Below are 40,708 nucleotides of genomic sequence, written 5' to 3'. Positions count from 1 at the left end.
TTCGCGGAGGCGCAGAGCCGCAGAGTAAAAATTTTATTCATATTAAATTTAAGGTTTCGTTGGAATAAAGCGACGCTACGCCGACTGTGGAACAAATATATTTTTCTTCTCCGCGCCTCTGCGCCTCCGCGTCCTCTGCGTTTCTTCCTGAGCTTCTGAAAAGAGAATAAAAAAAGGGCGCCCGAGGGCGCCCTTTTGGTTTTGGCTTCCTGCCGTGAGGTTTATCTGCCGGAACCCCGTGTGCCGGTGAACTCGGGATAGGCTTCCATGCCGCATTCGGCGAGATCCAGCCCTTCGTATTCCTGCTCTTCGCTGACCCGAACCCCCATGATGGCCTTGATCACCAGCCAGACGATCAGGCTGACGGCAAAGACCCAGACGAAGATCGTCAGAGCACCGATGATCTGGCCGGAGAGTGTTGCACTACCGGTAATCGGTACCGCCAACAGTCCCCAGATACCGACCACACCGTGGACCGAGATGGCACCGACCGGATCGTCGATCTTCAGCTTGTCCAGGGTCACGATGGAGAACACCACCAGGGCACCACCGATACCACCGATGATTGTCGCCAGTAACGGCGTCGGGGTATCCGGACCGGCGGTAATGGCCACCAGACCGGCCAGTGCACCGTTGAGCGCCATGGTCAGATCGGCCTTGCCGAACAGCATGCGTGCGACAATCAGCGCGGCGATCACGCCACCGGCCGCGGCGGCATTGGTGTTCAGGAACACCATGGCCACATCATTGGCACTGGCCATATCACCCAGCTTCAACACGGAACCGCCATTGAATCCGAACCAGCCCATCCACAGGATGAAAGTTCCCAGGGTGGCCAGCGGCAGGTTGGCACCGGGGATGGCGTTGATCTTGCCATCGGCGGTGTACTTGCCCTTACGCGGACCGAGCACCAGCACCCCGGCCAATGCCGCCGCCGCACCGGCCATGTGCACAATCCCGGAACCGGCGAAGTCGGCGAAGCCGAGATCACCCAGGTTGTACATGCCGAACACATCGCCCCCGCCCCAGGTCCACAGACCTTCCATCGGATAGATGAAACCTGTCATGACCACGGCAAACAGCATAAACGCCCACAGCTTCATGCGTTCAGCTACCGCGCCGGAAACAATCGACATGGCGGTGGCCACGAACACCACCTGGAAGAAAAAGTCCGACGGCGCGGCATAAACTGAACCACCGTCAAACCCGTTCTCGGCAGAGGAACTCAGTGCATCCGCAACCAGTGTCTCACCACCGGCGATACCCGACAGGAACCAGCCGCCGCCATACATAATGGCATAACCGCAAATCATGTACATAGTGCATGAAATTGCGAACAACGATACATTCTTGGTCAATATTTCCGTGGTGTTCTTGGAACGCACCAGACCGGCCTCGAGCATCGAGAACCCGGCGGCCATCCACATAACCAGCGCACCACAGACCAGGAAGTAGAAGGTATCGATGGCATACTGCAATTGGAAAATTTGGTTTTCCATTTCAAGCCTCTCCTCTAGTCTTACAGCGCATCTGCGCCGGTTTCACCGGTACGGATACGAACTGTCTGTTCAATTTCAGAAACGAAGATCTTGCCATCACCGATCTTGCCGGAATTGGCGGCCTTGGAAATGCCTTCGATGACCTGGTCCACCAGACCATCATCGACTGCAGCCTCGATCTTCACCTTGGGCAGAAAGTCCACGACGTATTCCGCCCCGCGATACAACTCGGTATGCCCTTTCTGACGGCCGAAGCCTTTCACTTCCGTCACGGTAATACCCTGTACCCCGATCTCGGAAAGCGCTTCGCGCACATCATCCAGCTTGAAGGGCTTGATGATTGCCATAACCATTTTCATGGTCTTGCCTCCTTAATAGACGCCCACCCGAAGGTGGACAGTTGTATTGAACTGATCCGAAGTCCGGTACTTACAGATCCCATGCGTAACCGATGCTGAAAGTCAGGGCCGTTTCGCCGACAGAACCGTCACTGGCGCTTGAGCGCAGATCGAGGTTCTTATCGTTGTTGATCAGAGCAACGCTGTAATCAACGTCGCTGACCGTTTTGCTGTAGCCCAGCTCGGTATAGTCACCTTCGAACTCATCACCCCAGGAACCAAAGGTGATATAGGCACCCTTGTATTCGGCGCTCACGCTCAGGAAAGTGTAATCAGCCGGTGTACCAAAACCGTCCCATTCACCGACAGCGTAAGCCACGCTGATCGGTCCATAACCAAGACTGGCCGCAACTTCAGAATAGGTATCATCCCAGTCGTCGGAGTAGTTATAGGTGACATAGCCCAGGTCATAGCTAAAACCCTGGTACTCACCGGCATAACCGGCATACAAGTCATACTCCACGCCGTCATTCACGTCGGCCAGCCAGGTGCCCGCATAGAATCCTGGACCGAACTCAACATCCAGTCCTGCCGAGGCGGAAGATTCAGCCTGGTAAACACCACGGAAAAAGTAGTCCGAGGTATAACCCACATTGGCAGATACGGAGGTCTCCGCCATCACCATTGGGCTCGCGACTGTTGATGCAGCCAGGGCGGAACCTACGAGTAATACTTTAACGTTTTTCATTTATCTCATCCCCATACAGTTGAGAGTGTTAAAAGAAAGTGATTGCTGTACAGGGTATTGCGAAGGGCGTGCCAAGTTTAATTTGTTATTAAAAACAGAGACTTGCAGAAATACTCGATTGGCGACGCACTCTGTTTGTGCGCAGAAAGCGATCATGGGGCGGGTGGTCGCACCATTGCGGTGCGAAAAGACAAGACAAGCCGTATAGCCAGCAAGTTTACCGGTTGAAGTGCCGCCGGATAAAAGTGCCCCCGACTATACCGAACACATTGATCCGGCTTACCGGTGGTTAACTTTTCCCTGCTGTCATTCAGAGATCAAAGTTCCGCTGCCAGGAGACCGAGACACGCATTTCATCAAGGTCATTCCCGACATCCAGATCATTCTTGTCCAGGGCAAAGACAAACTCGTCCTTTTTCAACGCGGCATGAAAGTGTTTGTAATCTTCCAGGGCAGGGTCATCAAATTCATACATCCCCAACAGCAGTGTCAGAGACCGATCCTCACCCAGATCCACGTCACTGCTGATACTCAGATAGAGATCGTTGTCCTGAGAGGTCCCGTCTTTGTCGATAGTAAATGCCGCCGTCGCGGTGAGCAGATGAAAATCAAAACGGCCGTAGATTTCGGTCGCATCATCACCCGTATTGGCAACCGGGTACTGATACATGATGATACCGGCATCAAAGGGTATTTCCGAGACGGTCCCGCGATAACCGCCGTACAAATCCAGTTCATAGCCATTGCCATTACCGTAATTGGAAGTCCAGACGCCGGCATAGAGATTGGTCTCGTGAGTATAGTCGATACCGCCCTGCACCGACGCATCGTCATCGGTCTGGGTCACGCCTCGCCAGATGTAGTTGGATGTAACGCCCAGATTACCGGTCAGTTCGCCCTGGCCCGAGGCGGTCGCCGGCAGGCCCGCGGCCAGCAGCAGGATGCTTGCAAGATGTTTCATAATCTCTCTCCCGAATTGTCATTATTTAGCTGGCCGCGCGTTTACCCGCCGGACTGAACTATTATAATGATAGTCTCATTCACTATCCCGCACAGGCGAGCCCCAATGCAGACTCCGGATATCGAACAACTGGTCGACCGTATCATGAACGCCCTGCCCCAGGGTTTGCAGGAGATGAAGCAGGAGGCCGATCAACAGATGCGCGCCGCCCTGCAGCGTACCCTCTCCCAGATGGATCTCGTAACCCGTGAAGAGTTCGACATCCAGAGCGAGGTGCTGCTGCGTACCCGCAGCAAACTCGAGGCCCTGGAGCAGCAGGTCGCCGCCCTCGAGCAGGCCCTTCAGCAGCAATCACCTCCAACTGAACAAAATTAACCACCAGGGCACGAAGACACCAGGAAAAAGAAGGTAAATCGGCATCAAGGTACCTGGCTTATCCAGAGGATTATGATTTTCTTGGTGTCTTCGTGCCCTGATGGTGAGATTCCCTGCCAGGCGGTTGCATCGGCCGGCAGTTCGTATAAAAATCGAAACACGACAATGGAATCCGGCAGGCCGCTCCCGGCCTGTGCCACAGACAAGGGAAACTGTCATGAATCTCGCAGTGGTCTACACCCGCGCCCAGTGTGGCGTCGACGCCCCGCTGGTCAGCGTGGAAACCCATCTCTCCAACGGCCTGCCCGGTCTGTCTATCGTGGGGTTGCCTGAGACCGAGGTGAAGGAGAGCAAGGACCGGGTGCGGGCCGCGTTGCTGAACAGCCGCTTCGAGTACCCCGCCCGGCGCATCACGGTCAATCTGGCTCCCGCCGATCTGCCCAAGGAGGGCGGCCGCTTCGATCTCGCCATCGCTCTGGGCATCCTGGCCGCCTCCGGACAGCTGCCGGTCGACGCGCTCGCCCGCTATGAGTTTCTCGGCGAACTGGCCCTCGGCGGCGCCCTGCGCCCGGTACGCGGCGCCCTGCCCGCCAGCATCCACAGCCGCCGGGCCCAGCGCTGTCTGATCCTGCCGGCGGAGAATCTGGCCGAGGCCACCCTGATCCAGGAGGCCGAGGTCCTGGCGGCCGCCCACCTGAGCGAGGTCTGCGCCCATCTGGTGGGACAGCAACGGCTCGCCCTGCCCGAGCAGTCCCCCATCAGCGCACACGCCCCCGAACGCGAACCGGATCTGGCCGAGGTTCGCGCCCAGCATCAGGCCCGCCGGGCGCTGGAGATCGCCGCCGCCGGCGGCCACAGCCTGTTGCTGGTCGGCCCACCCGGGACCGGCAAGTCGATGCTGGCCCGGCGCCTGCCAGGCATCCTGCCGACCATGAGTGACGAGGAGGCGATGGAGAGCGCCGCGGTCCAATCCATCAGCCATCAGGGCTTCGATTGCGCCCGCTGGAAGGTGCGCCCGTTTCGCGCACCCCATCACACCGCTTCAGCGGTGGCCCTGGTGGGCGGCGGCAGTCACCCGCGGCCGGGCGAAATCTCCCTGGCCCATCACGGAGTGATGTTTCTGGACGAGCTGCCCGAGTTCGATCGCCGGGTGCTGGAGGTGCTGCGCGAGCCGCTGGAGAGTGGCATGATCACTATCTCCCGGGCGACCCGCCAGGCCGACTTTCCGGCCCGTTTTCAGCTGATCGCCGCCATGAATCCCTGCCCGTGCGGTTATTACGGTGATGCCAGCGGACGTTGCCGCTGTACTCCGGATCAGGTCGCCCGCTATCGCGCCAAACTCTCGGGGCCCTTGCTGGATCGGATCGACATGCACGTCGAGGTTCCCAGTGTCTCGCTGGAAGTGATCCATCAGGAGAGCGGCAACCGTGAAGAGGACAGCGCCACGGTACGCCGGCGGGTCGAGGCGGCCCGGGCGGTGCAGCTGGCGCGCAGCGGCGTCGCCAACGCCCAGCTCGATAACCCCCGCCTGGAAGCGATCTGCCGGCTGGACGAGGCGCCGGCGCGGTTACTGCAAACGGCGATCGCCCGTCTCGGTCTGTCGGCGCGAGCCTATCACCGGGTGCTGAAACTGGCACGCACCATCGCCGATCTGGCCGGTGCCGAACAGATCACCGACGCCCACATCAGCGAGGCGATCGCCTATCGGCGGCTGGATCGCCCCCTCCTCCAGGCCACCGAACCCGGGCGATACTAAATGAAAGTTCCGCATCCCCGAACAGAGTAAACTTTGCGAGCTGTCCGTCCCTGCCAGAAGATGTTGTGAATACCTCCCTGCACGGCCGACGGTTCTGAAAGGCAGGGCGCCTCGCACCGCTGCGGATATTCGGATCGCCGGTTTAAAGCTGCGCCTGCCACTGGCGGCAGATAGTCTCGATGATCTCGCGCACCTCTTCGGGCTTTTCGGTCATGGGCCAGTGGTTGCAGTGCACCGGCACGATATCGCTGTGGGGAATGCGGGCGATCCTCTCCTCCAGCGCGCGGTGATCCGTCAGGGTGGTCCCGGTGGAGAGCAGCACCCACACCGGCTGGGTGATCCGGGCATAGTCGGGTAGCGGGCGTACCACCTCCAGCACATCCTGCAGATAGTTGGCCAGCGGGATGAACTCCAGGTCCACCCGCGGGTTGGTATACAGGCGGGCGATCTCCGAAGCCGAGGTCTGCTTGAGCAGCTCGCGGGTTTTGACATCCAGCGCGTACAGATCGCGAATCGGAAATTCCCGCTTGCCCAGGCCCAGCGCGTACCCCAGGCGTAATAACCTGACGATCAGCCACAACAACGGTCGAAAACGGCGCGCCTTGCCCAGCCGCCCATGCAGCAGTTCGGGGAAAACCGGATCCAGCAGAATCAGCCCGCCGCACAATGCCGGGTAACGCAGCGCGAAGTCCATGGCGATCTGGGCGCCGAGACTGTGACCGAGAATGACCGCGTTGTGCGCTCCTTCCTGCCGCAGGACCGCGGCCAGATCCTCGCACCAGTGCTCGCGGTGATAGGTCTTGCGGGTCATCGAATAGCTGTGGCCGCGCAGATCGGGGCGCAGCAGGTTCCAGTCGCGGCGCAGATCGGTATTGGCGACAAACTCGCTCCAGCGGCTGTGATTGCTCGCTAACCCGTGCAGCATCACCAGGGTCGGTGCCTGCGGCCCCTGGCTGACCCGTTTGTAGCCCAGCCGCACCCCGTCGGCGGCGGTGAGATAACGCAGTTCTTCACTCGGCATACTGAATCGTTTTTATTGGCATTTGTGTAACCAGTTTTATCATGCCTATAACCGCTTTGCAGCCGGCGATTGTCGACTATAGTTATACAGAGCCTGACGCGTTTTTTGCGACATTCCGGTTTGCTCCCGCGCCACGCCTGCAAAACCGGAGCAATCAGTCTCTTCTATCAATGCACTGATGATCAGGAGGATTCATCATGACCATGTCTTTAAGGTTACTCGAATACCTGGAATGGAAAAGCGTCGATTACGAGCTGCTGCATCACGCCTTTGTCACCGGCAGCCTGCGCACCGCGGCCATGGCCCACATTCCGGGCCGCCAGATTGCCAAACCGGTGGTATTGAAAGACGAACAGGGCTATCTGGTCGCGGTGATCCCCGCCTCGCACAAGCTGGACCTGGAGGAACTCAACCGCGATCTGCACCGCAAGCTGAGCCTGGCAAGCGAAAAGGAGATCGCCAGACTGTTCGACGACTGCTCCAAAGGCGCGGTCCCGCCCGTCGCCGAGGCCTTCGGTTACGAGGCCGCCGTGGACGAAACCCTGGAAGCCTTCCCTGACGTCTACTTCGAAGCCGGCGATCACGCCGAACTGGTCCACGTGTCCGGTGATGATTTTCGCTACATGATGCACGGCGCCCGGCACGGGCACTTCAGTCATCCCAACTAACAGGGACGAGTTACGAGGGCCGAGTGACGAGGCATTAATAAAACTGGCATGGAGAAATTATTTCCTCGTCACTCGTACCTCGTCCCTCGGCACTCCCCGGCCCTTCGGGCCGGGTGGTCAGACGACCCTGGGACTGATTTCGCCTGAGAGCATGGCCTGGTATTCGTCCTCGAAGAAGAATTTCTCCTCGCCGAAGGCCGGCTTGAGCTGATCCAGCCAGGTGGCATTTTCATCATACTGTGCGAAGAAGGGGCGCTGGACCCAGTCGGGGTTGCGGGCCTGGATGAAGCGCAGGACAAACACTTTCTCGCCGTGGATCTCGCTCACCCCCTGGATCTCCACCTTGCCGGGACCGGCGCTCATGGAAGGCCCGCGGGCGGTGCGCCCGAGGCCGGAGACCTGCTGCATGGCCTCGCGGTAGATCTCCCAGGCACGGGCCAGCGGGACTTCGAAGTACTGCTTCGCCCCGGTATCGCGTTCGACGAACAGATAATAGGGCACCAGTCCCAGCCGGACCTGCTCGCGCCACATATCGGCCCAGATCTGCGAATCGTCGTTGATGTGACGTAACAGCGGTGCCTGGGTGCGGATCACCGCGCCGGTTTCGCGGATCCGGTGGATCGCTTCGCGCGCAATATCGGTATCCATTTCCCGCCGGTGATTGAAATGAGCCATCAGGGCGACGTGTTTCCCCGCCCGGGTCAGCCGTGACAGCAAATCCAGCAGTGCGTCGGCATCCTCGTCGGTAACATAACGTTGCGGCCAGAAGGTCAGTGACTTGGTGCCGATACGAATGGTCTGGATGTGCTCGAACTGCGGTTGCATCAGTGGCTCGAGATATTTCACCAGATGCTGGGTTTTCATCACCATGGGATCGCCGCCGGTGATCAGCAGATCGCTGATGTTCGGGTGCTGTTTCAGATAGGCATGCAGATGGTCGGCTTCTTTGGCGGAGAAGCGCAGCGCCTTGTCGCCGATAAACTGGGCCCAACGGAAGCAGAAGGAACAATAGCTATGGCAGACCTGGCCCTGGCTGGGGAAAAACAGGATGGTCTCACGATACTTGTGCTGGATGCCATCCAGGGTCTGCTCACCCAGTTGCGGGACATTCAGCAATTGCTGGCCGGCCGGATGGGGATTGAGTCCGGAACGGATCGCATTGGCCACTGCCTGGATCTCGGCTTTGTCCCCACCGCGCAATGCCTCGGCCATACGCGCGAAATCGGCCTCGGCGAGCATGTCACGCTGCGGGAAGGTCAGCTGGAAGACCGGATCCCCGGGTACATTGTTCCAGTCGATCAATTCGTCAATGACATACTGGTTGACGCGAAACGGCAGTACCTGGGCAACCACCCGCATTTCGAAGCGCTGTGCCTCGCTCAAGCAGGCCAACGGCTCGATCCTGTCCAGATGTCGCTCGGTATAGACCTTAAAACGGATCGGCTCAAAGCGCTCTTCAGCGAGCTCCTGCTGTTTAAGTAATGGCATTACGGGGGTCATCGCTTACTCCCAGATCAAATTTTGTGTGGTTGCCCCTGACACAAAGCAGCCCCGCGGGGCAGGGCTGATACAGATACTAACGACAGATTGTGATGCGGCGAGATGCGCCAGCGAAGACAGGGCGATATATTAATAGAGTCTGTTTACAATAACATTATTCGGCTGGCGGGACAACGACCACCCTGGCTAACATCCCTTAAAAAACAACAACTTGGCTTTTAACTCCATGCCGCCGACGCTGCGCCATCCGCGCCCGAATGTCAATATCGACCTGTAGCGCACTGCGCCTCTACAATGATGCGCCAGCAGGAGCACAAGTCGTTCATGTCCACCATTCTCAATCCCCGACAAAACCAGGCCGTGCGCCACATCGACGGGCCGTGCCTGGTACTGGCCGGGGCCGGCAGTGGCAAGACCCGGGTCATCACCCACAAGATCGCCTACCTGATCCAGGAGTGCGCCATCGACGCCCGGCACATCGCCGCGGTCACCTTTACCAACAAGGCGGCACGGGAGATGAAAGAGCGGGTCGGCAAGCTGCTGCGCGGCGACGCCGGCAAGGGGCTGCGGGTCTCCACCTTCCATACCCTCGGGCTGGATATTCTGCGCCGCGAATACAAGGCGCTGGAGTTCAAATCGGGTTTTTCCATCTACGACAGCGCCGACAGTACCCATCTGCTCAAGGAGTTGATGAAACGTTCCTTCGGCGATGACGGCGGCCAGGCCGAACGCATGCTGTGGCAGATTTCGCGCTGGAAAAGCGAGTTCGTTCTGCCCGAACAGGCCCTGCAACTGGCCGACGGGGATGCGAATAAAACCGCCGCGGCCCTGCTGTACGAACAGTATCGTCATTATCTGAAGACCTACAACGCGGTCGACTTCGACGATCTGATCATGCTGCCGGTGATCCTGTTTCGCGAACACCCGGAGATTCTCGAACGCTGGCAAAACCGGATTCGTCACCTGCTGGTGGACGAATACCAGGACACCAACTCCACCCAGTACGAACTGGTCAAGCAATTGTGCGGTGTGCGCGGCAACCTGACCGTGGTCGGCGATGACGACCAGTCCATCTATGCCTGGCGCGGTGCCCGGCCGGAGAACCTGTCGCTGTTACAACAGGACTATCCCAGACTGAAGGTGATCAAACTGGAGCAGAATTACCGCTCCACCGGCTGTATTCTCAAGGCCGCCAACCGGCTGATCGCCAGCAACCCGCATGTCTTCAAAAAACGGTTGTGGAGTGAGCTGGGTTACGGCGATCCGATCCGGGTGATTTGTACCCGCCACGATCAGCACGAAGCGGAGCAGGTGATCTCGGAGATCATGCATCACATGTTCGTACAGCGTACCCAGTATGCCGATTACGCGATTCTCTATCGCGGCAATCACCAGTCCCGGCTGTTCGAACAGGCCCTGCGCGAACACAATATCCCCTATTACCTGAGCGGCGGCACCTCGTTTTTCGCCTATACCGAGATCAAGGACATCATGTCCTATCTCAAGCTGATCACCAATCCGGACGACGACAACGCCTTTCGCCGGATTATCAACACTCCGCGCCGCGAGCTCGGCCCCGCGACCCTGGAGAAGCTGACCGAGTACGCCATGGGCCGCGGCCACAGCCTGTTCGTGTCCGCCATGGAGTTCGGCCTGAGCCAGGTACTGAGCGACCGGGCCGCCGAAAAGCTGCAGCGTTTCTGCCACTGGATCCTGGATCTGCAACATCAGGCGGAAGGTGACGCACCCGCCTCGGTGGTCAAACGGCTGATTGTCGATATCGATTACGAACGCTATCTGCTGGATAACAGTCGCGACGAGATCATTGCCGAGCGTAAGCTGGAAAACGTCAACGAGCTGGCCAACTGGATCGAACGCCTGGCCAAAGCCAATCCGGATGCCTCGCTCAACGAACTGGTGGCCAAACTGACCCTGCTCGACACCCTGGATCGCAACGAGGAAGACGAGCGCGGCAACCGCGTCCACCTCATGACCCTGCATGCCGCCAAGGGGCTGGAGTTTCCCCATGTCTATCTGGTTGGCATGGAAGAGATGTTGCTGCCGCATCGCAGCAGTATCGAGGAAGAAAACCTCGAAGAAGAGCGCCGCCTCGCCTATGTCGGCATTACCCGTGCCCAGAAAACCCTGACCCTGACCTACGCCAACCAGCGCAAGCGCCGCGGCGAAATGCAGGAATGCAGCCCGAGCCGTTTCATCGACGAGTTACCGGACGAGGATCTCAAATGGTCCGGCGAAGGGGTACAGATGGATCCCGAGGAGCGCCAGGAGCGCGGCCAGGCCCATCTGGCCAACCTGCGCAGCATGCTGACAGGGAGCGATGGATAGTGCTGAGTGCTGAGTGCTGAGTGCTGAGTGCTGAGTGCTGAGGGTAGTTGAGCAGGCTTTTGCCTGAAATGGTGGGAGGCGATTGACGTACAAGGACGTACTACCCCGGCTCTGTTCCTGACAGAGCTCGGGATACACGCCATCCCTGGCGATAATGTCGCGTGAGGCAGGACGATGTACAGGAAGTACAAGTGTCGCGAGAGACCAGGGAGGGTCGAAGCGACTGCCGAGAGCGACGCATCAGCGACCCTGTTGGGATTCGCAAGGTCGCGGCGAAAAGCCCCTCCCAGATCCAGCATGCGCAGCATGCTGGATGTGACGAGGGACGAGGGACGAGGAAGTAATAAGAAAAAGCCGGGCATCGCCCGACTTTTTCTTTGCCTCGTTACTCGTCACTCGTCCCTCGTCACAGCCGCAGGCCTTTATTTGCTTTCAGCGACCATATATTCCACGGCAGCCTTGACTTCCTGGTCGCTCAGGCCGGCGTTACCGCCTTTGGGCGGCATGCCCTTGAAGCCGTTGATGGCATGGTCGAACAGGGTGTCGTCACCCTTGGCGATGCGATCTTCCCAGGCCCCCGTGTCGCCCAGTATCGGCGCACCGGCCGCACCGGTAGCGTGGCAGGCCATACAGGCCGAATTATAGACTGACTTGCCGTCAGCCCCGCCCCCGCCACCGGCGGTTTCCTGCTTGACCTCGGCGGTGTTCACCTGGCCGATAGGCGCGATCCGTTCCTCGATGGCGGCCTGAACCCGGGGATCATTCTGGACATCAACGGAATCTTTGCCGCTGATGGCATTGGCACCGATGATCGCCAATACCATGAATACCAGCAGACCGATCAGAAGCCCCACAAAAACCTTCATAAAATCCGTGTCTTTTTGATCCACACTTAGCCCCTCTACGTTTGGTCGCTTGTAGCCGGCGCCTGAAAAAATCGCCCGACCCTGTCAAATTTCGCGTCGATTATAATCGGAATCCGCCAGCGCCACCACCGCCCGGATGGTGGCACACGCCCGTGTGGACGAAATATAACAGGAAAGGTAAGCTACGCCCTGTCCTTACCCATAAAACCTATGATTTTACTGGGTTATAGATCACGCGCCCGTAGCTCAGCTGGATAGAGTATCGGTCTCCGACACCGAAGGTCACAGGTTCGAATCCTGTCGGGCGCGCCATAAAATGCAAAAGGGTCTTCCTTGTGAAGACCCTTTTGCATTTTCGGCCCAATACAAAATTTCGAACCTGTGACCGCAGGTCAAAAGTTTCGACAAAATCGCCAGGAGCGATTTTGGACATCGCCTGGCAGGCGATGGTCCCGCAGGGACGGCCTACAGGGATGTAGGCCGCAATCCTGTCGGGCGCGCCATATCAATAAAAATCCATACTTGTGAGTATGGGTTTTTGCTTTAAGGCCATGGAGTAAACAGCGTATCAGCCGAATCCCCCTTCGCTCACACCCACCAGCTCCATCAGCCCGGCTTTGTTGCTATGCTGTTGAGTATGCCAAAATGTCTGTTACCGCTGCTGACCGTCCTGCTTTTCACAACCGCTGTCCACGCAGAGCGACCATTGTTCGACACTCATCTGCACTACAACGAAGCGGATGCTCGCACCCTCACACCGGAACAGATCGTCAACATCCTCCGGCACGAGCACATCCAGCATGCAGTAGTCACCAGTACACCCCCACAGCATGCGGCCATGCTGTTCGAGCACGACCCACAACGTATCATCCCGTTTCTCGGCATCTACCGCCAGAGTGAAGATAAACAAAACTGGCATCAGGATAGTCTTCTGCCGGACTATGTTGAACAACAACTTGAAGACGGACCCTGGCGTGGTATCGGTGAACTGCATATTTTCGCAAAACATCGTCACAGCCCGGTGTTGCACCGGCTGGTACAACTGGCTGCACGGCACAACCTGCCGTTGTTAATGCATTGCGATCCGGCGGTGATCGATACCCTTTACGAAATCGAGCCCGGAGTGACGGTAATCTGGGCCCATGCCGGCACCTATCCGTATCCGGATTTACTGGATGATTATCTGCAACGCTATCCGCGATTGTATATCGATGTCTCGGTGCGTGACGATCGTATCGCACCAGACGGCATGCTTGCTGACACGTGGTACAACCTTTTTATACAGCATCCGGAGAAATTTTTGATCGGGGTGGACACCTACAGCACGCAGCGCTGGCGTGAATACGGAAAGGTTGTCAAGATAATCCGCACCTGGCTGTCACAATTGCCAGCGGATGTTGCCGACAAGCTCTCCCATCAGAATGCCGATCGTCTATTCAAACCCGAAACAGAGTAGTCTCGTCAATTCAATCCATTGCCAGTTTATAGGACACATAAAAACGCCGATCGGGGAAGTTGTGTAAAATACTCTCCTGCGTTTCATAAAAGACGTTTTGGATAACCACAGACAACTCCTGGTCATGCCCCGCAGCGCTGAATTTTCTTGCCAGGCGCATATCTACTCTTTCATAGGATTCGTAGGGCGGCCTGGCTGACGCACCCAACTGTTTGTGGGAAGTTTTGTGATAGAAACCCAAACTGCCGGTAACATTATTCTCAAACTCCCAGACTCCCAACAGACTGACTGCATGCCTCGGACTGGCCAGGTGATATTCCGTCAAATTAGTTACATTTTCTGAATTGATGTTGGTATTGGCATAGGTAAAATGAATTCGACTACGCTCCGAGGGTCGAAGCGTTACTTGGGTTTCAAGACCCCGAATCGAAGCTTCGTCAAAATTGTCAAAATAATAATAATTAAATCCCGGGTCCTGACTATATTGAATCAATCCGGTAATTTTTTCGTAATAGAGCTTGATGTCGACCGAAACAGCCTGGTCGCGTGTTTCTGTCAGATAACCCAGCTCATAGGCCGTAATATATTCCGGGTCGACATCATTTTGCCAATGAAAACCACCTGGCACAATTGCATCCAGATTGGGGTATTCCTCGGTTAACACCGGCTCACGAGTCGCCCGTGAAACACTGGCGCGAACGGTATCCTGCGGCGTTAAATGATAGTTAACCCCCAGCCGAGGAAGATAATCGACGCCGGCCAGGTCATTGTCTTCAACCATTAATCCACCATTGATAATCAGATCAGGGTTATAGCGGTATTCCACATTGGCAAACAAGCGACCAATATTCACATTTTCCGGCGCCTCCTGGACAACATAATATTCACTCTCGGAATGATCCTGACGATAACTTCCTCCCCAGACCATGCGTGTTTTATCCCCGAGAGTAAAAGTGTGCTGTAACTCTATATCTTGACGCTCAGTGAAGAAACTCTGATCTGAATCAGGATACTTTTTCTGTTCATCAAGCGCTATGCGATAATATTGTAGCCGTAGCTCCCCATAATCGGGCAGTGCCCGAATCCATCGGATCTGTTGATACTGTGAATTCACCTTGCGCTCAAAATCCGGAATTGTCAGATCGATCGTATTGTCTTCTTCGCGTATTCCACCGTTGTAGCCCATCTGGAGAATCAGCGAATCATTGGTATCGATCTGGTAATCACCACGGAAAGTGGCCATCTTGACACGTTTATCATCATGACGTTCATCAAACCCCCAGTCCTGCCGGTAGGCGAGTGAGAAGACATAATCCATATCCCCCAGTTTATTGCCATGGCGCAGAAAGCCTTCCTGCAGGCCGTTATCACCGCTGTTGACCTTGACACTGGTACCACGATCCAGCACCGAATCACGGGTAATGATGTTGATCACGCCAAGAAAAGAGTTGGAGCCATAACTGGCCGCATTGGGTCCACGTACCACTTCAATGCGCTCGATGTCATCCATGGTGATGGGCAGATCCACCCACGGCACCCCGCCGAGGATCGGGGTATAAACCGAGCGGCCATCGATCAGCACCTGCTGATGGCGCACGTAACGATCATGCAGCATGTGATAACCGCTCACCGGCAGATGACCGCTGTCGTAATCGACGACAAAGCCGGGCACCAGGCGCATGAGATCGGGAATTTCGGTAAAACCGGAGGCTTCGATCAGTTCACGATCGATCACGGTCATGGAGACCGGCGCATCGCGAACCGACTGGCGCAGGCGGGTGGCGGAAAGCACCACGGGCATATCTTCATAAACTCCGCCATCCTGACTCTCCTGTGCCGGCAATGATCGTAGAGATACGCTCAGGACGAACATGCTCAACAGCTGGAGTACGTAACAGGCTGGCCGTGTCCGGGGGCGGGACATCGACATCATAAAACCTTCTGTTTTGTGTGGTTTAGAGTTTTTTTATTTCCCGGGTTTCCCGTAATAGTACCAGTATTTTCCCCCGGTTCCACGCCCTGCCCGCCGATGTGGCAGCGGCAAGTTCGCCTGCTTCAGGGAGTAAAATAAATCACCGACTGGATCAGCCGACCTGGTCCAGGATACGACGCCGGAATTTTACCCCGAGCTGTTCGGCGATGGCCTGACAGGCCGCAATATCGACGCCTTCCAGACCATCGATGGCAGTGAGCGTCACATCGATACCCTGCTGCTGCGCCAGGCGGGCAAAGTTCTGCAATGCCTGAAACGCACCATGCCGCTTGGGTCGGCAGTGCTGCTCATAGAGTGCTTCGTTATGGGCGTTCAGCGAAATTGAAACCGCATCGACAACGTTCGCCAGCTGTGGCGTGACATCACAGCCATGAATCAGATTGGCCAGGCCATCGGTATTGATCCGGACCTTCGCGCCCTGCTGTTTTAATCGCTCCGCCACGTATAACAACACATCGAGCCGCAACGTCGGTTCGCCATACCCGCAAAATACGATCTCTTTGCAATCAGTGACATCACCCGCTGCAGCAAGAATCTGTTCAGCATCGGGTTCATCATGCAAACGCAGATCATACCCCTGCACATCCCAGCTGCCGTTGAACTTGGGGCAGAAACGGCAGCGCAAGGTACAATGCCAGGTAAGGTTCAGATAGCAGTTGCCATGCAGGCGATAGGCCAGTATCCCCTGATGGCTTGCCGCTTGTGCCTGAGAGAGACTCATTGGATCCCTCCTCTTCCGGTTCAATTTGGCATTTTACAGCGCGTTTGAGTTTTACCCTGTTGATCTGGATCAATTCGGCTTTCGCCCCCCTGCCGTACGCTGGCCTGCCACAATGAGGTCCGCCGCTTTTGCCAAACATCCATGACACTCTCTGATTACATCAACACCTTTGGCCAGGCCATGCTGTCGCGTTATGGCGAGCGGGTTCACAAACTCGCCATCGACGCCGGCTTCACCTGCCCCAACCGCGACGGCACGCTGGGGCGGGGCGGCTGCACCTTTTGTAACAACGTCTCCTTCAGCCCCCATGGCCGTCAGCCCGATCCGATCTGTACACAACTGGCCAACGGCCGCCGGGTGCTTGCCAAACGCACCGGGGCGAAAAAGTTTCTGGCCTATTTTCAGGCCTATACCAATACCTATGATGATGTACAGGAACTGCAACGGCGCTACGATCTGGCCCTGTCCCAACCCGGGATTATCGGTCTGGCCATCGGGACCCGCCCCGATTGTGTGCCGGAAAAGGTTCTGGATCTACTCCAGCGCTATCACCAGCAGGGTTATGAAATCTGGCTGGAGCTGGGGCTGCAATCGGCATTCGATGACAGCCTCGAGCGAGTCAATCGCGGTCATGGCTTTGGCGAATATCAAAGCGCGATCCGCGCGGCGCACCGGCGCCAGCTGCCGGTCTGCACGCACCTGATTCTCGGCCTGCCCGGCGAGTCACCGCAACACACCCGGATATCGTTATCCCGGGTCCTGAACGAAGGCGTCGAGGGACTCAAACTGCATCCGCTGCATGTGGTCAAGGGAACCCTGCTGGCCAATCAATGGCGCCGCGGCGAGTACGAGCCCTGGTCCATGACGCAGTATATGGAGACCGCGGCCGATCTGGTGGAGATGACCCCCGCGGATATCCTCTATCACCGCCTGACCGGCACCGCCGCAGACACTGTCTTGCTGGCACCCCACTGGTGCAACTGGAAATGGAAGGTGCTCAACGGCATTGAACAGATCCTGAGCCGGCGCGGCAGCCGCCAGGGCATCGCGCCCTATCGTGAGGCGATGCCATGAACGGCAAGGTCGAACTGGTTGCCCCCGCCGGGAGCTTCCCCGCCCTGCGCAAGGCGGTGGATAACGGCGCCGATGCGGTCTATATCGGCTTTCGGGACGCCACCAACGCGCGCAACTTTCCCGGCCTCAACTTCGATGAAGGCACCGCCGGCGAAGCCATCGCCTATGCCCATCAACGCGGCAGCAAGGTCCTGCTGGCACTGAACACCTATCCGCAGCCCGGGAGCTGGCCCACCTGGACCGCTGCCGTGGACCGGGCCGCCGCGCTGGGCGTGGATGCTCTGATCCTCGCCGATACCGGGCTGCTGCGTTACGCCCACCGGGAACATCCCGGGCTGCGTCTGCACCTTTCGGTCCAGGGTTCGGCCACCAGTTACGACGCGATCGCCTTCTACCGGGAGCAATTTGATATCAAGCGGGTGGTGCTGCCGCGGGTGTTGTCGCTGACCCAGGTCAAACGCATCATCGCCAACACCGATGTCGAGATCGAGACCTTCGCCTTCGGCTCCCTCTGTGTCATGGTCGAGGGGCGCTGCTATCTCTCCTCCTATGTCACCGGCGAGTCACCCAATACCTGCGGCGCCTGCTCGCCGGCCCATGCGGTGCAATGGCATGAAACCGCGGCAGGCCGTGAAGTCCGTCTGAATGACGTGTTGATCGATGTCTACAAACCGCAGGAGAGTGCCGGCTATCCCGTGCTGTGCAAGGGCCGCTTCGAGGTGAACCAGGAACTCGGCTATGCGCTGGAGGAACCGACCAGCCTCTCGGTGCTGGACATCCTGCCGGAGCTGGTACGCAGCGGCGTCAGTGCGATCAAGATCGAAGGCCGCCAACGCAGTCCCGCCTATGTCGCCCAGGTCACCCATGTCCTGCGCCAGGCGCTGGATGCCGCGCAGCGCGATCCCGATAACTATACGCCCCGCAACGAATGGATCCTGCAGCTCGATAAACTCGCCGAAGGCAACACCCACACCCTGGGGGCACTGGATCGACAATGGCAATGAAACTCGCACTCGGCCCGCTACTCTATTTCTGGCCCAAAGAACAGGTGATCGATTTTTATCGGCAGGTTGCCGACTGGCCGGTGGATTGTGTCTATCTCGGCGAGGTGGTCTGTTCCAAGCGGCGTGCCCTGCGCCTGGATGACTGGCTGCAAATCGCCCGGCAACTGGCGGCTGCCGGCAAGGAGGTTGTCCTCTCCAGCCTGGCCCTGATCGAGGCCGGTTCCGAAATTAGTAACCTGAGGCGCATCACGGACAATGGTGAGTTCATGGTGGAAGCCAATGACATGACCGCGGTGCAGAATCTCAAAAGCCGGGAATATGTCGCGGGACCGCATCTGAACATCTACAACCCCGAATCACTGGCACTGCATCATGATAATGGCGCCCGACGCTGGGTCATGCCGGTGGAGCTGTCGCAACAGACCCTGGCCGAGATGCAACAGGCCAGGCCCCCGCAACTGGAAACGGAAGTCTTTATCTTCGGCCGCCTGCCCCTGGCCTTCTCGGCCCGTTGTTTTACCGCCCGCGCCTGCCAGTTACCCAAGGACGACTGTCAATTACGCTGCGGCGATTACCTCGACGGCCTGGATATGAAGACCCGCGATCAGCAGTCGTTTCTCACCCTCAACGGGATTCAGACCCAGTCGGCGACCACCTGCAATCTGGTGCGGGCCATTCCAACCTTGCGTGAACTGCAAACCGATGTACTGCGGCTCTCTCCCCAGTCGCAACACATGGCCGAGATTGTCGCTCTGTATTCGCAGGTACTGGGGAACAAGCTCGATCCCCGGGAAGCCGAGAGCCGGATTAACACGCTGAGCTGTGGCGCGCCGGCAAACGGCTATTGGTATGACAGTCCCGGCATGCAGTGGCTCGAACAGCCTCAGCCCTTCGGGCAAGGGACGAGGACCGAGTAACGAGGAACGAGGAACGAGGAACGAGGAACGAGGAACGAGGAACGAGGAACGAGGAAATTATTCACCACGAAGACACCAAGACACCAAGAAGTCATTAATAAAAAACTTCGTGTCTTCGAGTCTTCGTGGTGAGGCTTTTAGAATCTCGCCCCGTCCCTGCCCGAAGGGCACAAGTATGTAGGCCCGACATAGCATGTAGGCCCGATTGAGCGCAGCGGTATCGGGCACCCTGCGGATTGCCGGACACCGCGAAGTTTATGCCCGCAGGGTGCTCAGTCCGGCCTACTCACCAGGACCGGGTACCCGGTCCGGAAAACATTCACCACAAAGGCTCGAAGACACCAAGAAGTCATTGATAACAGACTTCGTGCCTTCGAGTCTTCGTGGTGAGGCTTTCAGGATCTTGCCCTCGTCACTCGGCCCTGCCAAACGGCCAATGGCAGTTTGGCAAGACGCTTGCCCAGCACGGCCTGAAAATGGGCTTCCCAGTCATAGTCGAGACTGTCCAGCAGGTTCTTGATGTAAAGACCGGTTTCGGTCTCCCCCTCGATCTCCAGTTGCCGGTTGAAAAACAGGGTATCGGGATCTTCCTGGCGGGCGGCCAGTTGCCAGAAATGTTCCAGCCTGCCGCGGATGCAGACATCCCGGTCCTCCCGGCCAACATTGCCGGTGCGATAGAGGCGTCCGCGCCGGAGGGTAAAATTCAGTAGCGTGGCGCTGTCGGTGATCTCGATAGCCAGTCGCTTGCCCTCAAGCGCCTCGAGTTGTCCGGCAATCGTCTGTCCCCGGAGTAAATGATTGAACAGGCGTGAAAGCAGTTCTGTTTGCAGCGCGGCCGGCGTCAGGCGAAATGCCAGCGACAGGGGTTGTAGCGGGATCGGCATGGCTCACCCTCCGGGGACAGACAAACGCCTAGCCTAGCGTTCGCGGTAATGGTAGCGATTGATCCTGATCAAGAAAATGAATCTGGAACAGCCGATTGCCGGACACCGCGTTGCTATGTCCGGCCTGCCACTTGAGCCATCCTGCGCAGGGTGATCGGGTGTCGGAAACTTTTATTTAATTCCCGGATTGTATTGTCTCTCAGCGCAATACGCCTCTGGGCGAGGTATAGTTATCCAGGACGGTAATATAATTAACCCGCTCATAGGCACCGGGATCGGGCGCGTTACGGTAACTCATGCTGCCCTTGATCTGGCTGACCGAGTCGTACTCGTATTCTTCCAACCAGTGATGCATTTCGCCCAGGATCACGGACAAATACTCCGGCCCTTGCTGTAACAGCACACTGCATAAATGCACCACGTCGGCCCCTGCCAGCAACGCCTTGATGCCATCGCGTGCGTTATGAAAACCGCCTGTCATCGCCAGCGACAGGTTAACCCGTCCATGCAACAGGGCCGCCCAGCGGATTCGCATTAACGACTCATACGGCATGGACAGTTGCAATGCCGGCTCGACCATCAGTTGCTCCGGATTGATGTCCGGCAGATAGAAGCGGTTAAACAGGGCCACCCCGGCCGCCCCGGCCTGTTCCAGGCGACTGATAAAATGGACCGGCGAGCTGAACTGGGGGGAAAGTTTCAGAGTAATCGGAATCGTAACGTGTTGTTGCAACGATTCCAGAAGATCGATATAACGCTGCTCCACGTCATTACCGCTTTCCTCGCCATTGCCGGCGATATAATAGACATTCAGCTCCAGCGCATCGGCACCGGCCTGTTGCAACTGTTGCCCGTATTCCAGCCATCCGCCGGCGGTGGTGCCGTTAAGGCTGGCAATGACGGGGATATCCAGTTCCTGTTTTATCCTCTGCAGGTACTCCAGGTACTCGTCCTGGCAGGTCTTGAAGTCATCCGGTACCGGATGAAAACTTTCCATCTCACCAAAGCCGATCGACTGGTGATGAATAAAACGATCCAGCTCCTGTTCTTCCTGATCGATTTTTTCCTCAAACAACGATGGCAGAACGATCGCCGGGGCACCGGCCTCGCGCAACCGCATCACCGAATCGCGATCACCGGTCAGTGGCGAGGATGAAGGCACCAGCGGGTTGGCGAGCTTCAGGCCAAGATACTCGGTCGTCATATCCACCATCTACGCGTCCTCCGTCGATTTGTTGTTATCCTGTTTCAGCTTTGCCTTGACGGCCGAAACCCGGGTCGCCCCGTCCCACTCCAGCTCGGACAGCTGCTTGTAATAATGGTAGCGATGTTGCACCTCCTGCTGTGCCTCGGCCAGGAACCGCTCGGCGTCCTGCGGATGGGTATGCCACAACATGCTGAAGCGGGTTTCGGTTTGCACAAATTCCCGGTAGGGAATCGACGGTTCACCGGAATCGAGATGCAGCGGGTTCTTGCCCTGGGTAGCGCGCGACGGATCGAACCGGAACAGGGGCCAGTGACCGCTGTCGACCGCCAGGTTTTGCTGGCGATGGTTATTGGAGAGATCCACGCCGTGGGCGATACAGGGCGAATAGGCGATGATCAGCGACGGACCGGCGTGGGCCTCGGCTTCGACAAACGCGCGCAGGGTCTGGACATCCTTGGCTCCGTAGGCCACATGCGCCACATACACGTTTTCATAATCCATGGCCAGCAAGGCCAGGTCCTTTTTACCGGTCGGTTTGCCGCCGGCGGAGAACTTGGCGACAGCGCCGCGCGGTGTCGCCTTGGAGGTCTGGCCGCCGGTGTTGGAATAGACCTCGGTATCCAGCACCAGGATATTCACGTCGGCGCCTGTGGCCAGCACGTGATCCAGCCCGCCATAACCGATGTCGTAGGCCCAGCCATCGCCACCGATAATCCAGACACTCTTGCGTATCAGGTTTTCGGCAAGCTCCTGCAGGGTCTGCGCCCGCGCATCCTTGAGTTTTGCCAGTTGCTCGCGCAACTGTGCGACCCGCTGGCGTTGATCATGAATGCCGGATTCGCTTGACTGATCGGCGTTTAAAATCGCCTCGACCAGTTCGTTATCCAGCTGATCGCGCACTGCCTGAATCAATTCGCGCGCCTGCTCGCGCTGCTTGTCGACCGCAATGCGCATCCCCAGGCCAAATTCGGCGTTGTCCTCGAACAGCGAGTTGTTCCAGGCCGGGCCGCGCCCTTCCCGGTTGGTGGACCACGGTGTGGTGGGCAGGTTGCCGCCGTAGATGGAGGAGCAGCCGGTGGCATTGGCCACCAGCATGCGATCGCCAAACAGCTGGCTGGCCAGTTTCAGGTACGGCGTCTCGCCGCAACCGACACAGGCACTGGAAAACTCGAACAGCGGCTCCATCACCATGGAGCCCTTGAGCGTGGTCACCTTCAGCTCGCGCCGATCATATTCCGGAAGTTCCAGAAAGAAATCAAAGTTCTCCCGTTCCTGCTCACGCAACGGCGGTTGCGGCGCCATGTTCAGCGCCTTGCGACTGGCGTTGGATTTGTCGTGAATCGGGCAGATATCCACGCACAGGCCGCAACCGGTACAATCCTCCGGTGCTACCTGATAGCTGATCATCATCCCTTCTGGAAAACCCTTGCCCAGCATCGAATGGGCCTTGAAATCTGACGGTGCGTTTTTCAGTTCCGCCTCACTGAATATCTTGCTGCGAATCGCCGCATGCGGACAGACCAGCGGGCATTTACCGCACTGGGTACACAGCTCGGGCTCCCAGACCGGGATCTCCAGCGCCAGGTTGCGCTTTTCATACCGCGCGGTCCCCAGCGGATAACTGCCATTGGCCGGTAACCGGCTGACCGGCACATCATCACCATGGCCGGCAATGATCTCGCCGGTTACCTGTTGCACGAAGTCGGGCGCCTTCGCCGGTACCGGCCGCGCGACATCGAACTCGCTATCCACCTGGCCGGGAATAGTCACCTCATGCAAGCGCGCCAGCGTTTCATCAATCGCCTTGAAATTGATCTCGACAATCCGCCGGCCTTTTTTGCCATAGGTTTTTTCCACCGCTTCCTTGATCGATTTGATAGCTTGTTCCTGCGGCAGAATACCGGAGATGGCGAAAAAACAGGTCTGCATGACGGTATTGATACGCTTACCCATCCCCGCCTGCTCGGCAACGGCATAGGCGTCGACGGTATAAAAACGGACCTGTTTGTCGATGATCTGTTGCTGCATTTTACGTGGCAGGCTTTGCCATACCCGGTCGGCCGGCTCCGGCGAGTTGAGCAGAAACACGGCGTTTTGCTTTGCCTTGTCGAGCATGTTGAAACGCTCGAGAAATACCGGCTGATGGCAGGCAACAAAATCGGCGTCGTTGTCACCGATCAGATAGGTGGAGCGGATCGGCTGAGAACCAAAACGCAGATGCGAGACCGTAACCGCCCCGGCTTTTTTCGAGTCATAGACGAAATAGCCCTGGGCATACAGGTCGGTCGATTCACCGATGATCTTGATGCTGTTCTTGTTGGCACTGACCGTCCCGTCGCTGCCCAGTCCATAGAACATGGCCTGGAATGTCTGTGCATGGGCGTCGGTACGAAAAGCCGAATCCCAGTCCAGGCTGGTATGCGTGACATCGTCGTGAATGCCGATGGTAAAGTGATTTTTCGGTTTATCCCCGCGCAGCTCGTCGTACACCGCCTTGATCATCCCCGGCGTGAACTCCTTGGAAGAAAGCCCGTAACGGCCGCCGATCACGGTCGGCATCCCGTCGAAGCGACATTCGCCGCTGCAATAATGCTGGGCCAGCGCCGTGACCACATCCTTGTACAGGGGCTCGCCGTCAGCCCCCGGTTCCTTGGTGCGATCCAGCACCGCGATTTTTTTGACACTTGTCGGCAGCGCGTGAATCAGGGCGTCGGCCTCAAAAGGCCGATAGAGCCGCACCTTGAGCAGTCCGACTTTTTCACCCTGACGATTAAGATACGCCACCGTTTCCTGGACCGCCTCGGCGCCCGAACCCATCAGGATTATGACCCGCTCGGCCTTCTCGCTGCCGACATAATCGAACAGCTGGTACTGGCGACCGGTCAGTTCGGCAAAGCGATCCATCGTCTGCTGCACAATACCGGGGAGTTTTTCATAAAAGGAATTGACGGTTTCCCGCGCCTGAAAATAGATATCGGGGTTCTGTGAGCTGCCGCGCAACACGGGATGCTCGGGCGAGAGGGCGTTGCGACGATGGCGTTCGATCCAGTCGGAGCGGATCATTGCCGCGAGCACCTCATCGTCGATGCCCTGCAGTTTGGCGACCTCATGAGAGGTGCGAAAACCGTCGAAGAAATGCACCATCGGCACCTGTCCCTCCAGGCTCGCCGCCTGGGCGATCAGGGCCATGTCCATGACCTCCTGGGGTGAGTTGGCGCACAGAAAGCCGAAACCGGTCATACGAGCGCTCATCACATCACTGTGATCGCCGAAAATCGACAGGGCCTGACAGGCCAGTGAGCGGGAGGCAACATGAAAAACCGTCGGGGTCAGCTCCCCGGCAATCTTGTACATGTTGGGGATCATCAACAACAGCCCTTGCGAGGCAGTGAACGTCGTGGTCAGGGCACCGGTTTGCAGGGCACCGTGTATTGCACCGGCGGCGCCGCCTTCACTTTGCATCTCGACGACGTGCGGTACCGTATTCCACAGGTTGGTCTGACCGCGCGACGACCATTCATCAGCCCATTCCCCCATTGGCGAGGCCGGGGTAATGGGATAAATCGCAATCACCTCATTGAGTTTGTGCGCAACAGTCGCGGCGGCCTGGTTGCCGTCGATGGTCAAAGTAGAGGATACAGGCATGGCGCAGCACATCCTTTTATGTCAGCTTGTTCACCACCAAAGATTAGATCGTCCTGTCTGTTTCGTCTACGGATAGTCGGCAAACAACTTTGTCAATCCGATTAAAAACATCAGGCTTTATTTCGGTTAGCGCGGAGTATCATTGTTATAAACCTGAAAAATCGTCATGATTTTGCAGATAGTCGTTCAACTTCACTGGCTTGCTACGCTGATAGCGATGAAACTCCATGCCTTCAGGAAGACGTACCTCCATCATCATTGGCAGATGATCCGAGCCAAAATGCTCCAGTTCCTTGGCTTTACTCACCGTCAGCTCGGATGTGACAAGAATGTGATCGATATTGTGTTGCGGGCGCCAGCTCGGGAATGTATGCAGATCCTTTATAGGCTCATGCAGTCGTGTAAGCCTGATCAAATGCTGCATCTCTTTACTATCGTGACGGCAATTCATATCACCCATGATAATCGCATGCGGAAAGCTGTTGACGATATCCGCCAGATAATCCATCTGCATCAGTCGCGCCCGGCGACTGAGCGCAAGATGCACGACGATCACGGCCAGTGTATCTCCTCCCGAATCGTATCGGGCAAGAATAGCCTGTCTACCGGGAATCAGACCCGGAAGACGAAGATCCCTGACTTCGGCGGGATGAAAGTGGCTGAGCAGACCGTTGCTGTGCTGGGCAAGGCGCCCAAAGCGCCGATTGATCTGATGATGCCAGTAAGGGAAATTGCCCCGTTCCGCAAGATATTCGGTCAGATTGATGAAGTTGCTGCGCAGACTGCCAGCATCCACTTCCTGTACACCGACGATATCAAAATCTTTCATTACTTGCGCGGCAAGATCCAGGTTACCCAAACGCTTGGCGCATGGCAGGACATGCCGCCAGCTTCCCGTCAGGTATTGATGCGGGCGACTGGTTTTGATCCCGACCTGGACGTTGTAACTGAGAATTCTCAGTATTTGCGCCTCCGGCCGGGTTTCAATTTTATGAGGCATGATTACTCAATCTAGATCGGACAAATCATCTCACCCAGCTTCTGGGTCAACTTGAGATTTTCACTATAATCAACCGGACAGTCGATAATACTTACGGTGTTATCAGCCAGGGCGGTTTTTAGTGTCGGGAGCAGGTCCTCGCCCTTTTCAATCCGATAACCCCTGGCGCCAAATGATTCGGCATATTTGACGAAATCCGGGTTGTTAAAATCAACATGCGACTTGCGCCCAAAACTGCTCATTTGCTTCCATTCGATCAAACCGTAACCGTTGTCGTTCCAGATCAGAATGACCATCGGGGTTTTCATACGCATCGCGGTTTCGATCTCCTGAGAATTCATCATAAACCCGGCGTCACCGGTGACCGCCACCACTTTGCGATCCGGAAAAGCCAGTTTGGCGGCAACCGCACCGGGCACAGCAATACCCATGCTGGCAAAGCCGTTGGAGATCAAACAGGTATTCGGAAATTCACAACGGAACATGCGTGCCATCCACATCTTGTGCGCACCTACATCGCACAGCGCAATATCCTCCAAATCCATCGCCGTGCGCAGGTCCCAGATGATTTTCTGCGGCTTGAGCGGGATCGTGGTGTCATCCTTGTGCTGGTTCATGTCCTCGATCAGTGCCTTGCGCAGGCTCTTCATTGCCGTACCTGTGTGCGGGCTGGCCACTTGCATGATCCGTAACAATGAATGCTTTATATCGCCAACCACACCGACACTCACCGGATAAAATGCATCGACTTCGGCTGGTGAGTTGTCAATGTGAATAATGGTGCGATCCTTGGTCGGATGCCAGAGATAGGGGTGATATTCGACCAGATCGTAACCCACGCAGATGATCACATCGGCCTTGCTAAAACCACAACTGACATAGTCATTCGCCTGAAGGCCGGCGCTTCCCAGCGCCATGGAGTGCTTGAACGGAATGACCCCCTTGGCCATGAAGGTGTTCGCCACCGGAATCCGCATTTTCTCGGCAAAGTCGGCCAACTGCTGCCAGGCACGGCTGCGAATAACGCCGTTGCCAGCCAGGATTATCGGGTTCTTCGCCCGCGAGATAAGGTCTGCGGCCCGATCCACTTTTTCTCCCGGCGGCTCGGGCGGATACGGATAGCTAACGGGCAGGGGCCGATCGTCGATCTCCATTTCCGCAATATTTTCCGGAAACTCGATAAAACAGGCACCGCTCTTTTCGGTCTGCGCCACCTTGAAGGCTTTGCGTACAACCTCGGGAATGATGTCCGGGCTCAGTAAACGCGATGAGTATTTGGTGATCGCACGGAAGATCTCTTCCAGATCGAGGACCTGGTGCGACTCTTTGTGCAGCCGGTGTGTGCTGGCCTGGCCGGCTATGGCGACCAGCGGGGCATGGTCCATATTCGCATCCGCCACGCCGGTGAACAGGTTGGTCGCGCCCGGTCCCAGCGTACCCAGGCAGACGCCGGCCTTGCCGGTGAGCCGCCCGTAAACATCGGCCATGAATGCCGCACCCTGCTCATGACGAGTGGTAACGAAGTTGATATCCGAGTCCAGCAGTGCATCCATGACATCCAGGTTCTCTTCCCCGGGAATGCCAAAAACATATTCAACTTCCTCGTGTTCGAGACAGCGCACGAACAGTTCCGCGGCTTTCATTGACTCTTTCTCCTGCTGTTTAATTTCGGGCGGTTAAGCCTGAGGAGCTTATCCTCTCGTTTGGTTGAGCCCGGACAACGTCTGCAACGATCGAATCAGGCGGTTATCGCTCCCTCCCGCCATAACTCTCCGGATTAACTTATGATTTGTAATTCATCCTCGCGATGCCAAACAAAAGAATCGAACTATTCAGTCTTTTCATTCAGTAATTGCTTTACAACACCCAGCATTGCATCGTGACCACCCGACATGGGGCCGTCGGTAATATATTTGCCATCGATGATCAAGGTCGGGACACCGCCGGTGCCGTATCGCCTGGTCAGCTCAATCGCCCGGCGAACTTTACTGTCGACCGCGAACGAGTTGAGTGTGTTATTGAAACTTTCGGCGTCGACACCAAACTCGGCAAAAAAGGCTTCCGCTTCACTGCTGGTATGAATATGCTGACCTTTTTCATGGATCCGCTCAAACAGAGGTTCGTGGATTTTATCAAGCACACCCAAAAGCTCGGCGGTATAGAATAGCTTGGCATGGAAGGCCCATTTGGGATTGGGTTGCCCGGTCCGCGGATGCATGAATACGGCCGGCACGCGTTCGAAGCCGACGTTTTCCGGCTTGCTCTCGACCCAGTTGTTGATTTTCGGCTCGAAGTTATAACAGTGCGGGCAGCCGTACCAGAACAGCTCCACGACCTCCCGGGGCTTGTCCGTCAACTTCCCCACCGCCGGCGAGATGCTCCGATATTCGATCCCCTCGGCATACTCCGCTGTCGCCGGCGCCGTGCTCAGCAGAGCCAGGACCAAAATCGGTGCCCATGTACGCAAAATCATTTTCATTAATCACTCCTCTCATACCGCTAATAATTATCAGACTATTCAAACTCACTACACGAAGCAAGTGACAGTCCCTCGATTCCCCTCACAACCCGCATCCGGTAAGCTACACCCTGCACAATGAGGAGATTGCCATGCCAACGAAAAAACCTGCCAAACAGATCGACATAGCCGATTTTCTCAACCAGCAACACCTGTGTGAATCACTCACTCTGAATGAAGTCAAAACCCTGATGGAGTTCACCGAGCCTGTTTTCTTCAAAAAAAACGAGGTCATCGCGGATATCGGCGAAGTCGGCGAGGCCCTGTTCTTTATTATAAAGGGTGAAGTCGCTCTGTTTTTTGAAAATCACAGTAAAGATGTGGAAATCGGCCGCCTCAAGGAGGGCGAGGTGATGGGCGAGATGTCCTTTTTTGACCGCCAGGCCCGCTCCGCCCGGATCCGCGCCAGCGCCGGCGACACCCGCCTGCTCAAACTGACCCGCACCCTGTACAACCGCCTGCGTGTCGAGCACCCGTTCATCGCCGTCAACCTGCTGGAGCACGCTATTATCAGCCTGGACCACCTGTTCCGCCGGCTGAGCCTGGATATCGCCAGCTTCAACCAGTACATGTACGGCAACGGACCCATCCGCCAGCCTCTTCTCAAGTCCGGTTATGAACGCGGAGGTCGCAGAGACGCGGAGGCGCAGAGTTTTGTGAATTGGGCCCGGAGACCTGTATCAACTACTGATTTATCGGGGCAACATGATGGCAAGTCATGTTCTCACACCCAGCTAAACACCCCCTCCTTCACGAAAGAATAACATTAAAGTTCTTTCTCCGCGTCTCTGCGCCTCCGCGTCCTCTGCGTTAACACCAGAGAACGGAAAAAATGTTACAGCTCGCCGTAGGAATGCAGGCCGGAGAGGAACATATTCACACCCAGGAAGGCGAAGGTGGTGACGAACAGGCCGATGATCGCCCACCAGGCCAACGGGGCGCCACGCCAGCCCTTGGTCAGGCGCAGGTGCAGCCAGGCGGCATAGTTAAGCCAGACGATCAGTGCCCAGGTCTCCTTCGGATCCCACGACCAGTAACCGCCCCAGGCCTCGGCGGCCCACATGGCGCCGAGCACGGTGGCGACGGTGAAGAAGGCAAAGCCCAGCGCGATGGTCTTGTGCATCACGTCATCCAGGATATCCAGCGTGGGCATGCGCGCCACAAAGGTGCTTTGCGGGTTCTTCTGCTGACGCCAGTCGACCAGCAGATAGGCCAGTCCCAGCATGGCCGCCAGGGCAAAGGCGCCGTAACCCACGAAGTTGGCCGGAACATGGATCTTCATCCAGTAGCTTTGCAGGGCCGGTACCAGCGGCTCGATTTCGTGCGCGCCTTTTTCGAAGTGATACCACAACAAAAACGCGATGGAAGCGGAAATGATCAGCAGTGCAAAGCCGCCCATCGCCCTGGTTTTGGTGCGCGCTTCATAAAACAGATAGATCAACGCGGTAATGATCGCGAACAGGATAAAGACTTCATACAGGTTACTGACCGGGATATGACCAATGTCATGACTGATCAGATAGGATTCGCGCCAGCGCACCATCAGGCCGACAAAACCCATGGTGGTAGCGACCCAGACCATCGAGCTGGCGATGCGCCCGACAAACTCGTTGGGTTTTGCCAGATAGACAAAGTAAACCACCGTGGCCATGACAAACAGGGCACTCATCCACATGGTGGCGGACTGGCTGGAGAGCAGGAACTTGAGGAAGAAGTTCTGCTCGGCCTGCCCCAGATCATTACCATAGAGACTGACGGCGAACAGACTGATCGCGGCAATGGCGATCATCAAATAGCGGGTCGCTTTCCAGTACCAGCCCAGGGCGATCAATGCCAGCGCGGTACCAAACAGGATACCCACTTCGTAATGGTCCATCAGTGCCGAGTATTTATTCCAGGCAAAGCCGGCACCGAACAGCAGGACCGCTGCCCAGATCCAGTCGAACAGACTCAGCTGTTTAAAGAAGGACTGTTTGCCGAAGCTCTCGTTCAGTTGTTCCTTGGTTACCGCCATATGCTGTCACCTGTCTGTCGTTATTGGCGCGACGCGTAATGTTGCTCCAGCTCGTCGCCAAGCGTATCGAAAACCTTGCTGAAATCACGTTGATTCCGGTTACCCATGCCAGCCAGCATAACACGGCTGCCCTGGCCTTCCGGACGAATCATCACCCACAAGCGCTGGTGAGTAATATAGAACATCATAAACACGCCGATGATCAACATAACACAGCCGAGATAGACCACATTTTTACCGGGTGATCGGGTGATCTGCAAGCCCGAGGCCTCCCGTAAATCAAAATTGGTTAACTGCAAATAGAACGGCGAGCCGTATGGCCCCATAGATGCCAGGGCATTCACCGCATCCTCGAACCAGCGATCCTGTTCGGCAGTAATACCCTCTCCAGCGACGGCTCCCTCATTCTCCAGTAACTCCCAGTACATGTTTTCCAGCACCGAGTTGAGGATCTTCAGATAGGTTTCCGCCACCTGCATCTGCTGCTCTTCAGGCACGGTCTGCCGAATGCGTTGATCGATCGCCTGATAGCCCCCCCGGGTAAATTCGCTGGTCAGACGCACCATGGAAGTGACAATGTTTTGCAGCATGTCTTCGTCCTGGGTATCTGCCGAGGACATGGCCTGACTGGCACTCTGTTCTGCAATCCGGCGAACCCGCTCTTTGTCATTCAGCCAGGCGTGAAAACGCATAAACCGGTCAATGGACATCTTGTCATCGGCCGGAATATGCAGATACCGGAACGGTTCCGCCTGACGTTCACGCATCCCGCTTAAAAAGTAATAGTGCCCTTCCTGCTCTACCGGCGCCATGTAATTCACATATTCACGCGCCTCACCGCTGGGGCGACGCAACTTGAAGGTAAAACTGGGGCCGAAATTGACAAACTTTTTGTCGCTGCGGCCCATTTCACCGCCGCGGACCATGTCAGTCCCGCTAACCGCTTCACCGCCCTGTTCCATTTCGCCGCTCGCGCTCACCTGCTCGGCGGGAAAAACATTAAACTGCTGAAAATTCTCGAACTCGATCGTCAGGGTGCCGTCCGGGGTCTCGATCTGGCGCCGGGCATTGACCTTCCCCACCAGCTCCACCGGTTCGGGAGCCGCGTCAAACAACGGCCACGCGTTGAGCGCCATTTTGGTGCCCCCGTCGGCAAAGCTGGCCTGGTAAATAGCATAGCCGCGGTAAATGAGCGGATGATTCACCGCGATGGTCTTCTCCAGCGGCGTATCCAGTTGATCATCATGAATCAGCAAATCACTTTCAAACGACTTGGGCTGGCCGGAATCATAATACCTGACCCGAAACTCCTTGAGCTCCACTGCAAACGGCAGCTCCTGCACCAGATAGCCGTCACGTATGTTCAGAAACACCAGATTACTAATGCTGTCCTCGGGCAGGGTGATACTCCCGCGAAAGGACCAGTTGTCCCGCGGGCCCAGGCGACTGACATCAGGCACTTCGCTGGCGGAAATATCCCGGGTTTCCAGTTTGAGTTTGCCCAGCCACTCTTTCATCGACAAATTAAGATTGCCGTCCATCAGGCCACCCACACAAATAACCACGATACCTACATGGGTGAAAAGATAGCCCAGCCGGTTCATATGGCCCTTCATGAAGGCCATGACAGTCGTCCCTTCCGCCGTCTTGCGGCGTACCCGATAGCCTTTATTATTCAGGTAGCGGGCAAAGGTTTGTTCCACCGCCTCGGGGGAATCGTTCAGCGTCCACTCGCGAAAATTGCGCATTACTCGCAGGGACTTTTCCTTCATGCTCAGGCGGTAGTGGCGCATGTCGCGCAACATCAGCGGCCCATTGCGATAGATACAGACGCTGGTACTCAACAGCAAAAAGCCGAGCAACAATAAAAACCAGAGGGCGCTGTAGACATCGTACAGATCCAGCGCCTTGAATATCGCGTGCCAGTAGGGGCCGAACTTGATGATGTAGTCCTGATAGGGCTGGTTTTGCTGCAGGACCGTCCCGATCACCGAGGCTACGGCGATTACCACCAGCATGGTAATCGCGAGATTCATGGACCCGAGGAACTCCAGCCACAAGCGGACTGGTTTTTCTGGTTTTTGTTGTTGGGATTTACTCACCATCACTCGCCAATATAACTGTCAATTTGGTGCGCTACGCTATCACACATTCGGGCAAATTTAACCGCGGGATTATTCAGGAAGTATGATCCGCCAATCTCCCTGTACCGGAGTTCCCGTACTGCACACTTTGAGCACTGTCAGAATACGGTTGATGTGGTATTAGAATTGTTACCGCCGCGGATATCCGCACTGACACAAATAAGTCACCGCCACGCCGGGTTAGTTCCGCAATTCGAAAAAAACCTGTATACCCACGCAAAAAAGGGCGGAAATCCGCCCTTTTTATTACTGCCGTTTGAGTAAGCCGATCAGCAGTCGGAGATCAATGCAGGCCGGAAATGTAAGAGGCAACCGCCTTGATTTCCCTGTCGCTCATGTTCGAAGCGATATCCTGCATCATCCCGCCCATATCATTGGTGCGTTTGCCGCCACGAAAATCCTCCAGGGCCTTCACCAGATATTCGGCGTGCTGGCCACTTAACAGCGGAAAGTTCGCGGCCGGATTGCCGGCCCCGGTCGGACCGTGACAGGCGATACAGGCGCTGACGCCTCGTTCGCTGTTGCCACCGCGGTAGATTTTTTCACCCAACACCGCCAGTTCCTCGTCGGCCTGTCCCAGGCTCACAGACTGCTTGGCATAGTAGGCACCCAGATCCGCCATGTCCTGCTCACTCAGGCCGGCCACCTGACCCGCCATAATGGGATCAGAACGGGTCTCGCCCTGCTTGAAGTCCGCCAGTTGCTTGGCTGTGTACCCGGCGTGCTGACCGGCCAGCTTGGGGAAATTGGCAACAGCACTGTTGCCTTTCGCCCCGTGACAGGCGGCGCAGGACTGGGCCTTGGCTTCTCCTGCACCGGCATCCCCGGCCGGAGCCGCGAATGCAAACGCCGGTGCGAGCAGGGAAGCCGCGAGAATACTAACGAGCGTTGTATACTTCATTTGTGATTAAACCAACCTTACGATTATTGACAAACTGTTCGAACTCAAACGTTTACTGAACTTCGGAAAGCATGTAGTCCACAGCCGCCTTGACATCGGCATCGCTCAGATCTGCACGACCCCCCTTGGCCGGCATGGCATTGAATCCGTTCAGCGCATGGTTATACAGCGTGTCCTTGCCTTTTGCCAAACGATCACCCCAGGCGCTCTTTTCCAGCTTGGGTGCGCCGGCAGCGCCGGTGCCGTGACAGGCAAAGCAGGCCTGTTGATAAACGTTCTGACCTTCGGCCGCCTGAGCAACGGAAGCCAGACCCAGCATGGCCAGAGATACGACAGTACCGGTAATTACTTTTTTCATTGTCTACTCCTAATAGCTTCAAGCTTATGTTGATGATACGGATAAAAGTTTGACCATGACGCCATCCCCAAGTTCGCCATGCTAGAATCCCGTAATAAAGCGGCTGACTATATATCAGCCGCCCGTAATCTGGTCAAGGCGACCTATTATACCCCAGAGCCACCACGAAACCCACTATTGAGCCCCGTGAGCAATCAACTCAACCACTTACGCCGCCCCTACGCCGAAATCCGCTTTCTGCTCAGCGTCCCCCAACCGCATCAGGCCCCGGCGGACAGCGGTGCCGAAGTGGCATTCGCCGGGCGTTCCAATGCCGGCAAGTCCAGTGCCCTCAACGCCCTGACCGGCCGCAAGGCCCTGGCCCGCACCAGTAAAACCCCTGGGCGTACCCAACATCTGGTCTTTTTCGCTCTGGACGATCGGCGCCGGCTGGTGGATCTACCCGGCTACGGCTTTGCCCGGGTGCCCGAGGCGGTCCAGCGCCAGTGGGGCGAGACCATGGCCACCTATTTGCAGCAGCGCGAGTCACTGGCCGGACTGATCCTGCTGATGGACATCCGCCATCCCCTGACCGACTACGACTGGCAAATGCTCGATTTCAGCCGTCATGCCGAGCTGCCGGTGCACATCCTGCTGACCAAGGCCGACAAGCTCAAACGCGGCCCGGCACAAAATACCCTGCTGGCGGTGCGCAAACAGCTTGCCGACTACCCGCAGACGTCCCTGCAGCTGTTCTCGGCCACCAAAAAACAGGGGCTCGAGGAGGCATTAAACGTGGTCAACCGCTGGCTCGACCTTGAGCCGGATCAAGGGAAATAAAAAAAACCCCGGAACAGGGGTTGGGATGTGGGGAATTGCGTCATTCCGGGGCCAAATTCGCCCGGCATTGGGGACCGGGCCTTGAATCCCGCTCTGGGTAAAGCGGGGTCAGACCGTTACAGCGTAGTGCGCAAACCGTTCCGGTAACAGGCGGCGATTGTGAACGTTTGTTAAATCTTTGCGCCACCCGCCCGATTCAGTTTCATTTCAGAAAAACCCGCTAGACTCTCCCGACAAGCAACCGATCCGCCCGGACTTGCCATAACCGAAGAGTTATCCCGGGCCGGCTCGATAAAACAACTTGCCACTGCAACGGGGAGAACGACCATGCTCAAACGCTTTCATCTGCACACGCTGTTCAGCAGTTTGCTGCTGCTGATTCTGTTACTGCCCGAGGCGAACGCCATGCCGGCCTTCGCCCGCGACTACAAAATGTCCTGCGCCACCTGTCACGCCGCCTTTCCCAAACTGAACGAGTTCGGGGAAAGTTTCGCCGACTCCAACTTCCGCCTGCCCAACTGGAAGGACAACACCGTGGCCACCGGCGACGACATGCTGGCCCTGGCCAAAACCCCGCCGATCGCGTTTCGCGCCCAGGCCTTTGCCCAGGCGCGCGATGCCGAGGCGATCGACGTAGGCACTGGCGAGACCACCGAAGTGGACAGCGACTTCCAGTCGCCCTATCTGATCAAGATGCTCTCCAGCGCGCCACTGTCGGAGCACATCACCTATTACTTTTACGCCATCTTCGCCGAGAAGGGCGACAACGGCCAGACCATCGTCGAGGATGCCTGGTTCTCCCACGATGCCCTGTTCGGCTCGGATGTGGGCATGATGCTCGGCCAGTTCCAGGTCTCGGATCTGATGTTCCCGCGCGAGACCCGCCTGACCTTCCAGGACTACATGGCCTATCGCATGGCCGGCATCACCTATGATCGTGGCACCATTTTTGACACCAGCGCCGGGCCGCTCGATCTGGCCATCGGCCTGGTCAACGGCAACGGCATCAAACAAAACCTCACCATCAACAGCCCCGGCTATCAACGCGCGGATCACCTGTTCGATAACGACACCTCCAAGGCGGTGTTCGGCCGCATCGGCGGCGATATCGGCCCGGTGGCGGCCGGCCTGTTCGGTTACAGCGGCCAGCAGAAAAACGTCGATCTGACATCAATTGCCGGCACCGGCAGCGGTGATCGCGACACCGACAAGAACATCGTCGGCCTCGATTTCAACGGCAAGATCGGCAACAAGACCTACTGGTTTGCCCAGGCCCTGTGGAACGAATGGGACGGCTTTATCGATGAAGACCAGAAATACGAGTGGTTCGGCGGCTTTGTCGGCATCGACTACATCCACAGCCCGCGCTGGGCCCATTCGCTGCTGTATAACTACGCCGACGCCGGGGATCTGGAAAACACCGATACCATCTACGAAGGCATCGCCATGGAGACCCTGACCTATACGGCGTCCTATTACTTCATGCGCAACGTCAAGGGGGTGATCGAGCTCAACGCCGATCTGCAGGACAAGGTAGAGAAAAGTGGCACCTACTGGACCGGCCACCTGACCAATGAAAATTATCTGCTGCTGGGCTTTGATGCCGCATTTTAAGCACTGATGCCAGAGGTCACGGCTGAGAACCTCCGTATCGAGAGGTAAATAATAAGGACTCTGCAAATACCCGATCAGTGTGAACGTTGCCAGGCGCCCCGCGCCTGCCAGGACCTGTGTAAAGACCTTCCTGCGTGCTAGACGGTCCTGGCTGGCGCGGGGCACCGCTCACCTGGCGGGTATCCGGCTCGCCGATTTAGCCTGAAAATAACCCCTTTATTACTTGAAAGATTATTGATTTAAAATCATAATCTTAAAGACACTTCTTAAGGGGATTACTAATAATGAAAAAACTCATCAGCTTCCTGGCGCTCGCCCTGTTTGCCAATCTGGCGCTCGCCGCCGAAACCGAGCAGTACCTGGGGCTGGATTACTCCTGGGGCAAGTATGAAACGTCCAATGGTTCTATATATGATCTGGACGGAGTGCGAGTGCGCTACGGCAAGTATCTGGTGCCCCATTTTGCCCTGGAGGCCCACTTTCTCTATGGTACTTCCGGTGACAATCTCATTCATGGGACCGATGCCGGTGGCAAGCTGCACAACAAACACACGACCTCGCTTTTCCTGCGTGGCGATATCGGCGATACCTACAAACTGTATGCCCTGCTCGGCTGGTCACACAGCACCTTTGAAGTCAGCGGACTGGGTATTCAGCCCAAAGAACGCGAGTCAGACATGTCCTATGGGGCGGGCATCGAATACCTGGTTTCACAAAGAACGGCCATCGATATCAATTACATGATGTATCACGATGAAGATTATCTGGAGTTTACTGTTACAAGTTTCGGGATAACACAGCGCTTCTGACCTGATACCTGAATAACCTGTCCGGGGGCAAAGCCGCAAACGGAGCCTGCATGATTTGAGCGGGTTTCCGCCGGGGCAAAAAAATGCCCCGGACGAAGTGGGGATAAAGCGCCGTCCGGGGCCTTCAAAATAGCCCGGCTTGGGGAAACCGGGCTTTTAATTCCCACTACAGGGAGGGTTGCGGGAATAAGCGCATTACTGCGCTCATTAATTCTGACATGCCGGGGCGGGGAAAGTTCCGGATCAGGTCACAAACTCGCAAGCCTCCCGGCACCTCGGGGCATCAGCGGGTCAGATGCAGAAAGTGCATGTGCTTCTCATACTGACCCAGCACATCCCCGATCACCTGTTCCTCGACATAACCCCAGATGTCGTAATGCTGACTGCCTTCAGCCAGATAGACCTCGGCACGATAATAACGCTTGCTCGCATCCGGCCCGGCGGCGTCGAACTCGGGAAACGCGAAGGTCGGCAGCAGATGCCCGGCGGCATACACGCCGTAAGTAAACTCCGGCTCCTCCCCGTGTTTGACCCGCAACGCCACACTCTTCTCTTCCTGCTGGACCTCGACCTCCACCTCGGCATCCACCTTGCGGATCTCCTCGGCAACCTTCTCCAGCGCCGGCTTGACGGTGCTGGTCAGAAAGTTGAGGACCTCGGCTTTTTTCGGATGGCTGATCAGTTTTTTCAGCCGCTGCTGCCACTGGACCTTGCTCGAGGAGACCATCGGCGTCGCCGGCACGGTCTCAAAGGCCAGACGCTTCATCCCCTCCATGCGCAGCCCTTTCCACAGGCCGTAACAAATAAACAGCATGATGGCGCTGAACGGCAGCGCCCCGGCGATGGAGGCGGTCTGCAGGGCGGTCAGACCGCCGGCCAGCAGTAACACGGCAGCCACTACCCCTTCGCTGAGCGCCCAGAAGATGCGCTGACGCACCGGCGGATCGGTATGCCCGCCGGAGGTGATAATATCGATCACCAGGGATCCCGAGTCCGAGGAGGTAACGAAGAAGGTCACCACCAGCAATGTGGCAATCCCCGAAGCCAGCATCGACCAGGGCAGCTGGTCGAACATGGCGAAAACCGCAATTGACGCATCCTCGGACACCGCCCCCGAGACCACCCCGGCCAGCTCGCCCAGCTCCATGCTGATCGCCGTACCGCCGAAGAAGGTCATCCACATAAAGGTGAAACCGACCGGCACGAATAATACCCCAAGGATAAATTCACGAATGGTGCGCCCGCGCGAAACCCGTGCGATAAACATGCCGACAAACGGTGACCAGGCCATCCACCAGCCCCAGTAAAAGAGTGTCCAGCCGCCAATCCAGCCATTGGGATCGTAGGCGTACAGATTAAAGGTCATGCTCACGACTTCACTGAGATAGCCTCCGGTGTTCTGTACCAGGGTATGCAACAGGAACAGGGTCGGCCCGACGATCAGCACAAACAACAGCAACAAGATCGCCAGCACCAGATTCAGTTCCGAGAGCCGCTTGATGCCGGCATCCAGCCCCGCGACCACCGAGGCGGTGGCAAAAACGGTAATCACCGCGATAAGCCCGATCTGTACCGGCACTGACTGCGGGATATCGAACAGGTAATTGAGCCCGGCGTTGACCTGTAACACGCCCAGCCCCAACGAAGTGGCAACACCAAACATGGTACCGAGTACCGCAAAAATATCGACCATGTGGCCGATCGGCCCGTAAATGCGTTCGCCGATGAGGGGATAAAGCGCCGAGCGAACGGTCAGCGGCAGATTGTGCCGGTATCCGAAATAGGCCAGCGACAAACCGACTACGGCATAAATCGCCCAGGCATGCAGTCCCCAGTGAAAGAAGGTAATCGACATCGCCTGACGTGCCGCCGCGGCATCGCCGCCCTCACCTACCGGCGGACTGGTGAAATGCATCACCGGTTCGGCCACCCCGAAAAACAGTATCCCGATCCCCATGCCGGCGCTGAACAGCATGGCAAACCACGAGAGGTAACTGTAATCCGGATCGGAGTGATCCGGGCCGAGTTTAATCTGCCCATAGGAACTGATAGCCAATGCAATGCTGAACACCAGGAACACCGCCACCGACAACAGGTAGTACCAGCCGAAGGTAGCAATAATCCACTGCTGGACATCATTGAAAACTTCACCGGCGAATTCCGGCACCGACGCGCCAAAGATCACGAACGCCAGGATTAATGCGGCGGAACCATAAAAAACCGGGGGATTGATTTGTGATTTTTTCTTTTCAGCGCCGGCCTCGGCGCTTTGATTATTATTCACATTTGCCTCCTCATGGGTGATCACGCAGAACGCCTGATCGCGATGTCGTCCGAGTATAACGCGCACGAGCAGAACAACAACCCGGCCAGGAGTGACGCCATGCGCGGGTTAGTCTGGCACACCTCTCACTGAAGGGTTAAGGCGCATAATCCTGTAGCAGTTGCTCAAGACGCCGGGTGATCCGCTGCCAGCGCCCCGAGTCCATCGACAGGCCAAGCAGTACAGCCGTGAACTGGCTGGAATAGGGGGTGTCGTCCACCGGCGTGGCGGCAATGACTTCCAGCCGTTCGCGGGTGGCATGGTAATGCTCCACCAGAAAATCGATCATCGACTCGCTCAGCGGCACCCGATACATTCGCGTGATACGCAACGCCAGATGTTCGGCACTCTTGCCCAGCTCCTCGCGTACCTCTCTGACCGCGGCAGCACCCAGCCCGGCCTTGGCATCGGCGCTGAATCCGGTTTCCAGACCACCGAGGTAAGCCGCACGACTGCTATCGATCGCCCGCTGGACGCTGGCATCGGCAAGTTGCACGTATGGCTGCAAAATAAGTGTTAAGCGAATTGCCAGCCGCTTGAGATCATCACGCTGCAACGGCCGTCCACCGCGCTGCAGACCGGCCTCGCTATGCTGATAATCGAGATCCCGCATATATTGGCAAAACTGACGGGCCACCTCGATCTTCTGCGCATCATCCAGGGCAATCGACTCCTCGCGAATGCGCAATCCCCGCGCGCGCCGGCGAGGCAATTCGAGACGCTTTTCGTCCGGAGAATAACGCCGACGCAACTCTTCCCAGCGCTGCAAATCGCGGACATAACGCTCCCGCCATTTGTGCAGCTGCTCACCGGCACGCCGACTCTGGCGCACCAGCTCCAGAATCGTTTTCAGATGCTGCCGGGTGCGGGCATCCGGCCGTTCCTGTGATACCAGACGTTCCAGTCCTTCGGTCAACTGGTTCACCAGCTCTTTCGGCAGCAGCCTGCTAACCGACTCATCAAATCCCAGCTCGGGGTAGTCCGTCAGCAGGGCAGCCAGGGCATGCAAACGACTCAGGGCCATCGCCTGACTGACACTGTAACGGCTGCGCGCCGCCTCTACCTCATCCAGACTGCGTTCCAGTTGCCAACCTCCTTCATAGTCGATCACCAGCCGGGTGATCTCGCGGCCGCTGAGTAACTCGAACACCAGTACCAGCAGCTCCTGGACATCTTCCTGCGCCATCAAATCCAGGCTGTGCTCATCGGCGGCGGAGAAAATGGCGCCC

General features: G+C 57.0%; 31 protein-coding genes, 1 tRNA gene and 2 pseudogenes. 13 read left to right on the top strand and 21 right to left on the bottom strand.

Annotated elements, in window-relative coordinates:
• Nucleotides 1–221: 221 nt before the first annotated feature.
• The 4 genes from U5J94_RS00170 to U5J94_RS00155 all read right to left on the bottom strand — a co-directional run bounded on the left by U5J94_RS00170 (nt 222) and on the right by U5J94_RS00155 (nt 3,546).
• Nucleotides 222–1,499: an ammonium transporter gene (locus U5J94_RS00170; protein ID WP_322563623.1), complete on the bottom strand. Its 1,278-nt coding sequence runs from the start codon at nt 1,497–1,499 to the stop codon at nt 222–224.
• 20 nt (nt 1,500–1,519) lie between these two features.
• Nucleotides 1,520–1,858, bottom strand: coding sequence for a P-II family nitrogen regulator (locus tag U5J94_RS00165; RefSeq protein WP_322563622.1), 339 nt, complete (start codon nt 1,856–1,858; stop codon nt 1,520–1,522).
• Between the two features lie 70 nt (nt 1,859–1,928).
• Nucleotides 1,929–2,585, bottom strand: coding sequence for a TorF family putative porin (locus U5J94_RS00160; protein WP_322563621.1), 657 nt, complete (start codon nt 2,583–2,585; stop codon nt 1,929–1,931).
• Between the two features lie 310 nt (nt 2,586–2,895).
• Nucleotides 2,896–3,546 carry a TorF family putative porin gene (locus U5J94_RS00155; protein WP_322563620.1) on the bottom strand — a complete coding sequence of 217 codons (651 nt, stop codon included), beginning with the start codon at nt 3,544–3,546 and terminating at the stop codon, nt 2,896–2,898.
• A 105-nt stretch (nt 3,547–3,651) separates the two neighbouring features.
• On the opposite strand from U5J94_RS00155, the gene U5J94_RS00150 reads away from it, so the two are divergent.
• Together U5J94_RS00150 and U5J94_RS00145 are read left to right on the top strand one after the other, a co-directional pair.
• A complete protein-coding gene (locus tag U5J94_RS00150) occupies nt 3,652–3,921 on the top strand; it encodes an accessory factor UbiK family protein (RefSeq protein WP_322563619.1) in 270 nt (89 codons plus the stop codon).
• Between the two features lie 217 nt (nt 3,922–4,138).
• Complete coding sequence (locus tag U5J94_RS00145) at nt 4,139–5,677, top strand: YifB family Mg chelatase-like AAA ATPase (RefSeq protein WP_322563618.1); 1,539 nt, start codon at nt 4,139–4,141, stop codon at nt 5,675–5,677.
• A 142-nt stretch (nt 5,678–5,819) separates the two neighbouring features.
• On the opposite strand, the gene U5J94_RS00140 is transcribed toward U5J94_RS00145, so the two are convergent.
• The gene (locus U5J94_RS00140; protein WP_322563617.1) at nt 5,820–6,698 is read right to left on the bottom strand and encodes an alpha/beta hydrolase; all 879 of its coding nucleotides are present in this window, start codon (nt 6,696–6,698) and stop codon (nt 5,820–5,822) included.
• Nucleotides 6,699–6,895: 197 nt separating this feature from the next.
• Here U5J94_RS00140 and U5J94_RS00135 point away from each other — a divergent pair, with 197 nt between their 5' ends.
• The gene (locus U5J94_RS00135) at nt 6,896–7,366 is read left to right on the top strand and encodes a YbaK/EbsC family protein (protein WP_322563616.1); all 471 of its coding nucleotides are present in this window, start codon (nt 6,896–6,898) and stop codon (nt 7,364–7,366) included.
• Nucleotides 7,367–7,483: 117 nt separating this feature from the next.
• Here U5J94_RS00135 and U5J94_RS00130 read toward each other — a convergent pair whose 3' ends face one another.
• Nucleotides 7,484–8,866, bottom strand: coding sequence for a KamA family radical SAM protein (locus U5J94_RS00130; protein ID WP_416224129.1), 1,383 nt, complete (start codon nt 8,864–8,866; stop codon nt 7,484–7,486).
• A gap of 294 nt (nt 8,867–9,160) precedes the next feature.
• Between U5J94_RS00130 and rep the strand changes: the two genes are divergently transcribed.
• Nucleotides 9,161–11,212 (top strand): DNA helicase Rep, encoded by a 2,052-nt coding sequence (gene rep / locus U5J94_RS00125; RefSeq protein WP_322563614.1) that lies wholly within the window; start codon nt 9,161–9,163, stop codon nt 11,210–11,212.
• A 422-nt stretch (nt 11,213–11,634) separates the two neighbouring features.
• Here the strand turns inward: rep and U5J94_RS00120 are convergent, their stop codons facing one another.
• Entirely contained in the window at nt 11,635–12,078 is a 444-nt protein-coding gene (locus U5J94_RS00120; protein WP_322563613.1) for a c-type cytochrome, read from the bottom strand.
• Nucleotides 12,079–12,313: 235 nt separating this feature from the next.
• On the opposite strand from U5J94_RS00120, the gene U5J94_RS00115 reads away from it, so the two are divergent.
• Together U5J94_RS00115 and U5J94_RS00110 are read left to right on the top strand one after the other, a co-directional pair.
• Nucleotides 12,314–12,390: transfer RNA gene (locus U5J94_RS00115), tRNA-Arg, on the top strand.
• A gap of 325 nt (nt 12,391–12,715) precedes the next feature.
• Nucleotides 12,716–13,534 carry an amidohydrolase family protein gene (locus tag U5J94_RS00110; protein ID WP_322563612.1) on the top strand — a complete coding sequence of 273 codons (819 nt, stop codon included), beginning with the start codon at nt 12,716–12,718 and terminating at the stop codon, nt 13,532–13,534.
• A 10-nt stretch (nt 13,535–13,544) separates the two neighbouring features.
• On the opposite strand, the gene U5J94_RS00105 is transcribed toward U5J94_RS00110, so the two are convergent.
• Nucleotides 13,545–15,407 (bottom strand): TonB-dependent receptor plug domain-containing protein, encoded by a 1,863-nt coding sequence (locus U5J94_RS00105; protein ID WP_322563611.1) that lies wholly within the window; start codon nt 15,405–15,407, stop codon nt 13,545–13,547.
• Nucleotides 15,408–15,618: 211 nt separating this feature from the next.
• Entirely contained in the window at nt 15,619–16,248 is a 630-nt protein-coding gene (locus tag U5J94_RS00100) for a TatD family nuclease-associated radical SAM protein (protein ID WP_322563610.1), read from the bottom strand.
• 141 nt (nt 16,249–16,389) lie between these two features.
• Between U5J94_RS00100 and U5J94_RS00095 the strand changes: the two genes are divergently transcribed.
• The 3 genes from U5J94_RS00095 to ubiV are packed head-to-tail and all read left to right on the top strand — an operon-like array spanning nt 16,390 to nt 19,243.
• The gene (locus U5J94_RS00095) at nt 16,390–17,322 is read left to right on the top strand and encodes a TIGR01212 family radical SAM protein (protein ID WP_322563609.1); all 933 of its coding nucleotides are present in this window, start codon (nt 16,390–16,392) and stop codon (nt 17,320–17,322) included.
• Nucleotides 17,319–18,326 carry a ubiquinone anaerobic biosynthesis protein UbiU gene (ubiU, locus tag U5J94_RS00090; protein WP_322563608.1) on the top strand — a complete coding sequence of 336 codons (1,008 nt, stop codon included), beginning with the start codon at nt 17,319–17,321 and terminating at the stop codon, nt 18,324–18,326. The genes U5J94_RS00095 and ubiU overlap by 4 nt, the downstream gene beginning before the upstream one ends.
• A complete protein-coding gene (ubiV, locus tag U5J94_RS00085) occupies nt 18,317–19,243 on the top strand; it encodes a ubiquinone anaerobic biosynthesis protein UbiV (RefSeq protein ID WP_322563607.1) in 927 nt (308 codons plus the stop codon). The genes ubiU and ubiV overlap by 10 nt, the downstream gene beginning before the upstream one ends.
• Before the next feature lie 395 nt (nt 19,244–19,638).
• Here the strand turns inward: ubiV and ubiT are convergent, their stop codons facing one another.
• The 6 genes from ubiT to U5J94_RS00055 all read right to left on the bottom strand — a co-directional run bounded on the left by ubiT (nt 19,639) and on the right by U5J94_RS00055 (nt 28,458).
• Nucleotides 19,639–20,127 (bottom strand): ubiquinone anaerobic biosynthesis accessory factor UbiT, encoded by a 489-nt coding sequence (gene ubiT, locus U5J94_RS00080; RefSeq protein WP_322563606.1) that lies wholly within the window; start codon nt 20,125–20,127, stop codon nt 19,639–19,641.
• Nucleotides 20,128–20,326: 199 nt separating this feature from the next.
• Nucleotides 20,327–21,340: a dihydroorotate dehydrogenase-like protein gene (locus tag U5J94_RS00075; RefSeq protein WP_322563605.1), complete on the bottom strand. Its 1,014-nt coding sequence runs from the start codon at nt 21,338–21,340 to the stop codon at nt 20,327–20,329.
• Nucleotides 21,341–24,979, bottom strand: a complete 3,639-nt coding sequence (gene nifJ / locus U5J94_RS00070) for a pyruvate:ferredoxin (flavodoxin) oxidoreductase (protein ID WP_322563604.1) — start codon at nt 24,977–24,979, stop codon at nt 21,341–21,343. It lies immediately after the preceding gene.
• Between the two features lie 145 nt (nt 24,980–25,124).
• Nucleotides 25,125–25,979, bottom strand: a complete 855-nt coding sequence (locus U5J94_RS00065; RefSeq protein ID WP_322563603.1) for an endonuclease/exonuclease/phosphatase family protein — start codon at nt 25,977–25,979, stop codon at nt 25,125–25,127.
• 11 nt (nt 25,980–25,990) lie between these two features.
• The gene (locus U5J94_RS00060; protein ID WP_322563624.1) at nt 25,991–27,646 is read right to left on the bottom strand and encodes an acetolactate synthase large subunit; all 1,656 of its coding nucleotides are present in this window, start codon (nt 27,644–27,646) and stop codon (nt 25,991–25,993) included.
• A gap of 161 nt (nt 27,647–27,807) precedes the next feature.
• The gene (locus U5J94_RS00055; protein WP_322563602.1) at nt 27,808–28,458 is read right to left on the bottom strand and encodes a thiol:disulfide interchange protein DsbA/DsbL; all 651 of its coding nucleotides are present in this window, start codon (nt 28,456–28,458) and stop codon (nt 27,808–27,810) included.
• Between the two features lie 131 nt (nt 28,459–28,589).
• Between U5J94_RS00055 and U5J94_RS00050 the strand changes: the two are divergent.
• Nucleotides 28,590–29,081: pseudogene (locus U5J94_RS00050) on the top strand (Crp/Fnr family transcriptional regulator); the annotation flags it as partial.
• A gap of 251 nt (nt 29,082–29,332) precedes the next feature.
• Here the strand turns inward: U5J94_RS00050 and ccsB are convergent.
• From ccsB to U5J94_RS00030, 4 genes are all read right to left on the bottom strand, one after another.
• The gene (ccsB, locus tag U5J94_RS00045) at nt 29,333–30,511 is read right to left on the bottom strand and encodes a c-type cytochrome biogenesis protein CcsB (protein WP_322563600.1); all 1,179 of its coding nucleotides are present in this window, start codon (nt 30,509–30,511) and stop codon (nt 29,333–29,335) included.
• A 20-nt stretch (nt 30,512–30,531) separates the two neighbouring features.
• On the bottom strand, nt 30,532–32,547 hold the full coding sequence (locus U5J94_RS00040) for a cytochrome c biogenesis protein ResB (protein ID WP_322563599.1): 2,016 nt from the start codon (nt 32,545–32,547) through the stop codon (nt 30,532–30,534).
• Between the two features lie 391 nt (nt 32,548–32,938).
• Entirely contained in the window at nt 32,939–33,556 is a 618-nt protein-coding gene (locus tag U5J94_RS00035; protein ID WP_322563598.1) for a c-type cytochrome, read from the bottom strand.
• Between the two features lie 52 nt (nt 33,557–33,608).
• Nucleotides 33,609–33,914 (bottom strand): c-type cytochrome, encoded by a 306-nt coding sequence (locus U5J94_RS00030; protein ID WP_322563597.1) that lies wholly within the window; start codon nt 33,912–33,914, stop codon nt 33,609–33,611.
• A gap of 177 nt (nt 33,915–34,091) precedes the next feature.
• On the opposite strand from U5J94_RS00030, the gene yihA reads away from it, so the two are divergent.
• The 3 genes from yihA to U5J94_RS00015 all read left to right on the top strand — a co-directional run bounded on the left by yihA (nt 34,092) and on the right by U5J94_RS00015 (nt 37,156).
• Complete coding sequence (gene yihA / locus U5J94_RS00025) at nt 34,092–34,733, top strand: ribosome biogenesis GTP-binding protein YihA/YsxC (protein WP_416224128.1); 642 nt, start codon at nt 34,092–34,094, stop codon at nt 34,731–34,733.
• 327 nt (nt 34,734–35,060) lie between these two features.
• Nucleotides 35,061–36,347 (top strand): hypothetical protein, encoded by a 1,287-nt coding sequence (locus U5J94_RS00020; protein ID WP_322563595.1) that lies wholly within the window; start codon nt 35,061–35,063, stop codon nt 36,345–36,347.
• 284 nt (nt 36,348–36,631) lie between these two features.
• Nucleotides 36,632–37,156 (top strand): porin family protein, encoded by a 525-nt coding sequence (locus U5J94_RS00015; protein WP_322563594.1) that lies wholly within the window; start codon nt 36,632–36,634, stop codon nt 37,154–37,156.
• 283 nt (nt 37,157–37,439) lie between these two features.
• On the opposite strand, the gene U5J94_RS00010 is transcribed toward U5J94_RS00015, so the two are convergent.
• Both U5J94_RS00010 and U5J94_RS00005 read right to left on the bottom strand, forming a co-directional pair.
• Nucleotides 37,440–39,440: a choline BCCT transporter BetT gene (locus tag U5J94_RS00010; protein ID WP_322563593.1), complete on the bottom strand. Its 2,001-nt coding sequence runs from the start codon at nt 39,438–39,440 to the stop codon at nt 37,440–37,442.
• Between the two features lie 136 nt (nt 39,441–39,576).
• Nucleotides 39,577–40,708 (bottom strand): annotated as a pseudogene (locus U5J94_RS00005) (hypothetical protein); the annotation flags it as partial.

The sequence above is a fragment of the Thiohalophilus sp. genome (assembly GCF_034522235.1).
Classification (GTDB): domain Bacteria; phylum Pseudomonadota; class Gammaproteobacteria; order UBA6429; family Thiohalophilaceae; genus Thiohalophilus.
The sequence above is the reverse complement of the archived record's forward strand: the minus strand, read 5'-3'. Positions and strand labels throughout refer to the sequence as shown.

Coding starts and splice junctions, on each gene's coding strand:
- U5J94_RS00170 (WP_322563623.1), bottom strand. CDS start 1,499: ATGGAAAACCAAATTTTCCAATTGCAGTATGCCATCGATACCTTCTAC.
- U5J94_RS00165 (WP_322563622.1), bottom strand. CDS start 1,858: ATGAAAATGGTTATGGCAATCATCAAGCCCTTCAAGCTGGATGATGTG.
- U5J94_RS00160 (WP_322563621.1), bottom strand. CDS start 2,585: ATGAAAAACGTTAAAGTATTACTCGTAGGTTCCGCCCTGGCTGCATCA.
- U5J94_RS00155 (WP_322563620.1), bottom strand. CDS start 3,546: ATGAAACATCTTGCAAGCATCCTGCTGCTGGCCGCGGGCCTGCCGGCG.
- U5J94_RS00150 (WP_322563619.1), top strand. CDS start 3,652: ATGCAGACTCCGGATATCGAACAACTGGTCGACCGTATCATGAACGCC.
- U5J94_RS00145 (WP_322563618.1), top strand. CDS start 4,139: ATGAATCTCGCAGTGGTCTACACCCGCGCCCAGTGTGGCGTCGACGCC.
- U5J94_RS00140 (WP_322563617.1), bottom strand. CDS start 6,698: ATGCCGAGTGAAGAACTGCGTTATCTCACCGCCGCCGACGGGGTGCGG.
- U5J94_RS00135 (WP_322563616.1), top strand. CDS start 6,896: ATGACCATGTCTTTAAGGTTACTCGAATACCTGGAATGGAAAAGCGTC.
- U5J94_RS00130 (WP_416224129.1), bottom strand. CDS start 8,866: ATGACCCCCGTAATGCCATTACTTAAACAGCAGGAGCTCGCTGAAGAG.
- rep (WP_322563614.1), top strand. CDS start 9,161: ATGATGCGCCAGCAGGAGCACAAGTCGTTCATGTCCACCATTCTCAAT.
- U5J94_RS00120 (WP_322563613.1), bottom strand. CDS start 12,078: ATGAAGGTTTTTGTGGGGCTTCTGATCGGTCTGCTGGTATTCATGGTA.
- U5J94_RS00110 (WP_322563612.1), top strand. CDS start 12,716: ATGCCAAAATGTCTGTTACCGCTGCTGACCGTCCTGCTTTTCACAACC.
- U5J94_RS00105 (WP_322563611.1), bottom strand. CDS start 15,407: ATGTTCGTCCTGAGCGTATCTCTACGATCATTGCCGGCACAGGAGAGT.
- U5J94_RS00100 (WP_322563610.1), bottom strand. CDS start 16,248: ATGAGTCTCTCTCAGGCACAAGCGGCAAGCCATCAGGGGATACTGGCC.
- U5J94_RS00095 (WP_322563609.1), top strand. CDS start 16,390: ATGACACTCTCTGATTACATCAACACCTTTGGCCAGGCCATGCTGTCG.
- ubiU (WP_322563608.1), top strand. CDS start 17,319: ATGAACGGCAAGGTCGAACTGGTTGCCCCCGCCGGGAGCTTCCCCGCC.
- ubiV (WP_322563607.1), top strand. CDS start 18,317: ATGGCAATGAAACTCGCACTCGGCCCGCTACTCTATTTCTGGCCCAAA.
- ubiT (WP_322563606.1), bottom strand. CDS start 20,127: ATGCCGATCCCGCTACAACCCCTGTCGCTGGCATTTCGCCTGACGCCG.
- U5J94_RS00075 (WP_322563605.1), bottom strand. CDS start 21,340: ATGGTGGATATGACGACCGAGTATCTTGGCCTGAAGCTCGCCAACCCG.
- nifJ (WP_322563604.1), bottom strand. CDS start 24,979: ATGCCTGTATCCTCTACTTTGACCATCGACGGCAACCAGGCCGCCGCG.
- U5J94_RS00065 (WP_322563603.1), bottom strand. CDS start 25,979: ATGCCTCATAAAATTGAAACCCGGCCGGAGGCGCAAATACTGAGAATT.
- U5J94_RS00055 (WP_322563602.1), bottom strand. CDS start 28,458: ATGAAAATGATTTTGCGTACATGGGCACCGATTTTGGTCCTGGCTCTG.
- ccsB (WP_322563600.1), bottom strand. CDS start 30,511: ATGGCGGTAACCAAGGAACAACTGAACGAGAGCTTCGGCAAACAGTCC.
- U5J94_RS00040 (WP_322563599.1), bottom strand. CDS start 32,547: ATGAATCTCGCGATTACCATGCTGGTGGTAATCGCCGTAGCCTCGGTG.
- U5J94_RS00035 (WP_322563598.1), bottom strand. CDS start 33,556: ATGAAGTATACAACGCTCGTTAGTATTCTCGCGGCTTCCCTGCTCGCA.
- U5J94_RS00030 (WP_322563597.1), bottom strand. CDS start 33,914: ATGAAAAAAGTAATTACCGGTACTGTCGTATCTCTGGCCATGCTGGGT.
- U5J94_RS00020 (WP_322563595.1), top strand. CDS start 35,061: ATGCTCAAACGCTTTCATCTGCACACGCTGTTCAGCAGTTTGCTGCTG.
- U5J94_RS00015 (WP_322563594.1), top strand. CDS start 36,632: ATGAAAAAACTCATCAGCTTCCTGGCGCTCGCCCTGTTTGCCAATCTG.